Source organism: Butyrivibrio sp., assembly GCF_015056685.1.
Lineage (GTDB): Bacteria > Bacillota > Clostridia > Lachnospirales > Lachnospiraceae > Butyrivibrio.
In genome coordinates, this window is sequence record NZ_SVFW01000011.1 from 1 (window position 1) to 57,671 (window position 57,671).

The 57,671-nt window shown below is 37.9% G+C and carries 55 protein-coding genes (1 of these 55 running past the window's edge); 2 read left to right on the plus strand and 53 right to left on the minus strand.

The genetic code is table 11. From position 1 onward, the window contains the following. Nucleotides 1–23 precede the first annotated feature (23 nt). From rpmA to E7303_RS05460, 25 genes are all read right to left on the minus strand, one after another. Nucleotides 24–311 (minus strand): 50S ribosomal protein L27, encoded by a 288-nt coding sequence (gene rpmA, locus E7303_RS05340; protein WP_022774002.1) that lies wholly within the window; start codon nucleotides 309–311, stop codon nucleotides 24–26. Nucleotides 312–314: 3 nt separating this feature from the next. Next, nucleotides 315–644, minus strand: coding sequence for a ribosomal-processing cysteine protease Prp (locus E7303_RS05345; protein WP_022774000.1), 330 nt, complete (start codon nucleotides 642–644; stop codon nucleotides 315–317). 20 nt (nucleotides 645–664) lie between these two features. Further along, on the minus strand, nucleotides 665–973 hold the full coding sequence (rplU, locus tag E7303_RS05350; RefSeq protein ID WP_022773999.1) for a 50S ribosomal protein L21: 309 nt from the start codon (nucleotides 971–973) through the stop codon (nucleotides 665–667). Between the two features lie 88 nt (nucleotides 974–1,061). Further along, nucleotides 1,062–2,252 (minus strand): ribonuclease E/G, encoded by a 1,191-nt coding sequence (locus tag E7303_RS05355; RefSeq protein WP_292144191.1) that lies wholly within the window; start codon nucleotides 2,250–2,252, stop codon nucleotides 1,062–1,064. Continuing rightward, entirely contained in the window at nucleotides 2,245–2,973 is a 729-nt protein-coding gene (locus E7303_RS05360) for a TIGR03936 family radical SAM-associated protein (protein WP_292144192.1), read from the minus strand. The genes E7303_RS05355 and E7303_RS05360 overlap by 8 nt, the downstream gene beginning before the upstream one ends. Further along, nucleotides 2,970–4,844, minus strand: coding sequence for a TIGR03960 family B12-binding radical SAM protein (locus E7303_RS05365; protein WP_292144193.1), 1,875 nt, complete (start codon nucleotides 4,842–4,844; stop codon nucleotides 2,970–2,972). The genes E7303_RS05360 and E7303_RS05365 overlap by 4 nt, the downstream gene beginning before the upstream one ends. Nucleotides 4,845–4,853: 9 nt before the next feature. After that, the gene (hisIE, locus tag E7303_RS05370) at nucleotides 4,854–6,071 is read right to left on the minus strand and encodes a bifunctional phosphoribosyl-AMP cyclohydrolase/phosphoribosyl-ATP diphosphatase HisIE (RefSeq protein WP_292144194.1); all 1,218 of its coding nucleotides are present in this window, start codon (nucleotides 6,069–6,071) and stop codon (nucleotides 4,854–4,856) included. 1 nt (nucleotide 6,072) lies between these two features. Then, nucleotides 6,073–6,663: an imidazoleglycerol-phosphate dehydratase HisB gene (gene hisB / locus E7303_RS05375; protein WP_103867930.1), complete on the minus strand. Its 591-nt coding sequence runs from the start codon at nucleotides 6,661–6,663 to the stop codon at nucleotides 6,073–6,075. Nucleotides 6,664–6,755: 92 nt separating this feature from the next. Then, on the minus strand, nucleotides 6,756–8,054 hold the full coding sequence (hisD, locus tag E7303_RS05380; protein ID WP_292144195.1) for a histidinol dehydrogenase: 1,299 nt from the start codon (nucleotides 8,052–8,054) through the stop codon (nucleotides 6,756–6,758). A 3-nt stretch (nucleotides 8,055–8,057) separates the two neighbouring features. Next, complete coding sequence (gene hisG / locus E7303_RS05385) at nucleotides 8,058–8,693, minus strand: ATP phosphoribosyltransferase (protein WP_292144196.1); 636 nt, start codon at nucleotides 8,691–8,693, stop codon at nucleotides 8,058–8,060. Nucleotides 8,694–8,704: 11 nt separating this feature from the next. Beyond that, nucleotides 8,705–9,814 carry an ATP phosphoribosyltransferase regulatory subunit gene (gene hisZ, locus E7303_RS05390; protein WP_292144197.1) on the minus strand — a complete coding sequence of 370 codons (1,110 nt, stop codon included), beginning with the start codon at nucleotides 9,812–9,814 and terminating at the stop codon, nucleotides 8,705–8,707. Nucleotides 9,815–9,910: 96 nt separating this feature from the next. Then, the gene (locus E7303_RS05395; RefSeq protein ID WP_292144198.1) at nucleotides 9,911–10,450 is read right to left on the minus strand and encodes a Holliday junction resolvase RecU; all 540 of its coding nucleotides are present in this window, start codon (nucleotides 10,448–10,450) and stop codon (nucleotides 9,911–9,913) included. 10 nt (nucleotides 10,451–10,460) lie between these two features. Further along, nucleotides 10,461–11,426, minus strand: coding sequence for an RluA family pseudouridine synthase (locus tag E7303_RS05400; protein WP_292144199.1), 966 nt, complete (start codon nucleotides 11,424–11,426; stop codon nucleotides 10,461–10,463). A gap of 33 nt (nucleotides 11,427–11,459) precedes the next feature. Continuing rightward, on the minus strand, nucleotides 11,460–12,062 hold the full coding sequence (locus tag E7303_RS05405) for a hypothetical protein (protein ID WP_292144200.1): 603 nt from the start codon (nucleotides 12,060–12,062) through the stop codon (nucleotides 11,460–11,462). Nucleotides 12,063–12,075: 13 nt separating this feature from the next. Then, nucleotides 12,076–12,807 (minus strand): pseudouridine synthase, encoded by a 732-nt coding sequence (locus tag E7303_RS05410; protein ID WP_292144201.1) that lies wholly within the window; start codon nucleotides 12,805–12,807, stop codon nucleotides 12,076–12,078. 12 nt (nucleotides 12,808–12,819) lie between these two features. Continuing rightward, a complete protein-coding gene (locus E7303_RS05415; RefSeq protein WP_292144202.1) occupies nucleotides 12,820–13,881 on the minus strand; it encodes an N-acetylmuramoyl-L-alanine amidase family protein in 1,062 nt (353 codons plus the stop codon). Between the two features lie 85 nt (nucleotides 13,882–13,966). Beyond that, on the minus strand, nucleotides 13,967–14,671 hold the full coding sequence (locus E7303_RS05420) for an ATPase (RefSeq protein WP_292144203.1): 705 nt from the start codon (nucleotides 14,669–14,671) through the stop codon (nucleotides 13,967–13,969). A gap of 18 nt (nucleotides 14,672–14,689) precedes the next feature. Then, nucleotides 14,690–15,178 carry a pantetheine-phosphate adenylyltransferase gene (coaD, locus tag E7303_RS05425; protein WP_103867921.1) on the minus strand — a complete coding sequence of 163 codons (489 nt, stop codon included), beginning with the start codon at nucleotides 15,176–15,178 and terminating at the stop codon, nucleotides 14,690–14,692. A gap of 2 nt (nucleotides 15,179–15,180) precedes the next feature. Then, the gene (gene rsmD, locus E7303_RS05430; RefSeq protein ID WP_292144204.1) at nucleotides 15,181–15,732 is read right to left on the minus strand and encodes a 16S rRNA (guanine(966)-N(2))-methyltransferase RsmD; all 552 of its coding nucleotides are present in this window, start codon (nucleotides 15,730–15,732) and stop codon (nucleotides 15,181–15,183) included. Beyond that, nucleotides 15,729–17,927, minus strand: coding sequence for a DNA gyrase/topoisomerase IV subunit A (locus E7303_RS05435; RefSeq protein ID WP_051142967.1), 2,199 nt, complete (start codon nucleotides 17,925–17,927; stop codon nucleotides 15,729–15,731). Before E7303_RS05435 ends, rsmD begins: the two co-directional genes overlap by 4 nt. A gap of 59 nt (nucleotides 17,928–17,986) precedes the next feature. Continuing rightward, nucleotides 17,987–19,909 (minus strand): DNA gyrase/topoisomerase IV subunit B, encoded by a 1,923-nt coding sequence (locus tag E7303_RS05440; protein WP_292144205.1) that lies wholly within the window; start codon nucleotides 19,907–19,909, stop codon nucleotides 17,987–17,989. A 46-nt stretch (nucleotides 19,910–19,955) separates the two neighbouring features. After that, complete coding sequence (locus tag E7303_RS05445; protein WP_292144206.1) at nucleotides 19,956–20,825, minus strand: DegV family protein; 870 nt, start codon at nucleotides 20,823–20,825, stop codon at nucleotides 19,956–19,958. Between the two features lie 74 nt (nucleotides 20,826–20,899). Next, a complete protein-coding gene (recG, locus tag E7303_RS05450) occupies nucleotides 20,900–22,969 on the minus strand; it encodes an ATP-dependent DNA helicase RecG (protein WP_292144207.1) in 2,070 nt (689 codons plus the stop codon). Between the two features lie 67 nt (nucleotides 22,970–23,036). Continuing rightward, nucleotides 23,037–24,824 (minus strand): DAK2 domain-containing protein, encoded by a 1,788-nt coding sequence (locus E7303_RS05455; protein WP_292144208.1) that lies wholly within the window; start codon nucleotides 24,822–24,824, stop codon nucleotides 23,037–23,039. A 33-nt stretch (nucleotides 24,825–24,857) separates the two neighbouring features. Further along, entirely contained in the window at nucleotides 24,858–25,220 is a 363-nt protein-coding gene (locus tag E7303_RS05460) for an Asp23/Gls24 family envelope stress response protein (protein WP_022773971.1), read from the minus strand. 208 nt (nucleotides 25,221–25,428) lie between these two features. Here E7303_RS05460 and rpmB point away from each other — a divergent pair, with 208 nt between their 5' ends. Next, the gene (gene rpmB, locus E7303_RS05465; protein ID WP_022773970.1) at nucleotides 25,429–25,614 is read left to right on the plus strand and encodes a 50S ribosomal protein L28; all 186 of its coding nucleotides are present in this window, start codon (nucleotides 25,429–25,431) and stop codon (nucleotides 25,612–25,614) included. A gap of 81 nt (nucleotides 25,615–25,695) precedes the next feature. On the opposite strand, the gene E7303_RS05470 is transcribed toward rpmB, so the two are convergent. Genes E7303_RS05470 through E7303_RS05485 form a run of 4 tightly spaced genes read right to left on the minus strand, consistent with a single transcriptional unit; the run spans nucleotide 25,696 to nucleotide 30,052 of the window. Continuing rightward, nucleotides 25,696–26,112 carry a hypothetical protein gene (locus E7303_RS05470; protein WP_292144209.1) on the minus strand — a complete coding sequence of 139 codons (417 nt, stop codon included), beginning with the start codon at nucleotides 26,110–26,112 and terminating at the stop codon, nucleotides 25,696–25,698. 8 nt (nucleotides 26,113–26,120) lie between these two features. After that, nucleotides 26,121–26,879: an RNA polymerase sigma factor region1.1 domain-containing protein gene (locus E7303_RS05475; protein ID WP_292144210.1), complete on the minus strand. Its 759-nt coding sequence runs from the start codon at nucleotides 26,877–26,879 to the stop codon at nucleotides 26,121–26,123. 9 nt (nucleotides 26,880–26,888) lie between these two features. Continuing rightward, on the minus strand, nucleotides 26,889–27,767 hold the full coding sequence (locus E7303_RS05480) for a hypothetical protein (RefSeq protein ID WP_292144211.1): 879 nt from the start codon (nucleotides 27,765–27,767) through the stop codon (nucleotides 26,889–26,891). Between the two features lie 17 nt (nucleotides 27,768–27,784). Further along, on the minus strand, nucleotides 27,785–30,052 hold the full coding sequence (locus tag E7303_RS05485) for a response regulator (protein ID WP_292144212.1): 2,268 nt from the start codon (nucleotides 30,050–30,052) through the stop codon (nucleotides 27,785–27,787). A 201-nt stretch (nucleotides 30,053–30,253) separates the two neighbouring features. Here E7303_RS05485 and E7303_RS05490 point away from each other — a divergent pair, with 201 nt between their 5' ends. Further along, nucleotides 30,254–34,507 carry a 2-hydroxyacyl-CoA dehydratase gene (locus tag E7303_RS05490; RefSeq protein WP_292144213.1) on the plus strand — a complete coding sequence of 1,418 codons (4,254 nt, stop codon included), beginning with the start codon at nucleotides 30,254–30,256 and terminating at the stop codon, nucleotides 34,505–34,507. 53 nt (nucleotides 34,508–34,560) lie between these two features. On the opposite strand, the gene E7303_RS05495 is transcribed toward E7303_RS05490, so the two are convergent. The 24 genes from E7303_RS05495 to rpsB all read right to left on the minus strand — a co-directional run. Further along, nucleotides 34,561–35,040, minus strand: a complete 480-nt coding sequence (locus E7303_RS05495; protein WP_292144214.1) for a hypothetical protein — start codon at nucleotides 35,038–35,040, stop codon at nucleotides 34,561–34,563. A gap of 115 nt (nucleotides 35,041–35,155) precedes the next feature. Further along, the gene (locus E7303_RS05500) at nucleotides 35,156–35,980 is read right to left on the minus strand and encodes a polysaccharide deacetylase family protein (RefSeq protein WP_292144215.1); all 825 of its coding nucleotides are present in this window, start codon (nucleotides 35,978–35,980) and stop codon (nucleotides 35,156–35,158) included. A 15-nt stretch (nucleotides 35,981–35,995) separates the two neighbouring features. Then, complete coding sequence (gene metA, locus E7303_RS05505) at nucleotides 35,996–36,961, minus strand: homoserine O-acetyltransferase MetA (RefSeq protein WP_292144216.1); 966 nt, start codon at nucleotides 36,959–36,961, stop codon at nucleotides 35,996–35,998. A gap of 21 nt (nucleotides 36,962–36,982) precedes the next feature. Then, nucleotides 36,983–39,004 carry an NAD-dependent DNA ligase LigA gene (gene ligA, locus E7303_RS05510; protein ID WP_292144217.1) on the minus strand — a complete coding sequence of 674 codons (2,022 nt, stop codon included), beginning with the start codon at nucleotides 39,002–39,004 and terminating at the stop codon, nucleotides 36,983–36,985. Between the two features lie 41 nt (nucleotides 39,005–39,045). After that, a complete protein-coding gene (locus E7303_RS05515; RefSeq protein ID WP_292144218.1) occupies nucleotides 39,046–39,759 on the minus strand; it encodes a pseudouridine synthase in 714 nt (237 codons plus the stop codon). Between the two features lie 81 nt (nucleotides 39,760–39,840). Then, nucleotides 39,841–40,683, minus strand: a complete 843-nt coding sequence (locus tag E7303_RS05520; RefSeq protein WP_292144219.1) for an adaptor protein MecA — start codon at nucleotides 40,681–40,683, stop codon at nucleotides 39,841–39,843. A gap of 53 nt (nucleotides 40,684–40,736) precedes the next feature. Continuing rightward, nucleotides 40,737–41,747, minus strand: a complete 1,011-nt coding sequence (hypE, locus tag E7303_RS05525) for a hydrogenase expression/formation protein HypE (protein ID WP_292144220.1) — start codon at nucleotides 41,745–41,747, stop codon at nucleotides 40,737–40,739. A gap of 9 nt (nucleotides 41,748–41,756) precedes the next feature. Further along, a complete protein-coding gene (gene hypD, locus E7303_RS05530) occupies nucleotides 41,757–42,803 on the minus strand; it encodes a hydrogenase formation protein HypD (RefSeq protein WP_292144221.1) in 1,047 nt (348 codons plus the stop codon). After that, entirely contained in the window at nucleotides 42,803–43,021 is a 219-nt protein-coding gene (locus E7303_RS05535) for a HypC/HybG/HupF family hydrogenase formation chaperone (protein ID WP_022773951.1), read from the minus strand. The genes hypD and E7303_RS05535 overlap by 1 nt, the downstream gene beginning before the upstream one ends. Nucleotides 43,022–43,023: 2 nt before the next feature. Beyond that, nucleotides 43,024–45,300: a carbamoyltransferase HypF gene (gene hypF / locus E7303_RS05540; protein ID WP_292144222.1), complete on the minus strand. Its 2,277-nt coding sequence runs from the start codon at nucleotides 45,298–45,300 to the stop codon at nucleotides 43,024–43,026. After that, nucleotides 45,300–45,782 (minus strand): 4Fe-4S dicluster domain-containing protein, encoded by a 483-nt coding sequence (locus E7303_RS05545; protein ID WP_292144223.1) that lies wholly within the window; start codon nucleotides 45,780–45,782, stop codon nucleotides 45,300–45,302. The genes hypF and E7303_RS05545 overlap by 1 nt, the downstream gene beginning before the upstream one ends. 30 nt (nucleotides 45,783–45,812) lie before the next feature. Next, nucleotides 45,813–46,892 (minus strand): hydrogenase large subunit, encoded by a 1,080-nt coding sequence (locus E7303_RS05550; RefSeq protein WP_022773947.1) that lies wholly within the window; start codon nucleotides 46,890–46,892, stop codon nucleotides 45,813–45,815. A 14-nt stretch (nucleotides 46,893–46,906) separates the two neighbouring features. Continuing rightward, a complete protein-coding gene (locus E7303_RS05555) occupies nucleotides 46,907–47,239 on the minus strand; it encodes an NADH-quinone oxidoreductase subunit C (RefSeq protein WP_022773946.1) in 333 nt (110 codons plus the stop codon). Then, a complete protein-coding gene (locus E7303_RS18000; RefSeq protein ID WP_330601624.1) occupies nucleotides 47,239–47,934 on the minus strand; it encodes an NADH-quinone oxidoreductase subunit B family protein in 696 nt (231 codons plus the stop codon). Before E7303_RS18000 ends, E7303_RS05555 begins: the two co-directional genes overlap by 1 nt. A gap of 23 nt (nucleotides 47,935–47,957) precedes the next feature. After that, on the minus strand, nucleotides 47,958–48,824 hold the full coding sequence (locus E7303_RS05565; RefSeq protein ID WP_022773943.1) for a respiratory chain complex I subunit 1 family protein: 867 nt from the start codon (nucleotides 48,822–48,824) through the stop codon (nucleotides 47,958–47,960). Next, nucleotides 48,824–50,761 carry an NADH-quinone oxidoreductase subunit 5 family protein gene (locus E7303_RS05570; RefSeq protein WP_292144224.1) on the minus strand — a complete coding sequence of 646 codons (1,938 nt, stop codon included), beginning with the start codon at nucleotides 50,759–50,761 and terminating at the stop codon, nucleotides 48,824–48,826. Before E7303_RS05570 ends, E7303_RS05565 begins: the two co-directional genes overlap by 1 nt. Before the next feature lie 40 nt (nucleotides 50,762–50,801). Continuing rightward, nucleotides 50,802–51,098: a metal-sensing transcriptional repressor gene (locus E7303_RS05575; RefSeq protein ID WP_022773941.1), complete on the minus strand. Its 297-nt coding sequence runs from the start codon at nucleotides 51,096–51,098 to the stop codon at nucleotides 50,802–50,804. A gap of 136 nt (nucleotides 51,099–51,234) precedes the next feature. After that, nucleotides 51,235–51,678 carry a MarR family winged helix-turn-helix transcriptional regulator gene (locus E7303_RS05580; RefSeq protein WP_292144225.1) on the minus strand — a complete coding sequence of 148 codons (444 nt, stop codon included), beginning with the start codon at nucleotides 51,676–51,678 and terminating at the stop codon, nucleotides 51,235–51,237. A 62-nt stretch (nucleotides 51,679–51,740) separates the two neighbouring features. Further along, nucleotides 51,741–54,125, minus strand: coding sequence for an HAD-IC family P-type ATPase (locus E7303_RS05585; protein ID WP_292144226.1), 2,385 nt, complete (start codon nucleotides 54,123–54,125; stop codon nucleotides 51,741–51,743). Between the two features lie 40 nt (nucleotides 54,126–54,165). Then, entirely contained in the window at nucleotides 54,166–54,444 is a 279-nt protein-coding gene (gene minE / locus E7303_RS05590) for a cell division topological specificity factor MinE (RefSeq protein ID WP_292144227.1), read from the minus strand. 18 nt (nucleotides 54,445–54,462) lie between these two features. Beyond that, nucleotides 54,463–55,242 (minus strand): septum site-determining protein MinD, encoded by a 780-nt coding sequence (gene minD / locus E7303_RS05595; RefSeq protein ID WP_292144228.1) that lies wholly within the window; start codon nucleotides 55,240–55,242, stop codon nucleotides 54,463–54,465. A 16-nt stretch (nucleotides 55,243–55,258) separates the two neighbouring features. Next, the gene (gene minC / locus E7303_RS05600) at nucleotides 55,259–56,014 is read right to left on the minus strand and encodes a septum site-determining protein MinC (RefSeq protein ID WP_292144229.1); all 756 of its coding nucleotides are present in this window, start codon (nucleotides 56,012–56,014) and stop codon (nucleotides 55,259–55,261) included. A gap of 179 nt (nucleotides 56,015–56,193) precedes the next feature. Then, nucleotides 56,194–57,147 (minus strand): translation elongation factor Ts, encoded by a 954-nt coding sequence (tsf, locus tag E7303_RS05605; RefSeq protein WP_292144230.1) that lies wholly within the window; start codon nucleotides 57,145–57,147, stop codon nucleotides 56,194–56,196. An 83-nt stretch (nucleotides 57,148–57,230) separates the two neighbouring features. Beyond that, nucleotides 57,231–57,671, minus strand: partial view of a 30S ribosomal protein S2 gene (rpsB, locus tag E7303_RS05610; protein ID WP_292144231.1) — the 3' portion only. Its footprint extends 309 nt past the window's final position; only the last 441 of its 750 coding nucleotides appear in the window; the start codon falls outside the window, past its right edge; its stop codon occupies nucleotides 57,231–57,233.

Below are 57,671 nucleotides of genomic sequence, written 5' to 3' on the forward strand. Positions count from 1 at the left end.
TGTTTGAAGCCCGTTTAAGCAAATTACTTATTCTCTACAGGATGAACGCTAGCCTGCTTTTTATCTCTGCCCTTGCGCTCAAATCTAAGAACACCATCAACAAGTGCGTATAATGTATCATCGCTACCGATTCCTACATTTACACCAGGATGAATGTGTGTTCCACGCTGTCTGTATAAAATATTACCGGCCTTTACGAATTGTCCGTCAGCTCTTTTTGCTCCAAGTCTCTTTGACTCTGAGTCTCTACCGTTCTTAGTAGATCCAACACCCTTCTTGTGAGCAAAAAATTGAAGGTTCATATTCATCATGACTTATTCCCTCCTAAATTTAATGTTCAGAAATTTCTTTCCATACTGTTGGAATATGCTGTCTACACCAAGTTCAAAAGATCTTAATAATAAATCTGAATCATTACTTGGTTCATCCTTAAAACTAAGCTTTATAAGTCCTTTGTCTTCATCCTGAACAACACTTATCTCATCCTCGGTGAAATTATCAATGGAATTGATAAGATTGATTGTCAAAACTGAAACTGCAGCGCACACAATATCGTTGCCATAATCAGCAAAGCCTGCATGACCATTGCATTCAATCGATCTGTATTTATCGCTGGACGTCTTGGTAATTGTAATAGTAGTCATATTATTCCAATTGTTAATAATTACATAGAGATTTTTTCAATCTTAACAAGTGTGAATGGCTGTCTGTGACCATTTTTCTTATGGTATCCAGTCTTTCTCTTGTACTTGTAAACAACAACCTTCTTACCACGGCCCTGCTCAACAACTGTAGCGCTAACCTTAGCTCCGCTAACATCGCCAGCAACCTTAAGAGTCTTGTCATCGTTTACTGCAATAACATTATCAAATGTTACTTCTTTTCCAGGCTCTACATCAAGCTTCTCTACTCTGATTTCATCGCCCTCGGAAACTTTGTACTGCTTTCCACCAGTTACAATAATTGCGTACATAAGTTACCTCCTTCTTCAAAAAAACTCGCTAACTTTGGCGGGGATAAACCCACTTCTGCCTAGTTATGCGGCATACCATAGTATATTATCATTGATGTTTACTAATGTCAACAGCTTTTTCAACATCAAGCAATATTTCTTTTAATGATTTATCGTTTTTATTTCTTGTTAATTCCATAATACCAAGGCCTGTAACATCTATAAATTCAGTATGTATATAATCCTGGCGTGCTAGCTTCTTAACAAGTTCAATAAGCTCATCATAATCTTCATCATCTTTCATGTTGATGAAATCAATGAGAATCATGCCTGTAAGGTTTCGCAGTCTTATCTGCCTCATTACTTCCTGTGCAGCTTCGATATTAACCTTTTTGGATATATCTTTTTTACCTGAAATAGCTTTTCCGGTGTTAACATCAATGGCATTAAAGCTCTCAAGCTGCTCGATTATGAGGTAAGCGCCACTTTTGAGCCATACCCTGTTGCCTCTTAAATCCTGAATCTTTGAATTTATTCCGTGTATTCCGGTGTCAGTAATAATAACAGGATCTGTGATGCCTTTAGTTCTAAGAAAAGCTTTTGCTTTATCAATATAAGGAAGAGTTATATCATCGTTCTCAGCATAAAGTGCCTGTTCTTTTGAGTACAAAAGACTACCGTCAGTTCTGATTGTTCCCAAAGAAAGAACCTGAGACATCAGTTTTATACATTCAGATGCATCATCTAATATAGCCTTATTCCTGTCACTATCAATATCAGCTGCATTTGTTCTGACAATAATTCCAAAAGAAGTGTTCTGAAAATCTGCAGAGCTGTTAAAAGATAATCTATTGAAATCTTCCTTCACATCATCGATAAGAGTTTTTCTAATTTTGTCATCGAGCTTTAAAGATGCTCCGACGCCTTTTCTTCCAAGTGTTAGAACAGTGTACTTTCCCGACAAAGATAAATAGGTAGTTAGTTTTGGCTTTTTGGTCTTTATCTTTTCAACCTCAACCTGAACTATTACTTCATCCCCGGCTTTTATGGAATCTTTAGCTTCAAGCTTTCTGTTAATAACGCAGACAGGGAGGATGCTCTTTAAAGGCAGATAACCAATCTCATCATCTTTATATCTTACAAAAGCTGCATCAATATTTTTTACAATATGATCAACTCTTCCAAGATAAATATTATGAAGCTCTCTAGCCCTTATGAATTCCAAAAACTCCAGTTTATTATCAATAAATGCTGTAACAAGCGGTGTATCAAGGTACTTTGAAATAACAATTTCAGCCATTTAGATAAAACCTCTCTGAATTGTCTGTTACAATAAAAGGTTCAATGTATTTCTTGTTATCTTTTTCAACAAGCTTGTAGATATCGATTCTGTGTAGTGAAAGCATTGATACTGAGAACTCTCTATCAAGGCTTTTGAAAAATCCCTCGAATAAAAGAGCCGGTTTCAATGTGGTAGCGCTGCTCATGCTTAAAAGAAGCATAACTTCCTGCTTTTCTGTATCAATCTTATAATCGAATATCATAGGCTTCATATCGATTTCTTTAAAGCCGCTTTTGGTCTTTTTTGTTGCAGGAAGCATATCTTTTGAAAGGTATTTTTCAAATTCAGAAATCCAGTCAAAATCAGGCTTTGAGGTCTCTCTGAATTTAGCGATATATCTTGCTGCATAGACGTCTGTCATGGCTTTAACTGAAGTCTCGTCAAGTTCTTCTACAGCTATGATCTTGATTCCTTCATTCATAACAGCATTTAATCTGTCCATAACATCTGTTACTGATACCATGCTGTTAACTGTCATATCAAGATACTCTCCGTCGCTTGTAACACCAACACTAAGGGGCTGAGCAAAAGAAAGCAGCTGATGAGGACTAAAACCTTCAGAGTACTTTATATCAATTTCAGCTCGTCTTATAGCTTTCTGGAAGTATCTCATTACATCCAAGTGTCCTACAAATTTAATAGGACCATGTTTGGTAAATTTTACACGTAATTTATTCATGCTCTGCCCTCCGTGCAAACACCTACGCCGTAAGATGCAGCTCCGCAGCCAAGGCAGGAAAGTCTGCAGTTAGATGAAGGCTTATTTTCAAGGGCAGTCTTCCATTCACGTAAAAGAAATGCCTTTGAAACTCCACAGTTTATGATATCCCAAGGGAAAATCTCATCTTCAGCACGTTCTCTTGTAGTGTAGAAAAATGGATTAATATTGCACTCATCAAAGACTTCCATCCAGGTGTCAAATTTAAAATATTCACCCCAGGCATCGAAAACACAGCCTTTTTTATATGCCTTCAAGATTACTTCATTAAGCCTTCTGTCACCCCTTGCAAGTACGCCTTCCATCATACTTGCATCAGCTTCATGCCAGTTGTACTTGATATGTTTCTGGTTAAGCTGGGACATAATGCCTTTTCTAGTCTTATTTGCTTTATCAAGGAACTCTTCCTTGGTATTCATTGGTGCCCACTGGAAAGGTGTAAATGGCTTTGGAACAAAGAATGATGTACTTGCTACAATATCAATTGTTCTTCCATTTCTGTTTTCTTTTGGCACTGTCTCAAAATACTCAACAGCGACCTTATTACAGATATCACCGATTCCAAGTATATCTTCATCTGTTTCTGTTGGAAGTCCCAGCATGAAATAGAGCTTAACTTTATTCCATCCGCCGAGGAATGCTTCGTGAGATCCTCTTAAAATATCTTCCTCTGTAAGGCCCTTATTTATAACATTACGCATTCTCTGGGTTCCGGCTTCAGGAGCAAATGTAAGACTGCTCTTTTTAACATCCTGAACTTTACTCATAACATCAAGAGAGAATGCATCAATTCTAAGGGAAGGAAGTGAAATATTTACTTTCTTCTCGTTACAGTTTTTAATCAAAAAGTCTATAAGTTCAGGAAGTTTTGAATAATCACTTGAACTTAAGGAACTTAGGGATATTTCTTCATAACCGGTGTTTTTTAATGCTTCAAGAGCAAGTTCTTTTAGGTGGTCAACGTCTTTTTCACGAAGAGGTTTATAGAGCTGACCGGCCTGACAGAATCTGCAGCCTCTTATGCATCCGCGCATAATTTCCAAAACTACCCTGTCCTGGGTTATCTTGATGTATGGAACAACAGGTTTTGTTGGATAGAACTGGTTTGATACATCAAGACACATCTCTTTATTTATCTGTGCAGGTACGTCTTCATAACAAGGCGTCATTGAAAGAATAGTACCGTCTTCCTTGTATTTGACATCATAAAGAGAAGGCACATAAATACCGGAAATATGAGAACATCTTCTCAAGAATTCCTGACGTGATATACCCTCTTTCCTTGACTTTTTATAGAGGTCAAAGATCTCTCTGTATTTTGTTTCGCCTTCACCTATATAGAACATATCAAAAAAATCCGTTATAGGTTCCGGATTATAAGTACATGGGCCACCACCGATCACTATAGGATAGTCCCAGTCTCTGTCTTTTGCGAGAAGAGGTATCTTTGAAAGATCCAGTATCTGCAAAATGTTTGTATAACACATTTCATACTGGATGGTAAATCCAAGGAAATCAAATTTTCTGATCTCATCCTGTGATTCCAACGCAAAAAGAGGAATGTCCTTTTCCCTGAAGACTTTGTCAGCGTCTACCCATGGAGAATAGACTCTCTCACACCATACATCTTCATAGGAATTAAACATTCCGTAAAGAATTTGAATTCCAAGATGAGACATGCCAATCTCATAAACATCAGGGAAACACATGGCAAATCTGATATCGACAGCGTTTTTGTCTTTATAGACGCTGTTAACCTCATTGCCTATGTATCTCTCGGGTTTCTCAAGATCAAGCAAAGTCTCATCGCTTAGAGCTAAGTTTTCGTTCATACTTTTTCCTTATCTTCTTGACAACTCGTCAGTTATATCCTCCCAGCTAACATTTTTTTCAGCCATGAGGACCATCATATGATACAGGAAATCAGACATTTCGTAAACTATTTCATTATCATTTGGATTTTTTGCGGCAATTACAATCTCTGTAGCTTCCTCGCCCACTTTTTTAAGAATCTTATCAATGCCCTTATCAAAAAGATAATTTGTATAAGATCCCTGTCTTGGATTTACTTTTCTGTCTTTTATTACATCAAATACTTCATCCAGGACTTTTTGAGGATTCTTTTTATCATAGTCAGTTTTGGCTATTTCATTGAAAAAGCATGAATAGCTTCCTGTATGGCAGGCTGCACCGATCTGCTTAACGCTTGCAAGAATCGTATCCTTGTCACAATCAGCATACAAAGCCTTAACAAACTGATAATGTGAGCTTGTCTCTCCTTTAATCCATAACTCATTTCGACTACGGCTAAAATATGTCATTTTTCCTGTCTCGAGAGTTTTATTATAAGCTTCTTCGTTCATATATGCCAGCATAAGAACCTGATCAGTTTTATAATCCTGAACAATTACAGGAACCATGCCATCTGAATTCTTTTTAAGATCATCCCACGAAAGAGCTCCCTTAAGGGCAAAAAGCTCAAAATTATCATTGTCCAGAGCTTTTTTATATTCATCAAGGCTCTTTTCATAGTCATCAATAACGTAGGATATTGTAAAGTCTATGTCAGATGAAGCAAGATCCTTAACTGATTTTGGAAAATATATAAGTTCAGTTGTATATTTCTCAACGAGTTCTTTATTTGCTTTAGTCTGCGCATCATCAGAGAATATTGCATATATTTTTTCTTTGCCAAATTTCTCTGAGCTTTCGGCAAGGCTTTCAATTTCACTCTGCTCTGAAAGATTAACGGCAACCTTTGAACATCCTGCGTAGAGAAGTTTTTTTACATCTTCCATGCGCTTGATATTTCCGGCGCCTATTACATTTCCGTCAGCTTTTTTACATATTGCCTTTATCATATCAAGGGCCTTTTCATGGGCTTCATCGCCCATTCCTCTTGAAAGATCATAAAGAAAAATTGAATTGACGCCCTTCTCATTGTAAATCTTAACAAGCTCCAGTGGATCGTCACATAATACAGTTTTATCTGATACGCCTTTTACAGCCTTTTCGTCATAAAGATAGATACATGGAATAAGCTTTCTTATTTTTGACATATTATAAAGCTCCTTTAGTACTTAAAACGTCTGTTATTCTTGGATCAACCATAGTTGCTGTATCTACAGCTTTTGCAAAAGCTTTAAACATTGCTTCGATCTTGTGGTGGTCGTTGCTGCCGGTCAAAACTCTCAGGTGAATGTTCATCATTGCAGAGTATGAAACTGCGTAAAAGAACTCATTCACAAGCTGTGTATCAAAGTCACCAACCATGGGAGATGTAAATGCTGCATCCATTACAAAATATGGTCTTCCGCAAAGATCTACAGCGGCCAAAACAAGGGATTCGTCCATTGGAAGAATTTCACTTCCATAACGTCTGATACCTTTTTTATCTCCTATAGCCTGTAAAAGGGCCTGTCCAAGGACAATTCCGGTATCTTCTACAGTGTGATGCCCGTCAACATTGAGGTCGCCCTTCACTTTTACTTCCAGATCAAAAAGACCATGTTTTGCAAAAGCTTCAAGCATATGATCAAAAAATCCAATCCCGGTTTCAATGTCAGCCTTGCCTGTACCGTCAATATTAAGCTTTACGCTGATATCAGTTTCTTTTGTCTTCCTGATAACACTTGCAATTCTTTCTCCCATAATTTGTGGCTCCTTGCGTTATGTTAACTAAATATTGCTATTTAATTATAAACAATTTATTAATCTTGCATTTAACAATTATTTTAGAAAGTTTACTTGCAATTTTCGAACCTTACTGCAATTGAATTTGCATGTGCTGTAAGGCCTTCCTCTTTTGCAAATAGTTCGATATCCTTGTGGACTTTATATAAACCTTCCTGTGAATATGAAATGATACTTGTCTTTTTTACGAAGTCATCAACAGAAAGCGGTGAGAAAAATCTTGCTGTCCTATTTGTAGGTAAGATGTGGTTAGGACCTGCAAAGTAGTCTCCAAGCGGCTCTGAAGAATATTCTCCAAGGAAAATAGCACCTGCATTTTTAATCTTGGTCATAGTCTCAAATGGATTTTTGGTAATTATCTCAAGGTGCTCTGATGCAACTGCATTTGCAGCATCTATTGCATCATCCATATTATCTGCTACAAAGATATAGCCATAGTTTTCTAAAGATTTTTTGATGATCTCAGACCTTGAAAGCGTTTTTAAGAACTCATCAATTTCTTTTGACACTTTATCTGCAATATCCTGAGATGTTGTGATAAGTATGCTGCTTGCAAGCTCATCGTGCTCAGCCTGTGATAAAAGATCTGCTGCTACATATCTTGGATTGGCAGTTTCATCAGTCAAAACCAGGATCTCGCTTGGTCCTGCGATCGAATCAATTGAAACGTGTCCAAAGCATGCTTTCTTAGCCAATGCTACAAATATATTTCCAGGTCCTGTTATTTTATCTACCTTTGGAACTGAAGCTGTACCAAAAGCCATAGCCGCGATTGCCTGCGCTCCGCCAACTTTATAAATTTCAGTAACACCTGCTATATCTGCTGCAACAAGGGTTCCGGCATTTACTTTACCATCCTTTGAAGGTGGTGTGCACATTACAATTCTTTCAACTCCGGCAACTTTTGCCGGAACTACATTCATGAGAACGCTTGACGGGTAAGCAGCTTTACCGCCGGGAACATATACGCCTGAGATCTCGATAGGAAGGATTCTCTGGCCAAGTATGCTTCCGTCTTCTTTTGTATCGATCCAGGTATTTCTCTTTTGCTTTTCATGGAAAACTCTGATATTTTCAGCGCTCTTTTTCATGACTTCCACAAAGTCATCTGAAAGCTCTTTATAAGCTTCTTCTATCTCTTTTCTTGTAACTTTTATAGTCTTTTCATTTACAGCAAATCTATCAAACTTAAGCGTGTAGTCAAAAAGAGCTTTATCGCCGTTTTCTCTCACATTATTGATGATCTCATTTACTGTATTTTCGTATTCTGTATAGTTTCCGGGATTTCTTTTTAAAAGATTTCCTAAAAGCTCATCTTTTGTTTCTTTGGTAAGTTTTACTGTGCGCATATATTAGAGATTCTCCTTTATGTCATTTATAAGCTTTCTTATTCTTTCAGTTTCCATCTGCATGCTGACCTGATTGACGATCATTCTTGCAGATAGAGGACAGATTTCCTCAAGTACTTCAAGTCCGTTCTCTCTAAGTGTTGAGCCTGTCTCAACGATATCAACTATGACGTCACTTAAATTTACTATAGGTCCTAGCTCCACAGAGCCGTTAAGCTTTATGATGTCAACAGTCTGATGTTTTTGATTAAAGAAATAATCCTTGGCGATCTCAGGGTATTTGCTTGCTACTCTGATAAGTTCCCTGTGTTCAAGGAGTTTTTTGGCTTCTGCAGGTCCGCATACACACATCCTGCATTTTCCAAAGCCCAGGTCAAGCACTTCATAAACCCTTCTTTTTTCTTCCATTATGGTATCAGCGCCAACAATTCCTATATCAGCAGCACCATATTCTACGTAAGTTGGCACGTCAGGGCCTTTTGCCAAAAAGAATTTCAGTTTTAGTTCTTCATTTGTAAAAATAAGCTTTCTTGTCTTTTTATCTAAGATCTCATCACAGGTAATACCGCATTTGTTTAGTATTTCCATTGTGCTGTCTACAAGTCTCCCCTTCCCAAGGGCAAAGGTCAAATATCTCATAATGCCTCCATTTATTCATGCAAAAGACAAACATTTTTGCCCTGCTGTCTAAGGTCTGTTGCTTTTTTTAGAGCATCATCAAAATTATCTTCGTTATAAGTAACGGATATGGCAGATGCTTCATGTTCGAATTCTATGCCCTGTCTTTTACAAGCAGAAATAAGGTCATCAAGTATGATCACAAATCCTATGGCAGGCGCATCTTTTCCGTATTTTCCAAGAAGATTGTCGTATCGTCCGCCCTTTGCTATAGCATCAGGAGCGCCGTAGGTGTAGGCACTAAATATCACGCCTGTGTAGTAATTAAACTTACTAAGGACACTAAGGTCAAAAGAAATATATTTCTGAACACCATAGCTTGTAAGCACTTTATAGAGCTTTTTTAGCCTCTTAACAGCGTTTAGTGACATTTCGTTATTGGCGATGTTTTCTGCCCTTTCAAGAGCATCATCAGAGCCTATAAATTCAGAAACCTTAAGGATCTGGTCAATGTACTTTGAATCTATGTTTCGCTCGTTCATAAGACTTTCTGCTGCAAAATAGTTTTTAGAAGTGATCTGCTCTCTTATTGCCGCTTCTGTTTCCTTATCGATACCGGCTTCAATGCAAAGGCCCTTATAAAATCCGGCATCACCGACACTTATCTGAAAATCGCTAAGCCCTGCGCTCTTAAGACAACTTACCAAAAGAGCTATCATTTCAGCGTCAGCCATTACAGAATCATCATTCATAAGCTCTACACCGATGTTGTAATTCTCTTTTAGTTTTCCCTGCAGATTAGAGGTGTTTAAGAAGGTTTTTCCCTCATAACAAACTCTTACAGGAGTACCGTTTTCAAGCAGAACTTTTGAAGCGCATCTTGCAATGGATGGTGTGAAGTCAGGACGAAGAACAAGAGTATTTCCTTCTTTGTCGAAAAACTTATAGAGCTCTTTTGCATCAGTAGTATTGATTTCCTCTGCGAACACATCAAAATACTCAAATGTAGGTGTATCAATGTCCTGATACCCAAAGCTCTTCATCTTGCCATGGATTTTCTCGGCAATTATTTTCTTGTCACTACATTCTTCACCATAGATATCCCTTACTCCATCAGGAGTATGTAACAGAACTTTGCTCATAATACCTCTTTTCACTTTCGCGTGGTACAGTGCTACTCTGATAGTATGCTAATATAGTAAAGAGTTTAACATCCAATATTAACTTATGTCAATTATTTATTCCCTTCCCTCTAAATCTTTTTGGATAGTATCAAGAAAAGGGATCAAAATGCCGGATTCACCGGGTGAATGTATTGTATAGGAAATATCGAGCTCATCGTGGCGAAAGCTCTTTCTGCCGCCATTCTCAGCTCTTTCCCAAAATTCTTTTAATTTTCTATAGGGTAAATAATAGAACTCGTTTAGACTTGTAAAATATATCAAAAAGAAAGCAACACCATCCTGCTTTTCAAAATCCTGCATAAATGCAACCTGATGAGGATGAATGTTCTCTAAGGCAAAAGTAGTTGTAGCGCATTCCTTTGCATCAAAACAAACAGGAATGCCCTGAACAACTCCTATATAATCGACTGTACTTTTCTGGTCAAAATATGCCAGTGTGATGTGCCTGGTCTGTTTATCAATGTTAATGGGTGTGATAGGTGTAGGAATTTTCTGAATAAGCGCAAGGCCAAGTTCCTGATACCTTTCATTGGACCTGTTTATAAGTTCCTCTAATGTGGAACCTCTAAGTCCCCTTGATTTCCAAGTTGGCATGTTTCTCCCCCTAGATACCCTCAAACACAGAAGGCAGTTTTGCAATAAATTCTCTCCCCGAGAGATATTCAAGTTCTCCGGACATATTATCCGGGAAATGAATCCTATAGCTGTGTAGCAGCTGATAATTTATACCATTATATTTCTTGCCGCCATATTTAATATCTCCAATAAGCGGATGGCCAATGCTTGATAAATGAGCCCTTATCTGATGGGGCTTACCTGTTATGAGCTTAACTTCAAGCATGGTAAGATCAGATTTTTCATAGTATTCCAAAGGCTTATATTCAGTTTCGATATATGAATATCTGTCATCTTTAGGATCATTTTCTTTTATAAAGACTTTGTTTTTGGCTTCATCCTTATAAAGATAGCCCTTAAGTCTTATACTGTCTGTGATCCTTCCGGATACAAGCGTCCTGTAGAATTTATCAAGAGTCCTGTCTTTTAGCATTTGGTTCATTTCTCTTGCGCCGGATAAAGACTTAGCGCAGATAACAAGACCTGATGTATTCCTGTCAAGGCGGTTACATATGGATGGCTTATAGGTTAAAAGACTCTCCTGTGTAACTGAGCCTTTATTTAAAAGATAATAGATAAGCCAGTCATTGAGGCTTATATCATCTTTATCAGCTTTTTGGGACAAAAGACCTGCAGGCTTATTTACAAATATTACATTGTCATCTTCATAAACTATTTCAACTGAAAGCTTCTCGTAGGATGAACTTTTTTTCTCATTTACGGGCGAGTTTTTCTTTCCTACAAACTTAGCAAATGTCTCATCTGAAAAGTAAATCTTTATAGAATCTCCGACTTTAAGCTTTTCTTTCCCGTCTGCTTTCTTGTCATTTAATGTAATATTCTTTTTTCGCAGCATCTTATAAATAAAACTGCCGGTTGCTTCAGACAGATAAGCCTTTAGAAAGCTATCAAGTCTTTTGCTTTCCTGATTTTTATCAATAACTATTTCTTTCATTCTTTTCTTATAGAACCTTTATATAAACAAAAATCATAGAGATATGGACAAAAGAACTGCTGCAGGGGTCTGAACAGTTCCAACTTCCCATGATTCTTCAATGGCAACGGGATCAATCTTCTTTTCTTCGCGAAGTTTATCAAGCTGAAGGAGCCTGTCACAGAATTTATCTGTATCTGTAAATACTTTAATGCTGTAACTTGAATACCCGCTTCCTGCCATCATCTTCTTAATATGCTTCTCACAGTCTGATTCTTCCATGTCTTTATCAGCTGCCAGAGCACATATATTCTTATCAAGTACTGTAGAAGCTGCGATATAGAAGTTTTTGTCATAGGATGTGATTATATGATCATAATGGATCAAAAGACCACCCTTATTATCTTCAATCTTCTTATAATCCTTAAGTGAGCAGCTTTTGGCTTTCAGGAACATGATCAGGTTTACACCGCTCCATCCTGTTGGAAGACAAAGAACTGCAGCAATAATACTAAATATACTCTTCTGACTGTGATATATAAATAATCCTGTAAAAAATACAATAAGAACAATTGCAAGGCATATAGCGGTTCTTATGATTGCTACCTTTTTTCTGTATTCAATATAACCAAATTCACCTTTATCTACACGTTTCATAATATTACCTGTGTTATTCTACTCCAAGTTCTTTTAATTCATTTTCTGTAAGTGGTCTGTACTGACCTGGTAAAAGAGTTTCATCAAGAAAGAGCGGCCCAAATGTAACTCTTTTTAAGAAAACAACCTTATTTCCAACAGCTTCCATCATTCTTTTTACCTGATGGAAACGTCCCTCATGGATAATAAGATGAACAACAGGATTGCCCTTGTCGTCATTTTCTTTCCTTATGACCCGTGCTTGCATGGTAAGATACGGATCGCCATTATCTTTTTTATCGCCTATATCTACGCCACTTTCAAGCTCACTTATATCCTCGTCGCTTAGCTCTTTTTCAAGATGAACTTCATAGGTTTTATCTACATGTTTTTTAGGAGAAAGAAGCCTGTGAATAAGACCGCCGTCGTCTGTCAAAAGAAGTAGTCCAACAGTATCAATATCAAGACGGCCTGCAGGATTTAAGCCTTTTACATTTTCATCTTTAAGTAGATCAAGGACTGTTTTATTTCTCCCATCAGTTGTGGCTGATACTACTCCATCAGGCTTATAAAGCATGTAATAATGGAATTTACTAAATGTAAGTTCGATACCATCAAAGGCAATTACATCAGCATTCTCATCAATATGAATGTCAGCCTTTTTAACGGGAGTTCCATTTACTGAACATCTTCCGTTTTTAACATATTCTTTTATTTGTTTGCGGGTACCAACATTGTGGTCGCCCAAAAATTTATCTAATCTCAATTTCTTCTCTCTTTAATTGGTATACCCTGTAACCAAAACAGGTTCACTTTCCTTGTAAAGTTCATAATTATTATATGCTCTGCATACAATAGTAGGTGATACAACGCCCTTTGGAATATTCACATTAAAGGACTGTGTCTCCTTTGTTCTGTCCCACATCTGCAATATTGAGAAGGTTTTGCCACCATCATAACTATAGGAATAATAAATTACCGGTGACTGGCTGTCCTTTGTACTCATCTCTATAAGAGCGTTTCTGCTGTTACTGTCAAAAGAAACACAGGAAACCTTGCAGTAATCCGGCTCTGTGAAATCCTGACTTAAACGAGTTTTAGGCATGCTGACAGTTTTGAAACTATAATTGGAATAGTCAGCTCCTGTAGTCTTGGAAGTAAGCTTAAAATACTTGGCTACTGCAGTTGCATCTGTTACTCCAAGTGTCTTTAGGAATCCGGAAGTATTAAGAAATGGCAGATCATAACCGTGATCAAGGTAGGCGTGCTCAATAATTACGCAAGGAATGTCTCTTGCTACGCTCTGCCTTATTATTCCATAATAGTCTTTGCCTGTTTTGCCAATTTTTGTCTTTACACCTTTCTGGTAAAGTCCAAGATTTCCAAGCTCATCAGACATAATCTGCCCAAACTCAGTACCCTTTTTGTAAAAAGAGCCAAAAGCTGATGTCCATATCTCGGAACCATAAAAATTATGTTCCAAAGAAGCATTGAAATGGATGCTGTACATAAAATCTGCTTTTAAACTCTGGGCAGTAGCTGCACGATCCTCAAGTGATATAAAAGTATCAGTTGTTCTTGTCAGGTATACTGTTACATTATCATACTTTTCAAGCTCTTCCTTCATTGCAGTTGCTACCTGCATTGTCATCTCTTTTTCAGAAAATCCGTTATACTGCGCACCAAGATTTCTTTCTCCGGTTCCGCCATGGCCCGGATCGATCACTATAACAACATTCTTAGATGCTGAGGCAGCTTCTGCTTTTATAGGCATAGTTGCCCCTAAAAGCCCCAAAAGAATTACAATAGTTAAAACAAAAGAAATAATGCTTTTTTTCATAAAATCCCCCCACATGTATGATGCAATGCAAATTCCTATGATATAAATAAGCTGTCGCAAAAAAGCGGCAGCTTATAATGTTCTATCAGTTAAGCATATCAAGGTTGATCGCTTCAGATGAAGCGGAATCACCAGCTTCACCGGCTACTGCATCCTGAGCTGTATATCCGGCATCTCCGGAAACCTCAGGCTGTTTAAGATCAGCTCTGTTTGATTTTATAACTTCACTGTACTGTGTAAGAGCTGAAAGAATGCTATCATTGCTCTGTGAAACTGATTTAACGATCTCAAGACTATGCTGCTTAACAGCATCTATGATCTCATCATTGTTTTTGCTTGTGGCATCGATCGACTGTGCGATGACATCCTCAACTCCTGCCAAAAGCTGGTCTGTATACTGAACTGCAGCACCCTTCATATTATTGGCTTCGATCATTGCATTATCAAGGATCTCTTTTGCCTGCATTGCAGCCTGTGATACGACTTCATTGGCCTGAGCGTATGCCTGCTGCATGATCTCATGTTCATTTATAAGCTGATTAGTCTTGATTGTTGCCTGATTTACGATCTCTTCAGCCTTTTTCCTTGCATCATTTAAAATAGCTTCTTTGTTGCTGATGATTTTCTGATACTTTTTGATTTCCTCTGGTGTTTTGCTTCTGAGTTCTCGAAGGAGCTCGTCAATTTCCTCTTTGTTAACAATTATCTTAGTCTGTGATAAAGGCTGAGGTTTACAGTTGTCGATATATGTCTCTATCTCGTCAATCAACTGTTCAATTCTGCTAGTCATTTTTTAATTCCCCCTGACTTATTTTCTGAACCCATACTTTTTATATAATGTGTCAGCGACAAAATCCGGAACACATGGAGTAATATCGCCGTTATAGCTTGCAACTTCTTTTACAACCGAGCTGCTAAGGTAAGAATACTGAAGTGAAGTTGTTAAGAAAACAGTATCAACTTCATTGTGAGAGAGTTCCTTATTGGTCTGCGCGATCTGAAGCTCATACTCAAAATCGGTAATAGCTCTAAGGCCACGAATAACAATATGAATATTCTCTTTTTTACAATAGTCTATAAGAAGGCCACTAAAAGACTCAACATATACGTTATTTAGGCCACTTACTGACTCTCTTATCATTTTAACACGTTCATCAAGCGTAAACAATGGAGTTTTAGCGGAATTGCACATGACAGCCACTATAACTTTATCAAACATCTGTGATGCACGCTTTATTATATCTAAATGTCCGTAAGTAACTGGATCGAAACTTCCGGGATATACTGCAACTTTCACAGTTACTCCTTTCTATAAAGAAATACATGTTTATTTGTTTTGTATTCCTTTTCTCTTCTTACTTCAAAGCCATAATCATTTGCAAAAGAGAAATCCATATCGAGAGCACTTTCTACAATGATCATGGTATTTGGAGTTACATAGTCCATATTGGATAACTGAGACAATGTTCTCTCATAAAGGTCCTCATGATAAGGAGGGTCGATAAAGATAATATCAACCTCTTTCTCATGAATATTCCTAAGGCCTAATACTACGTCCTGTTTAAGAACAGTTGAAACATCTTCAAAATGAGTTGTTCTCAAATTTTCCATGATGCATTTGTATGCAGAATTGGCATTCTCAATAAAATAAGCCTTTTTAGCTCCTCTTGAGAGGGCTTCAATTCCAATTCCACCGCTTCCGGAAAAAAGATCAACAAATACAGCGCCAGGAACCTGATTCTGTATCATGTTGAAAAGTGTCTCTTTAATTCTGTCCTGTGTAGGCCTTGTGTCATTTCCTTCAGGAGTTATTAATCGTAATCTTCTAGCTGAACCTGCAATTACTCTCATAATCTCACCTTTGTTCCCTTAGTATCTCTGCTTGTAACTTTGAGATGTCCAAGCTGAAGCTCTTTATCGTTATGCTCGATCATCTTTTCTTCCATATCGTTGAGATAATATACATCCCTGATATAGTCATTCTTTCCAAGTCTCATTCCTCTGACACCAACAGCAGCCTTCTTTTTCTCCGGAATCGTTTCAACATAGAAACGCAGGAAATAGCCATCGTTAGATCTAAGGATTACAGTTTTCTGTGTGTGAATGACTTCAACATTTACAACTTCGTCGCCATCCATAAGCTTTGTAGCAGCAACTGTTCTCTTTGATACATCAAATTCGCCGCCATCAACTATCTTCATCATAGCCTGTTTTGTAGTAAATACAAGTCTGTAGAGATTAAGCTCAGACTGGCTGGCAGCAAGGACGATAGTCTCCTTGGAAGTGTCAAAATTGCTGACATTATCAATAGGAATTCCCTTGTCTCTCATTTTACCCTGAGGAAGATCCATCGCCTTTACAGTATGCAGATTTCCTGCATTTGTGAAGAAGCAGACCTTACCAGTGTTTTTCATGATAAATGAGAACTTGAATTCTGCCTGGATTGTCTCTTTATTTTTTTCGTATGTGTTGGCATCTATGGTCTTTGCATATCCGAATCTGTCCATGATAAATGCCACATCTGTTTCTTCTACAGGCTTTTCTTCGTATACAGCGGTTTCTCTGTTATCGATTATTGTCTTTCTTGGAGCCTGATACTCTTTTTTGATCTTATTAAGATCATTTTGTATAACAAGTGACATAGACTCATGGCTTTCAAGGATATCTTCATACTTGAAAATGTTGGCCACTGTCTCTTCATGCTCTTTAATAAGTGCATCAAGTTCAAGTCCAATAAGTTTATAAAGTCTCATTTCAAGGATTGCATCAGCCTGTGCTTCAGTAAACATAAGCTGAGAAGCCATTGCTTTAGACTCTCTTGATTTGAAATTAATTCCTTCAGTCTCTCCATTAACAAGGCAGTTCTTGGCCATGCTTCTATCTTTAGAGCCTCTTAAGATCTCAATAACAAGGTCAATTACATTGCAGGCTTTGATGAGGCCTTCCTGAATTTCCTTCTTTTCCTGCTCTTTTTTAAGAAGAGTTGTATACTTTCTGGTTGCTACTTCAAACTGGAAGTCAGCACATGCTCTCATGATTTCCTTAAGAGACATGGTTTCAGGCCTGCCGTTATCAATAGCAAGCATATTTACGCCAAAAGTATCTTCAAGCTTAGTCTTTTTGTAGAGAAGATTTGTAAAGTTCTCTACATCTGTATCTTTTTTAAGCTCAATTACAATTCTGATACCCTCTTTTGAGGACTGGTTAGAGATATCAACAATGTCATTTGTGATCTTCTTTTCAGCAAGTTCAGCTACATCAGCCATGAACTTACCGATACCGGCACCGATCATTGTGTAAGGAATCTCTGTAATAACAAGATTTATGTGGCCATTTTTGCCCTTTTCAGTCTCAACCTTACCTCTGATCTTGATCTTACCTGAACCGGTCTCATAGATGTTTCTAAGTTCATCCTTATTGATTACAACGCCACCGGTAGGAAAATCAGGTCCTTTTATATATTTCATGAGATCCTTTGTAGTTAAAGAATCATCCTGAATATAAGCTATTTCAGCATCTATTACTTCTGCAAGGTTATGAGGAGGTGTGCTTGTTGCCATACCTACCGCAATACCTTCAGAACCATTTATAAGAAAATTCGGTATCTTTACAGGAAGAACTGATGGCTCTCTTTCAGTTTCATCAAAGTTTGGTAAAAAATCTACTACATCCTTATCAAGATCCTGAAGAAAGTTTTCCTGAGTAACCTTTGAAAGTCTGGCCTCTGTGTAACGCATTGCAGCTGCGCCATCACCCTCGATGTTACCAAAGTTACCGTGACCATCTACAAGAGGGATCATCTTTTTGAAGTCCTGTGTCATTACGACAAGACAGTCATAAATTGAGCTATCACCGTGAGGATGATATTTACCCATGGTATCGCCGACAATTCTGGCACTTTTTCTGTATGGTCTGTCATATCTTATACCCAGTTCATACATATCGTATAAAGTTCTTCTCTGAACAGGCTTAAGTCCATCCCTTATATCAGGAAGAGCTCTTGCGATTATGACACTCATGGCATAATCTATGAAAGACTTCTGCATAACTTCAGAGTATTCAGTTCTAATAATTCTATCTTCCACTGTTATTCCCCTAACAAACCTTAAATATCTAATTCTGCATCAGTTGCGTGCTGATGTATAAAATCACGTCTTGGAGGTACATCAATACCCATAAGAAGTTCTGTCATCTGAGAGGCCATCTTGGCATCTTCAATCTCAACAAGCTTTAATAATCTCTTTTCAGGATCAAGTGTAGTCTCCCAAAGCTGAGCAGGATCCATCTCACCAAGACCTTTGTATCTCTGGAGTGTAAAAGAGCCTTTATGAGTATTCCTGTATTTGGCAAGAGCACTGTCATCATAGAGATATTCCTCTTTTCCACGGGCCGGCATAGCCTTATAAAGAGGTGGCATAGCTATATAAACATGTCCCTGGAAAATAAGCTCAGGCATGAATCTATAGAACAATGTCAAAAGAAGTGTTGAAATATGCTCACCATCAACATCGGCATCGGCCATGATAATGATCTTGTCATATCGTAACTTGTTTATATCAAAGTCATTGCCATAACCTTCAGAAAAGCCACATCCAAAGGCATTGATCATTGTCTTGATCTCAGCATTAGCCAAGACCTTATCAATACTTGCTTTTTCAACGTTAAGTATTTTCCCTCGGATAGGAAGTATTGCCTGGAAGTTTCTGTCTCTGGCCATTTTAGCGCTGCCACCGGCAGAATCTCCCTCAACGATGAATATCTCACATTTAGAAGCATCCTTGCTGATACAGTTGGCAAGTTTACCATTTGAGTCAAAGGAATACTTCTGCTTTGTAAGCATATTAGTCTTTGCTTTTTCTTCTGTTTTCCTTATCTTGGCAGCTTTCTCGGCACAACCGATGATTGCCTTCAAAGTCTCAAGATTTCTGTCAAAGTATCTTGTAACTTCTTCGCCTGTGATCTTGGAAACAATCTTCGCAGCGTCCTGATTATCAAGCTTTGTCTTAGTCTGTCCTTCAAATCTTGGATCTGGATGCTTAATAGAAACAACAGCAGTCATACCGTTTCTTACATCGGTGCCTGTAAAGTTGTTGTCCTTATCCTTTAATATGTTGAGCTCTCTGGCATACTGGTTTATGACATTGGTAAACATTGTCTTAAAGCCCGTAAGATGAGTACCACCTTCAGCGTTATAGATATTATTACAGAATCCAAGAACTTCTTCATGGAATTCATTTACATACTGAAATGCTACTTCAACCTCTACGCCTTCGCTTTCACCGCTAAAAGATATAACGTCATGAACAGTCTCTTTTGACTTGTTCATATCCTTGATAAATCCGGTGATTCCGTCCGGCTCATGGAACTCAACATACTCCTCTACACCAGGGCGCTTATCCTGAAAAACAATTGTAAGAGAAGGGTTAAGATAAGCAGTCTCGTGAAGTCTTGACTTTATATCATCTTCTTTAAATCTTGTTTTTTCAAAAATAGTGTCATCCGGCAGGAAGTTTATTGTTGTTCCGTTTTCTTTTGTTGTTCCAACAGGAACTAAAAGGCCATTTTCAAGCTTAGTTGTGGGAATACCTCTCTCATAACTATCTTCATAAATATAGCCATCCTTTTTAATTCTGACGCTCATCCTTGTAGACAAAGCGTTTACAACGGATGAACCAACACCATGAAGACCACCACTGGTCTTGTACGCATTATTATCAAATTTACCACCGGCGTGAAGCATAGTAAGAACGACACGCTCAGCAGTAATGCCCTTAGCGTGCATTCCCACAGGAATACCTCTACCGTTATCTTCAATTGTAGCTGAACCATCAGCCTCTAATGTAACGTGGATTTTTGTGCAGAAACCTGCAAGATGTTCATCGACAGCGTTATCTACAATTTCATAAACAAGATGATTAAGACCTCTTGTAGAAACACTGCCAATATACATACCAGGACGCTTTCTAACAGCCTCAAGGCCCTCTAAAACAGTAATACTCGAAGCGTCATATTGTTCGTATGCAGCCATTCAAAACCCCTTTTCAAAACTTTTTTCTAAATAATATAAATTCAAATTAAAAATGTAATTTTCTGGTAACAGTTACTGCCAAAGCCCCGGGACCAATGTGACAGGCAACTGACAAAGAAAGCGGATCCATATGGATATCAAATCCAGGAAAGGCCTCTTCTACTTCTTTTTTCCAAGCCGTAGCAGCTTCTAAATCCTTGGTATAAGCACATGCAATATGAAAATCTCTTGCATCCATACCACCGAATCTATTTTCGATATCAGCCTTTATGGCATTTATCATTATGTTCTTACCCTGATTTGTTGTACGTGCTTTTGCAAATGCGTCAAGCTTTTCACCCTGGATCTGAAGTACAGGTTTTAAGCGAAGGAGTGTTCCAAGTGCAGCTGCAGCCGGTGTGATCCTTCCACCCTTTTTAAGATAATAAAGAGTATCAAGCATAATATAGATACTGGATTCGAATTTTGTATCCATAAGCTTTTTGACGATTTCTTCTGCTGATAAACCTGCTTTTGCCATTTCAAGTGCATCAAGAGCAGACTGTCTTTGAGTTACAGATATTCTCTGGTTATCTACTACGAAAACCTTGCCCTCATATTCTTCCTGTGCGATCATATATGCGCTCTGGCAGGAGCCGGAAAGGCCGCTGCTCATAGGAATATATATGATCTGGTCATAATCCTGTAAAACCTTATCCCACAGAGTCATAAGTGAATCAGGAGTCGGCTGACTTGTTGAAACAGCAGCATCTTCGCCAAGTTTGGTATAAAATTGTTCCTGAGTAAGATTTATATCTTCATAAAAATCTTCATCATTTATCATAAATGGCATAGGAACAACAAAAAGCCCTAATTCCTTGGCCTGACTTTGAGTTACACCACTATTACTATCTGTAACAACTGCAATCTTAGACATAATATAGATATTCTACCGACAAAAAGCCGATAATCCTCCTATTTTCATACTATTACACTAGAATAATATTACTTTTATAATGTGGCAAAGTCAACCGAATTTGCCGATTTTGTGCTGAGCAATTCTTTTAATACACTATGTTGTGGCAATATAAGATCAGGATCATTTGCCAAAATCCTATCTGCATCCATAGCTGATTCTTTAACAAGATCGCTGTCGTGGTATATATCTCCAACACGGAAATTAAGGTCACCGCTTTGGCGAACACCAAAAAGGTCACCCGGGCCTCTTTGCCTTAAATCTTCCTCCGCAATCTTAAATCCATCATTGGATTTATTCATGATATCAAGTCTTTCTTTGGCTTCTTTTGACTCGGAAGTATTAAGGAATATGCAATATGACTGAGCATCACCTCTTCCTACTCTTCCGCGAAGCTGATGGAGCTGCGAAAGCCCGAATCGCTCAGCATTTTCAATCATCATAACCGTGGCATTTGGAACATTTATGCCAACCTCTATAACAGTTGTGGAAACTAAAACATCGATATCTTTCCTTGCAAAAGCATCCATTATCTTGTCTTTTTCAGCCGGCTTCATTTTTCCGTGGAGCATGTCAACCCGTATATCTGAAGGCAATGCCGCCCTTAGCTTTTCGGTATAATCGGTAACATTTTCAACATTATCAAGTTCGCCCTCTTCAATCATCGGACAAATTACATAAGCCTGATGTCCCGCTTCTACCTGGCTTTTAATGAACTTATAAGCTGTAGGTCGGTAATCAGTTCCAACAACACAGTTCTTTATAGGCTTTCTTCCACCGGGAAGTTCATTAACTATAGAAATATGCAGATCTCCATAAAGAATTATCGCAAGTGTTCTGGGTATTGGAGTTGCACTCATTAGTAAAACATGAACCTTATCACCTTTGCCTGCTAAAGATTCTCTCTGACGAACTCCGAATCTGTGCTGTTCATCAGTAACAACCAGGGCAAGATTTTTATAATTCACCTTTTCCTGAATAAGGGCATTTGTTCCGATAATGCAGTTAACTTCGCCTTCACTTATGAGTCTTTGTGCCTCTTTTTTCTCTTTAGCAGAAAGAGCTCCTGTTAAAAGAACCGGTTTTAAAGTCTTTAGGTCATATTTTTTAATAATCTCTTTAAAACTCTCATAATGCTGGGCAGCCAGAACTTCAGTAGGAGCCATTAATGCGCCCTGATAGCCATTTGCAGCTGTAGTTAAAAGAGCCAGCAAAGAAATAATTGTTTTTCCGGAGCCTACATCTCCCTGTATAAGCCTGTTCATAACTGTTTCGCCGCCAAGGTCGGATCTAATATCCTCCCAAGCCTTCATCTGAGCATTTGTAAGCTTATAAGGAAGCCTTTCCAAAAGCCTTTGTGTGTCGGCTACGTCGATCATTGGATATGAATTCTTGATAACTTCCTGAGACTTTTTTAATAGCCTTAACTTAAGCACAAAAAGTAAAAACTCATCATAAGCTAGTCTCCTTCTGGACTTTTCCAGTGCTTTCGCATCCGAAGGAAAATGTATGCCCACAACAGCTTCACTATAGCTTGTTAGGCCATGGCTTTTTATTAAATCATCAGGTAAATATTCTTCAAATCTTCCTGCATTTTTAAAAGCCTCGTGCATTGCCTTAATGACTATGTTGTTAGTAAGCCCTTTAACAAGAGGATACCTTGGCTGCATCTGACCCATAAGCGCCATATATTCGTCAAGCTTATACATTTTAGGCTGATCCATGGATAGGAAATTGCCTTTTTTCTGAACCATTCCTCTAAATACATGAGTTGTTCCGAGCTTTAACACGCTTGCAAGGTAAGGAGCGTTAAAATAGGTCATTTTAACCCTTGCGGTTTGATCAGCAGCCTCAAAAGCAATAATAGAAAGGTTTCTGACTCTTCTTTTAACAATGCTTCCTATAATAGTCAGTTTACATGCGTTTATTTCACCGGGCTTCATATCGCAGGCATTTAAAATATTCCCATAAATATCATAGGCCCTTGGATAGTACCTGATCAGGTCGCCACAGGTATAAACGCCACATTTTTCAAAAAGCTTTGCTGTTTTCTCCCCGATACCCTTTAAATTTATAACCTTTTCTTCAAGTTCTCTGCTCCCCAAAACACACCTCGCAATAAAGAAAATTAAAGCCAGGCAAACTAAGCCTGGCTTATAGTTAATCTATAAATTATTCTGCAGAAACTATGTAGTAATATATTGGCTGTCCGCCATACTGAAGTTCTACATCACACTGTGGATACTTCTCACTGATCTTGTTCTTTAAGTTCTCAGCATCCTTCTCATCAACTTCATCACCATAGTAAACACTGATGAGTTCAAGATCGTCATTCATCATCTTATCGAGCATGTTATATGTTACATCAGCAATTTCAGCTCCTACTGAAAGGATTCCTGAATCACCGATTCCCATGTAATCGCCCTGTTTGATCTGTACATCATCGATAACTGTGTCTCTGACAGCATATGTTACTTCACCGGTATTAACAGTTGAAAGAGCTTCTTTCATAGCTGCTATATTATCTTCAAGTGCTACATCAGGTACATAGTTAATGATTGCAGTTACACCCTGAGGAACAGTCTTTGATGGAACAACTACGATCTTCTTACCATCATCTGAATCTTCTGCCATAATAGCTGCCTGATTAGCTGCAAGAATAATATTCTTGTTGTTAGGAAGTACTATTACAGTGTCAGCATTAACCTTTTCAACAGCATCCATAATATCTGCTGTACTTGGATTCATTGTCTGTCCGCCTTCAATGACGTAATCAACTCCAAGTCCTCTGAAGATTTCTGCAAGGCCATCACCTGCACATACTGTAACAAAGCCAACTTCCTTGTGAGGCATCTCAGGTATTTCTTCTTCCTTTGTATCATCAAGTTCAACCTTGTCACCAAGAGGAATATCATCTCCGGGTAAATATGTTGGTGTAAGCTCAGCAGCTCCATTTATCTCAGTCTTGATCTCAGCCCAGGAACCATCATTATTTTCATGGAAGAGTTTCTCTCTGTGTTCCATTCTCATGTTGTCAATCTTCATATTTGAAAGCTGACCATACATAAGAGCTCTCTGAATAGCAAGACCAGGATCATTGGAATGTACGTGAACTTTACAAATCTCGTCATCAGCCACCATTACAATGCTGTCACCAATGGATTCAAGGAAAGACTTAAAGTCTATCTCCTGCTTGATATTAAGAGGTTTAGACAAAAGAACAATAAACTCTGTACAATAACCAAATTTAATATCAGCTTCTTCAACTTCCTTGCCAGCCGCACCAGCCTTTGCACCAGGTGTCATAGCTTCTTCATTTATTGAAAGATCGATCTCTTTTCCAAGATAGCCATCAAGAGCACCCTTAAGAACCTGCATAAGGCCCTGTCCGCCAGAGTCTACAACACCAGCCTGCTTAAGAACAGGAAGCATATCAGGTGTCTTGGCAAGTACTTCATCAGCGTACTTGATAACTTCGCTGCAGAAATACTCGATATCATCTGTTCCCTCTACTGCAAGTTCATGAGCCTTTTCAGCTGCACCCTTGGCAACAGTAAGGATTGTTCCTTCCTTAGGCTTCATAACAGCCTTATAAGCAGTCTCAACAGCCTTATCGAAAGCAGCTGAAAGAATCTCTACATTAACTTCATCATGCTCTTTAACAACTTTGGTAAATCCTCTAAGGAGCTGTGAAAGAATAACTCCGGAGTTACCTCTGGCGCCACGAAGGGACCCAGATGAAATAGCCTTACAAATTGATGTCATGTCGCTGCTATCGCCAAGACCTGAAACCTCTTTAGCTGCTGACATGATAGTCATTGTCATATTTGTGCCTGTATCTCCATCGGGAACAGGGAATACGTTAAGTTCGTTTATCCATTCCTTTTTTGCCTCAAGATTCTTGGCACCAGCTAAAAACATTTTTGACAACAGCTTAGCGTCAATTACATTATTACTCAAAACTTAATTCCTCCTAGAACTCAATCGAGCCAATTAATCTATAACACGGACGCCTTCGATGTAGATATTAATCTTCTCGATTTCGAGCCCGGTAAATTCCTCTACTTTATATTTAACAGTGTCGATAAGGTTATCAGATACTGCTGAGATACTAACTCCATAAGCTACTATAACATGAAAGTCAAGTTTAAGCTTGTTGTTATCATCAAGCGTTACATTTATACCTCTTGTCATGGAATCAAGCTTAAGAAGGCTAACAAGACCATCCTTGACATTTACATTGGCCATTCCAACAATTCCAAAGCATTCCATTGCGACTGCACCAGCATACTGGGCAATTACTTCATTATCAATAGAAATATTTCCCATGTGTGTGTTTACCACAGAAGCTTTCATATAATTCCTCCTTAACAGGCAGTGCTATCACCGCCGTTTTCGCATACCATATAGTATTATAATAGCAGTTTATAAAAAAATAAACCATAAATTTTCTATATTTCTCTTGCAATTAGTTTTCGTTTCTGCTAATATATCAATGTTGCGAAAACATAAGCAATAATATGCTATTTATTTACGATTACATGGCTTATAAGGAGGTGTCAAAATGGCTAAATGTGATATTTGTGGCAAGGGCGTTCATTTCGGTAACAACGTAAGCCATTCTCATAGAAGATCTAACAGAGTTTGGAAGTCAAACGTTCAGCACGTTGCTGTTAAGGTCAACGGTCAGTCAAAGAGAATGCACGTTTGCGCAAGTTGCCTTAGATCTAACAAGGTTGAAAGAGCTTAATTAGTAATAATAAAAACTACCTGATGACAGGTAGTTTTTTTATTGCATTTTTTACTCTTCTATTTTTATGAATTATATTTCTTATACGGAAAATCCAAAGAGAGCAAGTTTCGATATGATAAGCTCTCTTATAATAATTCCCTTCTCTTCTTTTTCATCCTTATTCATTTTTACAAGCTGTTCTATTGTATAGACTTTCTCTTTAAAACCCTTTTCATGATTTAAAGGATCTTTATATTGAGATGTTCTGATCCTAAGTCTGAGCTGCCTATAGAGTTTATAATCAAAACTATCTTTTTCTATATAGTAGAGATGGCTCTCAAGACTTGTATCAAGATCAACTTCATCTTTAATATATTTTGATATTATGGTCTTGAACTTAAATGGGACCATCTCATTATTTAAGAGCTCATTATAGTTATAACGAGCTCCAAAATAATATCTTTCTATATCCTGCATGTAATACTTGAAATCATCTTCATTTACAATATTCTGCATATGCTTAATTACTTCTCTCCGCTGTCAAGATCTTCAATGTTGTCGCCGCTGAACTTTATGGCACTCCTAATCTTATCTTCATCCCATCCTGTCTCATCCATAAGCTCTTTTACGGTGACTTTACGTCTAAGATCATCTGCAAGCTCTTTTGCCTTGTCTGCAACTTCTTGAACAAGTTTAAGAACCTTCTGGCTTCCTGTATCTTCTGCAAGATTCTCCTGAATAATATTCTCCATGGCATCAAGCATAAGCTTATATAAAAAGCTCTCAACTTCTGATGGCTCCCCAACAGCATCAAGCATTGTAACGCCCTTGGTAAGAGCTACATTTCCTTCGCCTATAAGGTCTTCCAAAAATACTCCCTGTTCGGAATACATTCTTGCAACATCTACTACAAGAGGAAGATACATGGAAATAAGCTTTTCCTGCGCATCCTTTTCCCCTGCCAAAGCTGAAATTGCTATAGCTTCTTTTTCGCCATCAGTATAACTTGGGAGTGCATTTAAGCTTTCAATGTAATCATCGAGATAATTCTTTTCCTCATCAGAAAGATCCTCATCAGTAAAAACAGCTTCTTCATCAACACCTATCTTATGACTTTTCAGGTATTCAAAGACCATTTCAAACTGCTTTTCATCAAGTTCAAGATCAGAAAAAGCTTCTTTAACCTCCTCTGATGTGATTATGTTTTTATTTTCTCTGGCTGTTCTTGTAACATTCTTTAAAATAGCCGCAAATTCTTTTTCTTTGTTTTCTAAATTACCCATGGTGCTCCTTTATTTTACGTGCTGATGTGTAAACAAATGATCCTGGCAATACTCATAATTGCCATTACACTTTGAACAGAATCTGAATTCCAGGTCCGGATACTCAGCCTCTGTGCGTCCACATACTGCACATTTATGTCTTGTTATGCCTTTAGGCATCATCTTTGATGCATTGTGATATTCTCGCCTTCTCTTTACCTCTTTTGGTCTCAAATGGCTGATCTTACCTGTCTGCAAGTAGAAAAGAAGTAAATTAATAAACTGAAATACAATTGCAAAAAATACAAAATAATTTTTGTTAGCAACGCCTGTAAATGCATTATATGCAAGCAGTGCTGCATAGAAATAGCCAAGATACTTAACCTTTATCGGAATGATAAACATCAAAAGAACCTGAACATCAGGGAAGCACATTGCAAATGCTAAAAATACCATTTCCTGGATGTATGATGTGCTGAAATAAATTGAAAAAGCACTCATGACTGCGCCAAGAGCATCACCATTAATTCCAAAAAAGAACTTGTACACAAGCATAGTTGCAAATGATGCAATGATCATAAGCACAACGCCGCCAAAAATAAAGACATTGTACCTGAAGGTTCCCATTGTTCTTTCCATGCTGGTACCAACGAAATAATAAAAGAACAAAGTAATGATAATAAGAATATTAAAAGAACTTGGTGGTATTAAAAGCCATGATACCAGTCTCCAGATCTGACCATGTAAGATTGCATAAGGATCAAGAGTTAAAAATCCAAGTATATTTACGCTTGGCGGAGCAAGCTGTAATACATATCCCAAAACATAAAGTCCAATGATATACAAAGTAAGATTTGGAATAGCATATTTCCCAAACTTTCTTTCCATATTGTTCAAAAATTCATTCATAGAAAATCCTCATTCTGTTATAGTATTATGCCTGATAATTTATCAAGAATAGCCTTTATATCGTAAGGCTTAGTAATATATCCATTCATACCGGACTTGATTATTTTTTCTTTTCCGCTCTCAGATTCATCGGCGGTGATCGCGATAACAGGAACTTCTGACCTTATATCGTTTTCCATATCTCTGATTTTCTTAATAAACAAGTACCCTTGAATATTTCTGTCATCTACATTGATCAAAACAGCATCAAAATATCCTGAAGGTGCTGCCTTGACTTTCTCATAGGCATCAAGTCCATCGTTGGCAATCTGAACTTCCATTCCGGCTTTTTTCATAATATCGCTTGTAATTGTCTGATTCGGAAGTGTATCCTCAACAATAAGAACTCTTTTTCCAAAGAAATTGTAAAGGCTTAAGCTATCGTCTATTTTTACCTGACCACTCTCAAAGCTGCTTATATTAAGAATATTATTAAGAATTGTTGTCAGCTCTTTACTGAATGAGCCCATCTTAGCAAGGTTATTCTTAATATTTGTAAGATCATTCATATTCTCTGAAATCCTAATAAGAGAAACAATATTGTTGATTGGCTCTCTCATATAGTTATTCATCTTATTAAGGAAAACAAACTTCTCCTGGTTTACAGTTTCAATCTCACGCTTTGCATCTTCTTTTTCACGAATACGCTTCCTGTTTATACGCACTGAATAAAGCAAAAGTAAGATCAAAATGGCAAGAATAATTAAAAATACAATAAATGCACCAATAAAATTCTCTCTCAAAACATCTTTGAAGGTGTATTTATACATGTTATCGGAATAAACTAAACCAAGATTATTGACATACTCTGTTCCTGCTCTGCTCAGTCCTCTGTCAATAAGTTTCAAAAGTCCTTCATTACCAATCTTTACACCAAAGCACATGTCGTCTGCGTATCCAAGCTGCCTGAACGAAAGTTTTTCGTAATCAGGATTTTTGAGCATTGATGCAGTTCTAAGGCCATTTAATGTCGTATATGTAGCTTCACCCTTTAATACAGCCTTAAGGCACGCATCAATGGATGGATAATACTCTATTGTAGCATCTGGATAATGATTGGCAATGTAATAATATTGAAGCTTGTTGCTTTCATTAACTGCAAATATCTGCTTTGAATTATCATAGTAATTCGTAGAATATATCAGATCTGTAAGCGAGGATATAACAGGCTTTGATATGAACATGCCATCTTCCTCAGAGAAGAAAAGGCCTCCGCCAACAGGAAATGCAAGTTCAATTTCTTCATCATCCATAGCTTTAACAAGTTCATCGTATGTATCAAATCCAACATACTCAATAGCAACTGTTTCATATCCAAGCTGCTTAAACAAATATGGAACAAGCTCTTTAATTAGCCCTGTTACTTTGCCATCTTTTGCAGTATCACTGTATGGAAGAAAATTATTAAGATATCCGACTACTACACTTTCATGTGAAGTAAGCCATTCTTTTTCAGAGCTTGTAAAGGCTCTGCTGGCCAAGGTCTCAGGATAATACTTATTTCTTAATACACTTATATAATCAGGATACTCTAAAAAGAGCTGACTCTGAGCTTCATTGAGTTCTTTTAAAAGATCCGGTCTGTCTTTACTTGTGCAGATAAAATAGTCTGTTTCGCCAAATGGATAAAGTGTTTCAGCGTGGCTTCTGTCGTATATACCATCGCTTTCACCTGCAAGTGTATCAACTTCCCTCTTGTCAAAGGCCTCAAGAAGCGCATCATAGTCTGAAAATGTAACAACATTAGCAGCTATATTCTTTTTTTCCAGGAAGTTTTCCAAAGCAACTTTGATAGCACTATCAAGTACTCCTACACTCTTACCATTGAGAGTAGTCGGGTTTGTGGTAATAGTATCATCGCCCTGGTGCTTGACAATACTATACTGCTCTGTGCCCTGTGGCTTATCAGGATATGAAATAAGATGACTGCGGCTTTCTGTATAAGCAAGACCTGCAACAAGATCAACATCACCATTTAAGAGCATGTTGTATATTGTTACAAAATCGCCATAGACATATTCATAGTTCCATCCGGTATATTCAGATAGTTTTCGATAGTATTCATAAGCGTAGCCGCTTTTGACTGCCTTATCTGAAGCACCTTCCTGGAATACTTCATTCTGATAATAACCAACCCTTACAGTCTTTGTTACACTTTTCCCCGCTGTTCCCTTAATGCTATTAAAATTAAAAATCAAAATAACTGACAATAATAACAGAAAAAGTCGTTTTGTTTTTGATTTCATAAATAATAATCCCCTTCATATGCTCATACAGGGTAATCATAACACAAAAACTCCCATAAGCGAATGCAGTTTTTTAAATTTTATACAATTTATCATAATTGATTTTTAGATGGCACTGCATTATAATCATATAGATTGTCTTTAGCTACATTTAATTAGAAGATATAGCTTAGCAATAGATTTAGAAGTTGAGGTTAAAATATGATTTCAAAGGACTACACATTAGGTATTGATATTGGTTCCACCACTGTTAAGGTGGCTCTTTTGGATAACAATCACAAGATTATTTTTTCTGATTACAAAAGACATTTTGCTAATATTCAAGAGACATTATCAGATCTTTTGCAGGAAGCTTATAAAATAAGCGGCGATATAACTATCCACCCTGTCATAACAGGATCTGGCGGACTTACACTTGCCAAGCACCTGGAAGTTCCTTTTGTCCAGGAAGTTATAGCTGTTTCTACTTCACTTAAAGAGCTTGCTCCTAAAACTGATGTTGCAATTGAGCTCGGTGGTGAGGATGCCAAAATTATCTATTTTGAGGATGGAAATGTTGAACAGCGTATGAATGGTATCTGTGCCGGTGGTACAGGTTCATTTATAGACCAGATGGCTTCTCTTTTACAGACAGATGCTACAGGTCTTAATGAGTATGCTAAAAATTACCACTCTCTTTATACAATAGCTGCAAGATGTGGTGTTTTTGCAAAATCAGATATTCAGCCACTTATCAATGAGGGGGCAACAAAAGAAGATCTTTCAGCTTCTATTTTCCAGGCTGTTGTCAACCAGACTATTTCAGGACTTGCCTGTGGAAAGCCAATCAGAGGCCATGTGGCATTTTTAGGTGGTCCTCTTCACTTCCTTGATCAGCTTAAAGCTGCCTTCGTTCGCACGCTTAAGCTTGATGAGGAACATACGATTGAAACTGATAATTCCCATCTCTTTGCTGCTATAGGTTCTGCCTTAAATGCCAAAGAAGATGTTTCATATTCTATGAATGAAATGACTGATAAGCTCTCCCATAAAATAGTTATGGAAGCTGAAGTTTCACGTCTTGATCCTCTTTTCAAAAATGAAAATGAATATTCTGAATTCAGAAACCGACAGGACAAATATAAAGTTAAAACAAGAAAGCTTGATGATTATAAAGGAAAGGCTTTCCTTGGAATCGATGCCGGTTCTACTACTACAAAATGTGCACTTATCAGTGAAGACGGAGATCTTCTTTATTCATTCTATTCAAGTAACAACGGAAGCCCATTAAAGACAGCCATCTCCTCTATTCAGGAAATATATAAGCTCATGCCGGAGGGTGTTTCAATCGCCAGATCATGTTCAACAGGTTACGGTGAGGCACTTCTTAAGTCTGCACTTTTACTTGATGATGGAGAAGTTGAGACAATTGCTCACTACAATGCCGCTGCGTTCTTTGATCCTAAGGTTGACTGTATCCTGGATATTGGTGGACAGGATATGAAATGTATTCATATAAAGAATAATTCAGTTGATTCTGTTCAGCTTAATGAGGCATGTTCATCAGGTTGCGGTTCTTTCATTGAAACCTTTGCCAAATCTTTAGGATATAGCGTTCAGGACTTTGCTAAAGTAGCTCTTTATGCAAAATCTCCTGTTGATCTTGGAACAAGATGTACTGTATTCATGAATTCTCGAGTTAAGCAGGCACAGAAGGAAGGCGCTGATGTGGCAGATATTTCATCAGGTCTTGCTTATTCAGTAATCAAGAATGCGCTCTTTAAAGTTATTAAAGTTTCAGATGCCAAGGACCTTGGCGAACACATAGTTGTTCAGGGCGGAACTTTCTATAACGATGCTGTACTTAGAGCATTTGAGATCATTTCAGGTGCAGAAGCAATTCGTCCTGATATTGCAGGAATTATGGGTGCTTTTGGTGCTGCACTCATCGCCAGAGACAGATATTTTGAGACAAGCGACTATAAAACAACAATGCTTGGTATTGAGCAGATCAATAAACTTGAATACTCAACAAGCATGACTACCTGTCAGGGATGCACAAACCACTGTCGTCTTACTGTAAATAAATTTACAGGCGGAAGAACTCATATTTCCGGAAACAGATGTGAAAGAGGTATCGGTAAGGTAAAGAACGCCGATAATATCCCTAACCTTTTTGATTATAAATATAAGAGAATATTTGGATATGAGCCACTTGAAGCTGATAAGGCAAAAAGAGGCACGGTTGGTATACCAAGAGTTCTTAACTTTTATGAGAACTATCCATTCTGGTTTACTTTCTTTACAAAGCTCCAATATAAAGTTGTTCTTTCACCAAGATCAACACACCAGATCTATGAGCTTGGTATTGAATCAATTCCAAGTGAATCAGAGTGCTATCCTGCTAAATTGTCCCATGGACATATTGAGTGGCTTATAAAACAAAAGGTTGATTTTATCTTCTATCCCGGACTTTTCTATGAAAGGGAGGAAGTTGAAGGCGCAACCAACCATTACAACTGCCCTATTGTTACTTCATATTCAGAAAACATCAAAAACAATGTTGAAGCTATTACAAATGGCGAAGTAAAATTCAGAAATCCATTTATGGCTTTCACAAGCCTTGATACTGCTACAGCATCTCTTGTAAAAGAATTTTCTGAAATTCCGGCTGAAGAAGTCATTGCTGCTGCAAAGGCTGGCTGGGATGAAATGCAAAACGCAAGAAAAGACATTCAGAAAAAAGGTGAAGAAACCCTTAAATGGATGGAAGAAAACAATAAACACGGTATTGTTCTTGCAGGAAGACCTTATCATGTAGACCCTGAGATCAATCATGGTATTCCTGATATGATCTGTTCTTATGGAGTTGCTGTTCTTACAGAAGACAGCGTTTCACACCTTGGCAAGCCTGAAAGACCTCTTATTGTTTCTGATCAGTGGATGTATCATTCAAGATTATATGCTGCAGCAAGCTACGTAAGAACAAGGGATGACCTGGATCTTATCCAGCTTAACTCCTTTGGTTGTGGTCTTGATGCCGTTACTACAGACCAGGTAAATGATATTCTTTCCGGTTCAGATAAGATTTATACATGCCTTAAGATTGATGAAGTAAACAGCCTTGGAAGCGCAAGGATCAGAGTACGTTCTCTTTTAGCTGCAATTCGCGTAAGAAAGCAGAAAAATACTAAGAGAACAATTCGTTCAACTGCTAATAACAGAGTTCTTTTCACAGAAGAAATGAGAAAGAACTATACAATACTCTGCCCTCAAATGTCTCCTATTCATTTTGATATCTTAGAGCCCGCTTTCAGAGCTTGCGGATATAACTTTGTAGTAATGCAAAATGATAACAGACATGCGATTGATATGGGTCTTAAGTATGTTAATAACGATGCTTGCTACCCTTCACTTTGGGTTGTTGGCCAGATTATGGATGAGCTCCATTCCGGTAAATACGACCTCAATAAAACTGCTGTTATCATGTCACAGACAGGTGGCGGTTGCAGAGCAACAAACTATGTAGGATTTATAAGACGTGCTCTTAAGAAAGCAGGTATGGAACAGATTCCTGTTGTTTCACTTAACCTTTCAAAGCTTGAAGCAAATCCTGGCTTCCACATTAACTTTGAAATGCTTAAAAGAGCTGCTTATGGCGCTGTTTTCGGAGATATCTTCATGCGCTGCGTATACAGAATGAGACCATACGAAAAGGTCAAGGGTTCTACAGAAGCCGTTCATGAGAAATGGAAAAAGGAATGTATCGACTTCGTATCATCCAAGCATATGAGCTTTGCAAAGTTCCAGAAAATGTGCCGAGAGATTATTGAAGACTTCGATAAAATAGAGATAACAGATGAAGTAAAGCCAAGAGTTGGCATTGTTGGTGAGATTCTTGTTAAGTTTGCACCAGCAGCCAATAACCACCTTGTTGATCTTCTTGAAGCAGAAGGTGCTGAAGCTGTTGTTCCTGATCTTATTGATTTCATGCTCTACTGCTTCTACAATCAGATCTACAAGGCAAAAGAGCTTGGAACTTCCAAGAAGACTGCTGCTCTCATGCGTGTAGCAATCTGGGCTATTGAAAAGCTTAGAGGCGGAGCAACAAAAGCCTTTGAAAAGAGTGTACATTTCGAGCCACCAACAAGTATCTATAAGCTTGTTGAATATGCAAAACCTATCGTAAATATCGGCAATCAGACAGGTGAGGGATGGTTCTTAACAGGAGAAATGGTTGAACTTATTAAAGGCGGTGCTTCTAATATCGTTTGCACACAGCCATTTGGATGTCTTCCTAACCACGTTGTAGGTAAAGGTGTTATCAAACAGATGCGACACATGTATCCTGGCTGCAATATAGTTGCTATCGACTATGATCCAGGTGCTTCTGAAGTAAACCAGCTTAACAGGATCAAGCTTATGCTCTCAACTGCTCAAAAGAAAGTTGACGAAAAAATGAAGAAGGCTATGTAAAATAGTTAAAAAAAGGCACATCGCAAAAGCGATGTGCCTTTTTAAATGATAAATCATTTGAATTTTGCATTTAATTTTTCGATGGCATCTTCATGACGCTGAATGGCAAAGGTTGCTGATTTTGCCTTAAGCTCTGCATTCACACGCTTCTTATGTATCTCATTAGCCTTTACATAATAATCGTATACGTCTTCATCCTCAAGCTCAAGGAATTTATCCGCAAAGCATCCAGGAAGCACAAACTTTTTAACAACGTCATTAAACTTTACTTCTATGTACTTACCATCTTGTGTGATGACTGTTCCTTCACCAAACTTTTTATGTTTCACAGTTAGTTTAAGAGCAGACCTTTCACCAAGTTCTTTTTCTTCCTGATCAAGTGCATCAAGCTCATGATCCAATTCTGTCTGAAGAGCTTTGAGCTCTTCTATCTGTTTAGCATTTTCTTCTAGCATCTCTTTAGTCTTCTTTGTAGGTTTCTTTTTAGAATCTGTCTTTACTTCAAGGTCATCGTTCTCAACATTAAGGGCCATATGATAATTCTCCTTGTCTAAATTATCTAAAATAAAATAAACGACCTAACATATATATTTTAACTTATTTTAATAGAAAAAACAATGATAGCGGGGCCCTTAAAATATTATAAATTTATAACGTAGTTGTAACTCCAGGTTTAAGTTCGATATGTTTTTTATCAACTTCAAGCCATACGCTTGTGGCACTTGGATTATATGCAAAATCTCCATTTACTGATACCTGAACTCTTGAAGCTGCATCCATATAGTCAACAATCTCGATATTTGTTGCATACCAGATATCATCTTTGTTGCCAACCTTTTTAGCAAAGTTCTCAATCACATGCCAGTTATTGTCAATTTCAAATTCATAACTGTGTCCCCATACATACATCATGTACAGATACTGGGTTTTATGAAGATTTATAAACTCTTCAGATAATCTCTCCAAAGCTTCATTTTTGTGGCTGCATGTAGGATTCCATCTAAGATAATCTGAAGGCATTGCAAAGCCAAGTGTTGAATGAACTGTTCTTGCATGTCTGATACCACATGCTTTTAAAGCATCAACAACATTGTCATCAAATGAGCCATTAGGATATGCAAGTCCTCTTACAGTGTAGCCAAGTGCTTCCTCAAGCTTTCTTCTATCCTCTATTACCTGAAGCACCATCTGTTCCTTGGGGCTTCTTGCAATTGTAGGATGTAAAACAGTGTGACAGGCAACTTCATGTCCTTTATAAAGCTCTTTATACTCTGAAGCAGGAATACGCTCATCATAGGCATTAGCAAATGGTCTGTCTACAAGACCTGAATTTACATTAAAAGTTCCCTTAAGACCATACTCATTAAATAAGGCAACAAGTCTTCTGTCGGCAATTTTGCCATCGTCATAACTAAGCGTTAATACTTTATGTTTTCCTCCCGGAAAGCAAGTATAGATATTCCTAAGTTCCATTTTTTACTCCCTCACTTACATTTTTTTAGTCAGCATCTTGGATGCGAGCTTTCTTTTTTCTTCGTCTAGTATCTGTCCCCATTTATATGGTGTGTTCTGGTATACGTAATAGTTGAGCCAGTTTGTATAAAGGATATTTGCATGACTTCTCCATACAAGATCAGGTACATTTTCAGGATTATCATCAGGATAGTAATTGATAGGCATTTTAATATCAAGGCCTTTACCAAGATCTCTTTTATACTCACTATCAAGAGTTAATCGGTCATACTCTGCATGTCCCATTGCAAATATCTGACTTCCTGACTTATTCATGCAAAGGAAAATTCCTGCCACATCAGATTCTGCAAGAACAACAAGATCCTCGCAATCATGTATGGCCTTGGCAGGAGTCTCTGTATGCCTAGAGTGAGGCATTGAAAATACATCATCAAAGCCTCTGACCAGAGGTACCTTCCTGTTCATGACTCTGTGCTTATATATACCAAATCTCTTTTCAGGCAAAGGCTTTTTATCTATTCCATAGTGATAATAAATTCCTGCCTGTGCTCCCCAGCAGATGTGGAATGTTGATGTTACATTTGTTTTTGACCACTCAAATACTCTGCAGAGCTCATCCCAATAGTCAACCTGTTCAAAATCAAGTTGCTCTACAGGAGCGCCGGTAATAATAAGACCATCGTAGGTGTTTTCCTTAAGCTCATCGAATGGATGATAGAACCTGTTAAGATGGTTAGGAGACGTATTTGATGAATGGTGGGAACTCATCTGCATAAAAGATACATCAATCTGCAAAGGCGTATTAGACATGGATCTAAGTAGCTGCAATTCAGTATCCTCTTTAAGTGGCATAAGATTAAGAATACAGATCTGCAAAGATCTGATGTCCTGATGCAGGGCCCTGTTCTCATCAACAGCAAATATGTTTTCCTGTTCAAGGATCTCCCTTGCAGGAAGATCATTTTTTATCTTAATTGGCATTTTTCATCACTCCGTAAATAATTATTTTATCATTTCTAAAAACTGAGCTTCGTCAATTACTTTAATACCAAGTTCATTGGCTTTTGTAAGCTTACTTCCGGCAGCTTCGCCTGCAAGAACAAGAGAAGTCTTTTTTGATACACTTCCTGAAGCTTTTCCGCCGTTTTTAACAATAAGCTCTTCCGCCTCTTTTCTTCCAAGAGTTGGTAATGTTCCTGTAACTACAATGGTCATTCCGGAAAGCTTATCGGATGCATCCTCATCTTTTTGAACGATCATGTTAAGTCCCATTTTTTCCATCTCATCAATGATAGAGAGGTTGTTCTCATCATGGAAGAAGTCGTATAAATCTTCTGCTGTGGTCTCACCAATATCCGGAATCTGCAAAAATCCGTCTTTTGTAACTTTCTTAAGATCCAGAAGACTGTCAAAATGTTTCATGATTTCTCTTGCTGTTGACTTACCTACATTCCTGATTGCAAGTCCTGTAAGAAGCCTTACCGGATCATTTTCTTTTGACTTTTCTATCTCTGCAAGAAGCTTGTCAGTATTCTTTTCTTTACCAATAATTCCCTTTTCGATCAGAACATCTCTATGCTCAAATAAGTGATATATATCAGCATAGCTCTTTAAAAAGCCCTCAGAAACAAGTGCTTCTACTAGTGTATCACCAAGTCCCATGATATTCATGGCATCTCTTGAAGTAAAGTATGAAATTGTTCTTGTAACCTGAGCAGGACATGTAGGATTGACGCATCTGATATCAGCGGTATCCTCTTCTCTAAATAGATGGCCGCCACAAACAGGGCATTTATCCGGAGCTTTATAAACAATTTCAGGTGCCTTCACGCAGCCGTTTAGCTTTGGAATGATCTCACCGCTCTTAAAGAGCTTGTATTCACCGCCAATTCCAATCTGCATTTCATTTATATAGTCCTGATTATGGAGAGTTGCTCTTGATACACTGGTACCGCAAAGCCTTGCTGGCTTACCTGTCTCCTTGTCGTGAAAACTTCCGGTAAAAGTAAGTTTGCCGGTTCTTCCAACATCCACAAGGATCTCATCCATAACAACGACTCTTTCTTCAGGTGGATACTTATATGCTATATGTCCACTTGAGTACTTTGAGCCTGATGGGAAATCATTTCTCCACTGAACCTGATCTATTTTTATAACAGCGCCGTCCAGGTCAAAATCCAGATTCTCTCTCATGTCACCAATTGTATCAATAGCATTTAAAACATCTGATGCTGTACTGCATTTTTTATGAAAAACAGTCTTAACACCAGCATTTTCGAGTATATCAAGGCCTTTACAATGGGACTGCATAAGTTCCATTGGACCATCCTGAATATTAAAGATGAACATTTTAAGGCCTCGGGACCTTGTAATCTCGGGATCGAGCTGCCTCAAAGTTCCCGCTGCCAGGTTTCTTGGATTAGCAGAAAGCTTTTTGCCGAGCATTTCCTGAGTTTCATTAAACTTATCAAAGCTTTCGTGTGACATATATACTTCACCGCGAAGCTCAAGATAATCATAGGGAAGGTCAAGAACCTGCTTAACATCAGGTATTACAAGGGCATTTAAAGTTACATCTTCGCCGATAAGACCATCTCCTCTGGTTTCTGCAAGAGATAGATGTAGTTTTCCATCAGATTCATCTTTTGTGTATCTAAGGGACATACTAAGACCGTCAATTTTCTGTTCAACAGAAAATGAAGCCTCCGGATGCATCAGATGCACCTTGTCTATCCAGGCAGAAACGTCTTCTTTATTGAACACGTCCTCGATAGAAAGCATAGGTACATTATGAGTTACCTTAACACCAGCCTCTCTCTTTGCTGTTCCGCCGACAATCTGGCTTGGAGAAGTCTTTGTTACAAATTCAGGATTTTCTTTTTCGATTTCCTTAAGCCTCTGCATGAGCTTATCATACTCATAGTCAGAGATTTCAGGTTCATCCTGATTATAATATAAATCCATATGATGCTTGATTTCCTTTACCAAAGCATCATATTCTTTCCTGATCAATTCTTTTTCCATACAAACTCCCAAAAACTATAATACTAACAGTATATTATTATTTATCTGGCAATTCCAGCATCTTTATAGAGTTTTTTTACCACTTGGTCTGAAAGGACAACATATTTTCCGGGTTTTAGATCGTAGTCCCTTAATTTCACATTCATAACCCTTATTCTTTTAAGCTTAACTACATTTGCCCCTAATGCTGCGCACATTCTGCGAATCTGTCTGTTAAGCCCCTGAGTCAGGATAATGTTAAAAGATCTTTTGCCTGTCTTTTTAACTTCACAGGGCCTTGTTCTTCTATCAAGTTCTTTTAGATACATTCCTGAAGACATGGCTTTAAGAAAATCTCCCGTCACATCCATGTCCACGGTGACTTCATACTCTTTTTCATGCTTCATAGAGCCTTTCATCATGGAATTTATAAGCTCACCATCATTTGACATAAGAAGAAGCCCCTCTGAGTCTTTATCAAGTCTGCCTGCATAAGTGACTCTTTTATCAAATCCAAGGTCTTCAATAACAGTTTTTTCTGCATACTTATCTTTTTCTGTACATGTAACACCAACCGGCTTATAGTATGCTATCACTATTTTTTCATCCAAAGGCTCTATCTTTTTGCCATCAACAAAAACAGTATCTGTATCAGTTACATCAATACCAAATACTGCTTTCTCACCATTTATAGTAACTCTTCCTTCATCTATTAACTTATCTGCCTCTCTCCTGGAGCATACGCCGCAGCTGGCAATATATTTATTTAATCTCATGAAAATACCTAACCACAATAATAATTTAAAAGTCGAGCATATATTCGTCATATACGCTCGACTCATAATTCATTAGTTTTCTTAAACTTGCGCCAAAGAGTTTATTGCATCATCCTCAATGATCAGGTCATAGGACTCGCGGATATGTGCGATCACATGCTGATTTGATGCCTGAAAACGGCCAAACTCATATGCCATTGTAAATAGTGACGCAAATACTTTTGGCTCTTCGTCAAGTCTCTTTAAATCAAGATAATACTTACCATCCTGCTCATTCTTATAAAGAGAACTTGATATATTAAGATCTGTAGGTGCCTTTTTACAAAACTCAATAACAGTACTGATATCTGCAAAAGAGAAAACATATTCATGGAACTTAAGTCGCTCTACATCTCTGTTTTTCTTGGAAGCACCGTTTGAGATCTTATCTGCTTTTTCTTTATTCTCAGCAGCTGATGACTTCTGATTGAGTGAAATCTTATCATGGTTCTCAGCAAGTCCTGAGTCTTCCATTATATTTTTCACAGAATTTGTGAACTGTTTCAAGCTCTTTAAATAGTCATTTAATCTGTTTATTCTGTCTTCATTTTCAGAATCGCCAATATCCTCAAGGACATTCTTTGGAATTGTGATTCCGGCTTTTTCAGTAAGGTTTTTAAGTATCTCTCCGAATGAAGCTGAAGCATTTTCAGAAAGAGTTAAAGAAATGGAATGATCAGGTAAAACAGTGATCTGCATTGGCATAAAGGAACCTGTTGGCTTATAATCAACCTCTTCCTGGGCCTTACGCATTACATCATGTAAAAAATCCATCGCTTCTTTTTTCTTTTCAAATAAATCCTCGAGCTTTATTCCCTGCTCGTCCATATCATCTTCAGTTATGATACATGTTACTGTATCCTTATTGATTCTTTTAAATTCCATTAAATATTTATCCTTTCAAGAAATCGAAAGTTACGAAATATATTTTACATCATTTAGCAAATTCTTGGAAGTCCCTCTCCGTACATCAGACCAATTATACGTTTTCCGCCAATTTTGGTATTAAGTACCACATTATGTTTATCGGCTGATCCGTCATTTTTGCTTACATCACCTATGATGCAGGCATTCTCACCATATTTAGATCCCTTAATTATAGAAAGAGCTTTCTCTGCGTCTTTTGCAGCTACTGAAAGAACCATTTTTCCTTCATTGCCCATATACATAGGATCTAAACCAAGAAGACCACAAAAATCTTTTACAGCTGGTGAAACCGGCATTTTCTCTTCGTAAAGATCAATTGTGCATTTTGAGCTTTCGCAGAACTCATTTAATACAGTTCCAAGGCCACCTCTTGTGACATCACGCATAGCGTGCACTTCTACATTATTATCCAAAAGCCCTTTTACCATTTCAATAAGAGGTGCTGCATCGGACTTTATATTATTTTGGATTCCCATCCTTGTTCCTAAAATGGCAGCATGATGATCGCCAAGATTACCTGATATGATTATCTTATCGCCATCTTTTAGCTTAAATGGTCCCGGAACATCTAAATCTTCAGAAATGAAGCCAACCCCGGAAGTATTTATTATAAGTCCGCTCTCGCCGCCTTTGTTTTCAATAACCTTTGTATCGCCTGTAATAATCTTGATTCCAGCTTCCTTTGCAGTTGCAGCCATTGAACTGATAACCCTGTCCAAAACATCTATATCAAGGCCTTCTTCAAGGATGCAGCCGCAGGTAAGGTACATTGGCTTTGCACCGCTCATGAGAAGATCATTAACTGTTCCGCAAACAGACAACCTTCCTATATCTCCGCCTGGAAATTCAATAGGAGTAACAACAAAACTGTCAGTAGTAACTGCAAGTCTGCCACACCCTTCTACAACTGCAGAATCCTCAAGCTTATCAAGTATTTCGTTGTGAAAATGTTTAGCAAATATATCTCTGATCAAAGCGGAAGTTGACTCACCACCACTTCCATGTGCCATTGTAATCTTCATAATCTGTTCCTATCTTCTTCCTGATACAAAATAATTATAACAACTGCCCTCTGTAGATACCATGCAGGCTCCATGAGCATTATCCGGAGTACATGCTTTGCCAAATAAAGGACATTCATAGGGCTTTAATTTACCTACAAGTACACTTGCACAGCTGCATCCTGGTGGCATATGGTCCTCATCAAGGCCTATGCTTCCAGCATCAAAATCAGCATATTCTTTTTTCAAAGCCATGCCTGATCCCTTTATCTTGCCCATTCCACGCCAGGAGGCATCTGATACTTCAAAATACTTTTCAACGACTTCTTTTGCCTTAGTATTTCCTTCCTCTGTCACTACATTCTTGTACAGATTCTTTATACCGGATTTACCTTTCATCTGTAAAAGAGCATATATAGTCATAATAAGCTGTTTGCCTTCAAAACCTGAAACCACAAAAGGAATTCCCAGTTCATCAGACAATTCTTTGAAGGTATCACTTCCTGTAACTGCACATACATGTCCCGGGGCAATAAAGCCATCAATTCCGCCGCCATTTTTCACTACCCATCTGATAACTTCAGGCATAGTTTTAAGTGATGTCAAAAGCTTTAGGTTTTTAACATTTTCTTTTACCGCTTCTTCTAATACCATTGCGTACACAGGGGTTGTGGTCTCAAAGCCAATTGCAGCAAAAACATATGTATGTGAAGGATCTTCCTTGGCAAGCTTAACAGTTTCCATTGGAGAATAAACCATTCTCACGTGACCGCCATCCGCCTTTGCATCGGCTAGTGACTTATGTGTTCCCCTTACCCTTATAAGATCTCCAAAGGTAAGTACAATAGTATTTTCTTCCATAGAAAGCTCAACAAGTCTGTCAATTACAGCTGTAACTGTAACACAGACAGGGCATCCTGGTCCTGAAATCAGTTTTATCTTTGGAGAGAGCATTGATGGAATGCCATTTTCTGATATTGCTGCGGTATGAGTGCCGCAAACCTCCATTATATGAACTTCTTCACCATCATAGTTTTTTAATTTATCAAGAATTTCTTCAAAAGTTATTGATCCCATTAAACAGTCAGATCCTCAATTTCATTAAATAATTCTTCCATTTCATCGGCCATTTTTTCATCCATAGTCTGAATGATGCAGCCTGCATGAACCAAAACCCTGTCGCCAACCTTAACGTTTACAAGGCCTGCTTCTGCTATAACCGTATTACCGCTAAAATCGACAGTAGCCTTTGTTCCATCTATCTTAATAACTTTTCCCGGTATTGCAACGCACATATCTAATCCTCTTTCAATAATCCATAATATGCCTGTCCAAGGGCAATTCCAGCATCACCTGACGGAACAAGCCTGTTCCAATAAACATCAAATCCCTCTTTTGTCAAAAGAGCTATTGTATTCTTTAAAAGTATCCGGTTCGCAAATACTCCTCCGGACAAACAAACTTTTGATTCCTTGACATTGCTTCTAAGTATACTACATATTTTCACGATATAATAAGCCAAAGCTAAATGAAAACCATATGCAATGTCCTTTGTTTCAAAACTTCCATCTGCAATACATCCCTTTATCTGTGAAAAAAGATCAAGCTGATCGAATATAATTTCTCCTTCTTCATTTTCGATGATTTTTACATCAAACAAAGGAAAATGACTTCCATCACAGAGCGAAGCTTCTTTTTCAAGTAAGATCGCGCACTCACCTTCGAATGAATTATAGTCCTTTATTCCCAAAAGTGCACATACGCAGTCAAATAATCTTCCGACACTGGAAGTTTCATAAGTATTTATATTATTTTTAAGAGCAGCCTTAACGATATCACTGCCGTTATCATTAAGAGCTATCTCATAGCATTCTTTTACAATATTTGCCTTCTTGGGTGCTGTATCTCCGCCCATAAGCTTAATATACGATAAGTGGCTCTTTCTCGTATAATCTGTGCCATTACACAGAAAAACTTCTCCACCCCAGACTTTATCGTCATCGCCAAAGCCTGTACCATCAAAGGCAATTCCAATACATGATCTTAATTCATTTTCTGCCATGACAGATAAAACATGAGCATAATGATGCTGCAATCTTATCAGTTCTATGTTCCTTTTTTCTGCATATTCTTTTGCATACTTTGATGAAAAATACAAAGGATGCTTATCGCAGACTGCTCTCCCTGGAACAAATGAAAAAAGATCTGAATTTCTTTTTATTAGTTTATTAAAAAGCTCATAGGTGTCAGCATCTTCTAAATTGCCTATAAACTGGCTAAGAACAACTCTGTCTTTTTTGGCAAACGAAAATGTGCTCTTTAGGTCTCCACCAAAACAAATAGTTGACGTGTTATTATCTGAGCCTTTGCAGATTATAGGAAGCGGCGAAAAACCTCTTGCCCTTCTGATAAACTGGGAAGAATACTCCCCGTTCTCATTTTGGATAACAAATACCACAGAATCATCCTGAGGCTGATTTATCCTTCTTTTATGGAAAAGAACTCCGTCAACATAATATTCTTTTGATACATCCATTAGTTTTTGGTCAAAAGAATCATGATCAATAATTATTGGCTGACCAGAAATATTGGCGCTTGTACAGATTAGTGGACCAACTTCATCAGTTAATAATCTGTGTATGCCTGCTGATGGCAAAAAAGCACCTATATAATTACTGTCCTTGCAGACTTCATAAGGAAAGTCCTGCTTTTTATTTAATAAAACAATAGGTCTTGCCAAAGACAATAAAAGTTCTTCTTCCTTCTCGTTAACTTCAGCGTATTTTTTTATACTATCAACTGTCGAAAACATAACAGCAAAAGGCTTATTCTCTCTGCCTTTTATCTGTCTTAAACGTAAAGCAACAGGATCCTCAGGCTTACATATAAGCTGATAACCCGATACACCCTTTAGTCCTATGATCTTACCTTCGCTTAAAAGAGAAATTGCTTTTTTCACAGCATCTTCCCTTTCAAGGTGAACAGATTCTGCCCCGTCATAGTAGTCAAGAATCATGAAAGGTCCACAATCATGACAGGAAATTGTCTGTGCATGCCTTCTACGTCCACTTTTATACTCCGAAAGGCAGTTGGGACACATTTCAAAATCGATCATTGTGGTCGTATGTCTGTCATAGGGAAGAGAGTCCAAAATACTGATACGAGGCCCACATGAAGCACAGCTTATAAGCGGATATCTATATCTCCTATCGTCTTTTGAAAGCATCTCATTAAGGCATTTATCACAGATACCTATGTCAGGTAATACTATTGGAAGTTCAGATTTAAGATCCACAACTGAGCTTTCTACAATAGCAAAATCATTAAAAGAATAATTGCTTTCATTAAGCTTTTCTCTGACAATATCTAATACAAATGAGCCTTCAGGCTGGACATTTTTAAGCTCATCGCAAAAATCATCTATAGTTTTTTCCAAGCCGGAAACAATGATCTCTACTGCAGCTCCTATATTTTTTACCTGCCCCTTAAGACCATATTCAGTTGCTTTTTTTAAAACAAAAGGGCGGTAGCCTACTCCCTGCACCGCCCCTTTGACTAAGATTTTTTCTGTCATCAATCTTTCTTTTCTTGTGTATTTGCTGTAGCAGCAGGATTAGCGTTTGCAGCTCCTGCGTTTGCATTTGCGGCAGCAGCCTTAGCTGCAGCTGCAGCAGCCGCACGTTCTTTTGCAGCCTTCATCAAAGCTTCCTGAGCTGCAATTGCCTTCTCTGACTGTTTAAAAGTCTTAGTAATCTTCTCATCGCCAGGTTCCTGGAATCTGACACCCATTGAAAGACATTTCTTAGGACAATTATCAACACAACATCTACACTGTATGCAGCTCATAGGTCTGATAGACCATGTCTTTGCTGCCTTATCTACAGTGATCGCATGTGTTGGGCACTTAATTGAGCAAAGGCCGCAAAGGACACATACGTCCATATCATTTTCAACATGTCCCCTGGTACCTTCAGGAAATTGCTTTTCTGCCTTTCTTGTATATGGCTTTGATACAAGGTTACGAAGAATTGTTTTCTTAAAACTTACAAATGCCATCTCTAATCTCCATCCCAAATAAATATTTCATTATCTTTCAGTACAACTGATACAAGGATCAATAGTAAGTACAAGAATAGGTACATCTGCCAGATCGCATCCCTTTAATGTCTCAACAAGGCCTGAAAGGTTTGCAAATGTGGGAGTTCTAACTCTCATTCTGTCTATGAACTTTGTTCCGTTAGCCTTTACATAATAAAGAGCTTCTCCTCTTGGCTGCTCGATTCTCATCATATATTCGCCGTTTGGCATACCCTTAACAGGAACATCAATATCTCCTGAAGGCATTTTGTCGATACACTGACGAATAATATCAAATGCCTGGAAAATCTCCTTTATACGGCATTCAGTACGGGCATATGAATCACCCTCTGTAGAAATAATTGGCTCAAAATCAATATCGCCGTAAGCACAGTATCCTGTTGATCTGATATCACGACTGATTCCGCTTGCTCTAAGGAAAGGTCCTGTACATCCAAGTGCATCAGCCTGTTCAGGAGTGAGAATACCAACGCCACGAAGTCGTGTCTGAACAGCAGCATCATTAAGGAATGGCTTAGCAATAGCCTTAAGATCTTCTTCCATTTTATTTATTCTCTGATAAAAATCTTTAAGCATTTCATCAGATACATCTCTTCTGATACCACCGATCTTCATAACAGAGAAAATAACTCTTCCGCCTGTAGATGCCTCAAACATATCAAGGGCATCCTCTCTAAGTCTCCAGCAATCCATGTAAAGAGACTCAAATCCAAAGGCATCAGCCAAAAGGCCGAGCCAAAGAAGATGTGAATGGATTCTTGAAAGCTCTGACCAGATAGTTCTAAGATATTTTGCTCTTGCAGGAACATCAATATCCATAATATGTTCAACAGCTTCTGAATATCCAAGTCCATGGCCAAGTGAGCAGATACCGCAAATACGCTCGGCTACATAAACCATCTCATTAAAATCTTTTTTATCAACCAGCTTTTCAAGACCTCTGTGAATGAAACCTATTGAAGGGATAGCTTCAATAACCTTCTCATCCTCCATAACAAGGTCCAGATGTATTGGTTCCGGAAGAACCGGATGCTGGGGTCCAAATGGAATAACACTTCTAGTAGACATTACAGTTCCTCCAATTACTTAAATGGTGTCTCTATCGCTGTGCGATAAAGTTTACCCTCATAGTCTATATTTATCATCTTAACCTTTACACCAAAAAGGTCATGCATTTCATTCTCATATATGAAAGCACATGGGAAAATACTTGTTATACTTGATATTTCATTCTCTTCAGGAAGAGTTATCTTAAGCTGTTTAACCTCAAGCTCTTTTCCAAAAGAATAAATAAGCTCATATCCATCAGGTATTCTTGTAGCACACTGCTGCATAAGATGATAACCATTAAACTTAAGCTTCTGAGATTCATCTATAATGCTTTCAGGATTGACATTAATAAATTCTGTATTCATTATTTATTATCTCCTTTCTCAGCATTATTCGTTGCAACTGGGGCTGCCTGAGCATTAACAGGCTTAGCAGCATTTGCAGCTGGAGCTGCAGGTGCAGGCGCAACAGGCTTTGGTGCAGGCTTTGCTGTAGCCTTGATCTTTTCTTCAGCCTGCTCTCTTAAAGCTTCTTCAGTAAGAACTGCATCATACTGTGTGCTCGGATCATAGTCATCAGCAGTCATATGAACAGCCATCTTACTGTAATCAACAGTACAATAGCCCTGTTTCATTGATTCTTTAAGTTTCTTTCTCTTTTCTTCAAGAATGCCAACAGCCTTAACAACTCCTTCAATAAGGGCTTCAGGTCTTACAGCACATCCAGGAACATATACATCAACAGGAACTACTTTATCAGCTCCTCCTAAAATGTTGTAACACTCTTTAAAGATACCGCCGTCGCATGCGCAGATTCCGCAGGCAACAACAACCTTTGGATCAGGCATCATATTATATAACTGTCTTACTACAGGGGCTGTCTGAGCATTGATGCCACCAGTTAAAAGTAAAACATCAGCGTGTTTAGGATTACCAGTATTTATGATACCAAAACGCTCTACGTCATAAAGTGGAGTCATTGTGGCAAGAACTTCTATATCACAGCCATTGCAGCTGGATGCATCATAATGTAACACCCATGGTGATTTAGATATTTTCATTGATCTCACATTCCCTTTCCGTATTATTTAAGCACATTAAGAATAAGCAGATTTGTACCTGCAAAAACTAAAATTACTGACCATGTAACTTTGAGCATTGTAATGTATTTTACACGAGGGAACAGATTATCAATAAGTGTCTCAAGGAAAAATACAACTGCACATGCAATAAGTGCCCAAACTCTGCTGATAGGATTTGCTGTTAAGAAGAACATTCCAACAATACCCATCATAAGTACTGTGTCATACCACTCTGCTATCTCAACAAATGCAAGGTTATTACCTGAAAGATCGGTAGTAAGACCTTTAACCATTTCCTGATGCATATGATGTGAAGTACTAAGATCAAAAGGTGATTTACGAAGCTTGATTATAAGAATAAATACAAATCCTATAAAGAAACCAGGGATCTGAACGATTGCAGGAACACTTGCCTGGATCAGATCATTTACCATAAAGCTTCCGTTTGCATAATAAAAACCAATCGCTACCAAAAGTGTCATAGGCTCATAACACATCATCTGTAAAAGCTCACGCTGAGCACCCATGATACTGTAAGGACCATTAGTAGAAAATGCAGCCATAACCATAACAACTTCGGCCATTGAAAGAGCAAAGAAAACTAAAAGCATATCTCCGCCTGCAAAGAACAATGTACCTGTAAAGATTGTCATGATAAGGTAACCTGTAACAAACAAAACCTGAATGCTGTTAACAACGGTTGTCTGCTTGTTTAAAAGCTTATATACATCGTAAAATGGCTGGAAAACCGGAGGGCCCTGTCTACCCTGCATACGAGCAGAAATAACACGGTCTACGCCTGAAAGAAGTCCTCCAATAAGTGGTGCCAAAATAATATAAAGTACAGCCTTAAGTATGATCATAGACATTAGAAAGCACCTCCAACAACAATGATAAGCATTACTGCAACAAGAACAGTAGCTATGTAAATACAAGGTTTGAGAAGTTTCTTTTCACCAAAGTAATCTGTCATATACCAGTTAGACATATAAAGAGCTCTCTCTTTTCCAAAAGAGTCAATATAGTGTCTGTCATCTCCTGCATTAACACCTGCAACATAAGACATTGTCATCTTGGAGTTCTTACCAATTGACAAGAATCTTGCTCCGATAGGGATCATAAATACCATTGCAACCATTATCATCATGATAATGATATCACTGCCGCCGATAACATCGGGAATACTTGTATGATAAGCCTCATCAAGTATAGGCTGTATCATATGACCTGACATCCATGGGAATGCGAAGCACATGATAACAATAAGTGATGTCAATGGGAAAATAGATACCATCTCACTTCTAGGAGTTGTATCTTCAAGCTCAAATGACTGATGAATAACTGTGCAGATCTTACCAAGCCATTTTGCCCAGTAGAACAATGTACTTCCTGAACCAAAAACAAGGAAAAGAACAAGCCATACTGAACCTGAATCTACGAATGATTTAAGAGCAGCCCACTTGGAAACAAGCATTCCAAACGGAGCCATGAACATTCCGCAAATACCAATGATCATGATAAATGCAAGTCTTGGAAGCTTAATGATAAGGCCATGCATATCCTCGATATCACGGCTGTGCATACAGTTCTCGATATCACCAACTGTCTGGAACAGAAGTGACTTAGAAACAGCATGGAACAAAACAAGCATTACAGCAGCCCAAACACCTTCGGTAGTACCGGTTCCGGCACAGGCTGTAATAAGTCCAAGGTTTGAGATTGTTGAATAAGCAAGAACCTTTTTACCATCACTAACTGTAATAGCAAGAAGTGATGCTGCAAAGAATGTGAAACCACCAATTACGGTGATCATGATTCCGGTAAGAGTTCCAGCCATGACAGGTGCTACTCTGATGAGCATATACACACCAATCTTTACCATTGTAGCTGAGTGAAGAAGCGCACTAGATGGTGTAGGTGCAACCATAGCGCCAAGAAGCCATCTTGAGAATGGGAACTGTGCACTCTTTGTCAAAGCTGCAAATGCGAATAATGTTACAGGCACAATGACAATAGCTGGTGCTGAAGTCTGTGTAACCTGGCTGAGATTAGAAATCTGTAATTCTGGATTTAAATTGCAGTACAAAAGACCTGCAGCAAAACCACATCCACCAAGAAGGTTCATCCACAGAGCTCTGAAAGAATTGTCTACAGCTTCCTGTGTTCTTGTATAACCAATCATGAGGAATGAACATACACTTGTGATCTCCCAGAAGAAATAGATCCAGCCAAGATTATCAGAAGAAATAAGTCCGAACATTGCACCAAGAAATACAAACATAAGAGCAAGGAAATAATTAGAACGATCCTGCACATCTGTGTGATGATGATGATAGTCCTTCATATATCCTGATGCATAGATGCAAATAAGAATACCAACAATACCTACGATCAGATACATAACAGCTGCAAAAGTATCAATACGAATATGTGTATTGCCCTCTACAGCTTTTCCTGTAAGATCCATCCAAAGTACCGGAATGGTTCCAACAAGAGAAAAGATAATAGCATAATACTTTTTGTATTTAATGCTGAGAAAACATACAAGACCCATAAGAAAAATCTCGCCGGCAATAACGAGCATATCAGGCACATGCGTGTGTTCCAAGTATACAAACTGAGATGTATCCCCGGATGTAAGAACATTAACAGCAACATAAATAGCAGTTACCATAATTGTAAATCCGCCAATTATTATAACTGCGCTTCTCAAAGGACTTGCCTTTTTAAGAAAACCTATGATCACTGCCATTAAAAAAGGAAATAAGATAAGAAAGTTTACTGCATTTAACATAGTAATAGCCAAGGTATTTCGCCCCTTTCAAATGCTTTTCAATTTTTTTAGCTCATGAATTTTTTAAGAATTTATCGATGGCGTCATTTAACTCTTTGACAGCATCTTCATCTCCATCCTGAACCGCATGAACTATACAATGACTGATGTGTTCCTTAAGAAGTTCTTTTCCGCAGCCGTTTATTGCCGACCTCACAGCTGCAAGTTGGATAAGTACTTCAGTACAATCCTTGTCATCTTCAACCATCCTCTTTACGGACTCCAAATGTCCGATTGCTTTTGACAGACGGTTTACAATAGCTTTCATTTTTGCGGGATCATGGTGATGATTATGGGTATGAGAACTCATAAAAAACCTCCAAAAAACAATGTGCGTTTTCGTTAATTTTTTGACTTTTGTTTACAAACAAAAATAAAAGTCCAACAAAACCGCACATCAAGCCGAAATTTATTATATTTCTATCCGCAAAAAAAATCAATAAAGATTATCTAACATTTCCAATAATCTTGTATAAAAGATTATACAAAATTTTAGCCTCATCTTCAGACAATTTTACGCATGACCCAATAGATGAAGGTATACTTATAGCTTCATCTCTGAGTTTTTCTCCATCTGAAGTTATAGAAACAACAAGGTTTCTCTCATCTTCGCTGGATCGTTCTCTTGTAATATAGCCCTTAGACTCAAGCTTTTTAAGTACAGGAGTAAGAGTACCGGAATCAAGATAAAGGCACTCTCCTAAAGTCTTAACATTTACAGTTTTTTTCTCCCACATAACCATCATAGTAATATACTGGGTGTATGTAAGATCAATCTTGTCAAGATAAGGTTTATACCTTCTTATTATCTCCTTGGAACAAGCATATAAAGGAAAGCAAAGCTGGTTTCCAAGTTTTAATGATTCGTATTTTTCTTCGTTATCTATCATAACTAACTCCTAAATATAATTTTATGCTATTTAATTATACATTATTATTCAAAAAAAACTAATTATTTTTTAAAAAAATTAATCTGAAATTTAAGTTCTATAATTCTAAACAATTTAGTAAGATAACGCATACATGGTTCCGTTGCAATGGCAAATAGCACAAAAAGCATTATACAGGGCTTTGATACATAGGTAATTGAAAAAAGGTCATTAAAGAATATAGCACCAAAAACAAAGCCGATAATGCATCCCAAAATAACCCGAAATCTGTATGTGTTCAAAGGTGACGAAATATTTGCCAGAATAATAAATCCAACTATAGCCAGAAGAAAAGTTGCAGCAACAGAAACATCAGTCTGATCTACTCCGAAGGTATTACTAAATACAACAAGCGCAGCTATAGCGAAAAAGTCAGTGAGTGCTGCCGGCATTGCTTTTAACAATACTTTGACAAGAAAATGCCCCTCTATCCTCTTGTTATTGGGCTCCATTGCAAGGAAAAAGCCAGGAATACCAATATTCACAAGGCTGACAATGGTAATCTGTGATGGCTGTAATGGATATATAAGTACATTGATAATTGAGAATACAGCCAGCAATAATGAAAATATATTTTTTACCAAAAACAGCGTTGCAGTTCGTTCAATGTTATTTATGTCTCTTCTGCCCTCTGCAACAATTTTAGGCATATGAGAAAAATCACTGTCAAGAAGCACGACCTGAGCAGCCTGTACTGCAGCTTCTGAGCCGGAAGCCATAGCTACAGAGCAATCAGCATCCTTCATGGCAAGAATATCATTAACGCCATCACCGGTCATAGCTACTGTATGACCATTCTTTTTAAGTGCCCTTACTATCTTTTGCTTCTGTTCAGGTGATACTCTTCCAAAAACAGTCATTTCCTTAACTGCAAAAGGAATATCAACATCATTCAATGTGCTTGCATCAACGTATTTGTCGTAGTTTTTAATACCTGCTTTTTTAGCCACTTCAGATACGGTGATAGGATTATCTCCGGATATAACTTTTACATCAACGCCTTGTTTTTCAAAGTACTTAAAGGTATCAAATGCAGCGTCTCTTATAGGATTTTGAAGTGTTATGAACATAAGAGGATGTGCCAGTTTTCCGTCAAGAACACCTTCCGCATCTCCATCATATTCTGCAAAACAGAGCACTCTAAGGCCCCTTTTTGTATATCCATCTATAGTGTCCTGATAATTTATAATCTCTTCTCTTAATATAAATTCAGGAGCTCCCAGAACATATCGGCAATTATCAAATTCCACGCTGCTATATTTGTATTTGGAAGAAAAAGGCTTAAAGGACATGCAGCTTCTGCTTGTAGTAAAACCAAAATAATCCTCCAGAGCATGCATAGTGATATTATCGTCAGGTAGGCACCCAAGATACTCTGAAAGAAGCCTGCAAGTTGCATCAAAAAGCTCGTCATCATCTTCATTTGACGCAAGAACGGCCTCTGCAACAAGCATGCTATTGTCTGTTATAGTGCCTGTTTTATCTACGCAAATAGTATCAACACGGGCTAAAGTCTCAATACTTCTCATATCGTGAAGCATTACTTTTTGTTTGGCCAGTCTTATAGTACTAAGTCCGAGAGTTATGCTAAGTAAAAGGTAGAGTCCCTCCGGTATCATTCCAATAAGCGCAGCAACAACAGAAGGAATGCTCTCTGAAAAAGAGTTGCCCTGAACAAAAACACTTTGGCAAAAAAGAGCAATTCCGATCGGAATAATAAGAATACCAGCAGCTATGACTATGTAATCAATGGACTTAACCATTTCAGATTTCAAAGCCTTAGACATATTCTTTGCTTTGAGCATAAGCTTTGATATATAAGAATCAGCTCCAACTCTTGTAAGTTTTGCTATACATTTGCCGGAAACAACAAAGCTTCCAGACATAAGTTCAGAGTCTTTAACTTTGTTGATTTCATCAGCTTCACCTGTTAAAAGAGCTTCATTAACAGATATTTCACCCTCAACCACAACTGCGTCAGCGCATATCTGACTACCTGAGGTAAGTACAATATAATCCCCTTCAACAAGCCTATTGATTGGAATAACATCCTCTTCTCCATCACGTATAGCAACAGCTGTAGACTGATTTAATACATTTAATTTATCAAGAATCTTTTTGGCCTTGATCTCCTGAAATATTCCTATAAGGGAGTTGCAAATTATAACCGGAAGAAAAGTGAGCGAATTAAATGCGCCTGATAAGATCAGCAAAAATGCCATAATAAAGAAAATCAGGTTAAAGTATGTAAAGACGTTTTCTTTGATGATATCTAAGGTCGTTTTTGCTGTACTGTCGACCTGAATATTACCTTTTCCTGAAGCATAAAGCTCTCTTGCTTTTGCAGAACTAATGCCATAATTTGAGTAATCCATTTTGTAATCCCCATTTACAAATGTATTTGCCATAAAAAAGTCCCCGGAAAATTATGTTTTCCGGGGGTTTATATCACTTAATATTATGAGTCATATTTTTGATAGGAATATTAGCATATAAAGCCGGAACAGTTTTACCATCATTTGTTTCAGTATCAACATTTGTAATATTGATATCTATTCCATCCATATCAATTTCTGCATATTTTGAAAGTACCTCTATGATATCGCTTCTGATTTTTTGAAGAATTTCTGGTGAGCATGATGCACGATCAGAAACAAGAACCAGTTTAAGGCGATCCTTAGCAACATCACTTGAAGATTTTTTCTTGAAAATATCTGATATCTTCATAAAAATTGCCCCCCTCTATCACTTTTTCTTAAACCAAGAAAAAATTCCTTTCTTAGGATCCAAATCAAGAAATGGTACCTGTTCTCCACCTATTCTACGGCAGATGTTCATATAAGCCTGACCAGCAAGTGAGTTATCTCCAACAAGAGGCTCACCATTATTAGTAGCTATAACAATATTCTCATCATCAGGAACCTGACCAATAAGGTCTACAGCAAGAATGTCTATAACATCCTCAGCAGACATCATATCACCACGCTTAACCATGTCAGCACGAAGTCTGTTAACAATAAGCTGTGTTTTCTTGATCTCATTAGCCTCTAAGAGACCGATAATTCTATCTGCATCTCTTACAGCTGAAACTTCAGGTGTTGTAACAACAAGTGCTCTATCTGCTCCAGCTATAGCATTTTTGAATCCCTGTTCAATTCCGGCAGGGCAATCAAGAATTACATAATCAAACTCTTCCTTAAGCTCTTCTGTGAGCTTTTTCATCTGCTCAGGAGTTACGCTTGTCTTATCCTTAGTCTGAGCTGCAGGTAAGAGGAAAAGATTCTCATATCTCTTGTCTCTAATGAGAGCCTGATTGCGCTTGCAATTACCTTCAATTACATCTACAAGATTGTAAACAATTCTGTTCTCAAGCCCCATTACAACGTCAAGGTTTCTAAGTCCTATATCTGTATCAATAAGAACAACCTTTTTATTCAGTTTTGCTAAACCTGTACCAATATTGGCAGTAGTGGTTGTTTTTCCAACGCCACCCTTACCTGATGTTACTACTATAACTTCTCCCATATCTTTCCTCCAAGTATTATTTGTTTAACTGTCTTAAAAAAGCAGGTCCATATAAAGACTTAACTATATGTCCATTTTCAATATATGCTACTTCAGGCTCATTGTTTTCTGCACTTGCAAGTAGTTTTTTCTTTTTAAGTCTAAGTTTAGGGCCCTTTTCAGCATCCGGTGAAATAGCAATTGAATCAGCAATTCTGACCTGTAATGGATTAAGATCAAGAGCCATTACAAAAGCACTTCTGTCTCCGCCTGCACCTGCAAATGCGTTTCCTCTAAGCTCTCCCAAGATAAAAATACTGCCATAGGACACAACGCTTGCGCCGGGTTTAACATCTCCAAGTATTACCACGCTCTGCTCACAGGATATATCCTGACCGGAACGAAGATTACCATTGTAGATAAGAGCATTGTTATTATAATCCTGAATGATCTGCTCTGGAGCTGTCACCTCAGCATTTTCACTTTTATCATTTGACACTGAATCTTTAGAATTAACAGTTTTAAAAAGTCTTTCCTCTTCAGATTCTTCATCTATAACACAAACAATTTTCAATTGTGAATGTTCTGTAATAATATCAACTATTTCTTTTTCTTCTATTTCTGAAAGCTTACGTCCTCTGACTATAAGCCCCATGGAATTGTGCCCCAAAAAGCCAGATGCTTCTTCAAACCTTTTTGAAACCTCAACCTTTAATTCTTCAAATGGCGTTTCATTATCGAGAACCAGTATTATTCCTGATTTAGTACCCTTTATTGTAACCGCCTGATTCAAAATTTCACCACCAATCTATCAAAAATTCATACCTATACAGTATAAAACATTTGTTCTTAAAATCAAAGTACGAATTTACGTCTATAAAGTGCTAAAAACAGTCAACAAAAAGAGCTTGGTTCCCTTCTTAATAAGAATTAAAACCAAGCTCAATAATGTTTTATTTCATAAATAAAAGATTAGTTAAGACCAGCTGCCTGCTTTGCAACTTCCTCAGCAAAGTTCTCGTTCTTCTTCTCGATTCCTTCACCTGTCTCAAAACGAACAAATCTCTTGATAGAAAGCTTAGCGTTGTTGTTCTTACCAACCTGTGCGATGTACTGACCAACTGTCTGCTTTCCATCTTCTGCCTTTACATAAACCTGCTCGTTAAGGCAGATCTCTTTGAGTTCTTTGTTAAGACGTCCGATAAGCATCTTCTCGATGATTGCCTGAGGCTTTCTCTTTCCTTCTGGAAGCTCCTCGTTCTCTTTCATAGCCTGAGCAAGAAGGATCTCCTTCTCGTGGTTTCTGTATTCTTCTGAAACATCCTCAGAAGCAACATACTTAGGGCTAAGAGCTGCAACCTGCATAGCTACGTTCTTAACAGCCTCTTTGATGTCGTCATTAACAACATCTGTCTCAGCCTCAACGATAACAGAAATTCTACCATTTCCGTGAACATAAGGAACTACGATACCGTTAGTAGCTACAACCTTCTCAAAACGTCTGATGCTAAGCTTTTCGCTGATAACTGCTGTGATCTCAACAAGAGCATCATTAACAGTCTTAGACTCATCAAGGTTCCATTTCTCAGCAAGGAATGACTCCATATCCTTAGAATCTGAATTAACAGCCTGAGTTGCAACAGCCTCAACAAATGCCTGGAACTTTTCGTTCTGAGCAACGAAGTCAGTCTCTGAGTTAACCTCAACAACTGCTGCTGTTGTGTCATCCTTAACAGCGATTCTTGTAAGACCTTCAGCTGCGATTCTACTAGCCTTCTTCTCAGCCTTCATGATACCGTTCTTTCTAAGGTATTCTACTGCTGCGTCCATATCTCCGTTAGTCTCTGTAAGAGCCTTTTTGCACTCCATCATACCTGCGCCAGTTGACTCACGAAGCTCTTTAACCAATGCTGCTGTGATAGCCATTCATTTATCCTCCGATATTTTATATTTATTCAAATTCGCAGCCAACCAGAATTGATTGACTGCGTTTTAATTCAAAAAACTGATTACTCTGTAACTTCCTCAGACTCTACAGCCTCTTCTGCATCATAGTTAGCTGCTGCATCAGACTCTGCACCCTGATTAGCTTCGATAACAGCATCAGCCATCTTGCCAACAATAAGCTTAACGGCTCTGATAGCATCATCGTTACCAGGAATGATGTAGTCAAGCTCTTCAGGATCACAGTTTGTATCACCGATACCGATAAGTGTGATTCCAAGAGACTCTGCTTCCTGAATGCAGATTCTTTCCTTCTTAGGATCTACTACAAAGATAGCATCAGGGATTCTCTTCATATCTCTGATTCCGCCAAGGTTTGCCTGAAGCTTTGTTAGCTCTTTCTTAAGCTGAGCAACTTCCTTCTTAGGAAGAACATCAAATGTTCCATCTTCCTGCATCTTCTCGATAGCTTTCATTCTAGCGATTCGGCTCTGGATTGTCTTGAA

Coding starts and splice junctions, on each gene's coding strand:
- rpmA (WP_022774002.1), bottom strand. CDS start 311: ATGATGAATATGAACCTTCAATTTTTTGCTCACAAGAAGGGTGTTGGA.
- E7303_RS05345 (WP_022774000.1), bottom strand. CDS start 644: ATGACTACTATTACAATTACCAAGACGTCCAGCGATAAATACAGATCG.
- rplU (WP_022773999.1), bottom strand. CDS start 973: ATGTACGCAATTATTGTAACTGGTGGAAAGCAGTACAAAGTTTCCGAG.
- E7303_RS05355 (WP_292144191.1), bottom strand. CDS start 2,252: ATGGCTGAAATTGTTATTTCAAAGTACCTTGATACACCGCTTGTTACA.
- E7303_RS05360 (WP_292144192.1), bottom strand. CDS start 2,973: ATGAATAAATTACGTGTAAAATTTACCAAACATGGTCCTATTAAATTT.
- E7303_RS05365 (WP_292144193.1), bottom strand. CDS start 4,844: ATGAACGAAAACTTAGCTCTAAGCGATGAGACTTTGCTTGATCTTGAG.
- hisIE (WP_292144194.1), bottom strand. CDS start 6,071: ATGTCAAAAATAAGAAAGCTTATTCCATGTATCTATCTTTATGACGAA.
- hisB (WP_103867930.1), bottom strand. CDS start 6,663: ATGGGAGAAAGAATTGCAAGTGTTATCAGGAAGACAAAAGAAACTGAT.
- hisD (WP_292144195.1), bottom strand. CDS start 8,054: ATGCGCACAGTAAAACTTACCAAAGAAACAAAAGATGAGCTTTTAGGA.
- hisG (WP_292144196.1), bottom strand. CDS start 8,693: ATGAGATATTTGACCTTTGCCCTTGGGAAGGGGAGACTTGTAGACAGC.
- hisZ (WP_292144197.1), bottom strand. CDS start 9,814: ATGAGCAAAGTTCTGTTACATACTCCTGATGGAGTAAGGGATATCTAT.
- E7303_RS05395 (WP_292144198.1), bottom strand. CDS start 10,450: ATGCCAACTTGGAAATCAAGGGGACTTAGAGGTTCCACATTAGAGGAA.
- E7303_RS05400 (WP_292144199.1), bottom strand. CDS start 11,426: ATGAAAGAAATAGTTATTGATAAAAATCAGGAAAGCAAAAGACTTGAT.
- E7303_RS05405 (WP_292144200.1), bottom strand. CDS start 12,062: ATGAAACGTGTAGATAAAGGTGAATTTGGTTATATTGAATACAGAAAA.
- E7303_RS05415 (WP_292144202.1), bottom strand. CDS start 13,881: ATGAAAAAAAGCATTATTTCTTTTGTTTTAACTATTGTAATTCTTTTG.
- E7303_RS05420 (WP_292144203.1), bottom strand. CDS start 14,671: ATGACTAGCAGAATTGAACAGTTGATTGACGAGATAGAGACATATATC.
- rsmD (WP_292144204.1), bottom strand. CDS start 15,732: ATGAGAGTAATTGCAGGTTCAGCTAGAAGATTACGATTAATAACTCCT.
- E7303_RS05435 (WP_051142967.1), bottom strand. CDS start 17,927: ATGCAGAAGTCTTTCATAGATTATGCCATGAGTGTCATAATCGCAAGA.
- E7303_RS05440 (WP_292144205.1), bottom strand. CDS start 19,909: ATGGCTGCATACGAACAATATGACGCTTCGAGTATTACTGTTTTAGAG.
- E7303_RS05445 (WP_292144206.1), bottom strand. CDS start 20,825: ATGTCTAAGATTGCAGTTGTTACAGATAGTAATAGTGGTGTAACTCAA.
- E7303_RS05460 (WP_022773971.1), bottom strand. CDS start 25,220: ATGAAAGCTTCTGTGGTAAACACACACATGGGAAATATTTCTATTGAT.
- rpmB (WP_022773970.1), top strand. CDS start 25,429: ATGGCTAAATGTGATATTTGTGGCAAGGGCGTTCATTTCGGTAACAAC.
- E7303_RS05470 (WP_292144209.1), bottom strand. CDS start 26,112: ATGCAGAATATTGTAAATGAAGATGATTTCAAGTATTACATGCAGGAT.
- E7303_RS05475 (WP_292144210.1), bottom strand. CDS start 26,879: ATGGGTAATTTAGAAAACAAAGAAAAAGAATTTGCGGCTATTTTAAAG.
- E7303_RS05480 (WP_292144211.1), bottom strand. CDS start 27,767: ATGAATGAATTTTTGAACAATATGGAAAGAAAGTTTGGGAAATATGCT.
- E7303_RS05485 (WP_292144212.1), bottom strand. CDS start 30,052: ATGAAATCAAAAACAAAACGACTTTTTCTGTTATTATTGTCAGTTATT.
- E7303_RS05490 (WP_292144213.1), top strand. CDS start 30,254: ATGATTTCAAAGGACTACACATTAGGTATTGATATTGGTTCCACCACT.
- E7303_RS05495 (WP_292144214.1), bottom strand. CDS start 35,040: ATGGCCCTTAATGTTGAGAACGATGACCTTGAAGTAAAGACAGATTCT.
- E7303_RS05500 (WP_292144215.1), bottom strand. CDS start 35,980: ATGGAACTTAGGAATATCTATACTTGCTTTCCGGGAGGAAAACATAAA.
- metA (WP_292144216.1), bottom strand. CDS start 36,961: ATGCCAATTAAGATAAAAAATGATCTTCCTGCAAGGGAGATCCTTGAA.
- ligA (WP_292144217.1), bottom strand. CDS start 39,004: ATGGAAAAAGAATTGATCAGGAAAGAATATGATGCTTTGGTAAAGGAA.
- E7303_RS05515 (WP_292144218.1), bottom strand. CDS start 39,759: ATGAGATTAAATAAATATATTGCCAGCTGCGGCGTATGCTCCAGGAGA.
- E7303_RS05520 (WP_292144219.1), bottom strand. CDS start 40,683: ATGGAATTTAAAAGAATCAATAAGGATACAGTAACATGTATCATAACT.
- hypE (WP_292144220.1), bottom strand. CDS start 41,747: ATGAAGATTACAATGGCACATGGAAGTGGTGGTGAGTCAACTTCCGCT.
- hypD (WP_292144221.1), bottom strand. CDS start 42,803: ATGGGATCAATAACTTTTGAAGAAATTCTTGATAAATTAAAAAACTAT.
- E7303_RS05535 (WP_022773951.1), bottom strand. CDS start 43,021: ATGTGCGTTGCAATACCGGGAAAAGTTATTAAGATAGATGGAACAAAG.
- hypF (WP_292144222.1), bottom strand. CDS start 45,300: ATGACAGAAAAAATCTTAGTCAAAGGGGCGGTGCAGGGAGTAGGCTAC.
- E7303_RS05545 (WP_292144223.1), bottom strand. CDS start 45,782: ATGGCATTTGTAAGTTTTAAGAAAACAATTCTTCGTAACCTTGTATCA.
- E7303_RS05550 (WP_022773947.1), bottom strand. CDS start 46,892: ATGTCTACTAGAAGTGTTATTCCATTTGGACCCCAGCATCCGGTTCTT.
- E7303_RS05555 (WP_022773946.1), bottom strand. CDS start 47,239: ATGAATACAGAATTTATTAATGTCAATCCTGAAAGCATTATAGATGAA.
- E7303_RS18000 (WP_330601624.1), bottom strand. CDS start 47,934: ATGAAAATATCTAAATCACCATGGGTGTTACATTATGATGCATCCAGC.
- E7303_RS05565 (WP_022773943.1), bottom strand. CDS start 48,824: ATGTCTATGATCATACTTAAGGCTGTACTTTATATTATTTTGGCACCA.
- E7303_RS05575 (WP_022773941.1), bottom strand. CDS start 51,098: ATGAGTTCTCATACCCATAATCATCACCATGATCCCGCAAAAATGAAA.
- E7303_RS05580 (WP_292144225.1), bottom strand. CDS start 51,678: ATGATAGATAACGAAGAAAAATACGAATCATTAAAACTTGGAAACCAG.
- E7303_RS05585 (WP_292144226.1), bottom strand. CDS start 54,125: ATGGCAAATACATTTGTAAATGGGGATTACAAAATGGATTACTCAAAT.
- minE (WP_292144227.1), bottom strand. CDS start 54,444: ATGAAGATATCAGATATTTTCAAGAAAAAATCTTCAAGTGATGTTGCT.
- minD (WP_292144228.1), bottom strand. CDS start 55,242: ATGGGAGAAGTTATAGTAGTAACATCAGGTAAGGGTGGCGTTGGAAAA.
- tsf (WP_292144230.1), bottom strand. CDS start 57,147: ATGGCTATCACAGCAGCATTGGTTAAAGAGCTTCGTGAGTCAACTGGC.